Genomic DNA, 55045 nt, shown 5'->3' on the forward strand with positions numbered 1-55045 from the left:
AGCCGAAGGACTTCTTCGACATCGACGATGCCGAGTGGTCGCGCTTCTTCGAAGTGAACGTGAACTCCGGCGTGCGTCTGTCGCGCCACTACGCGAAGGGCATGAAGGATCGCGGCTGGGGTCGCGTGCAGTTCATCTCCAGCGAGTCGGCCGTGCAGATCCCGGGCGAGATGGTCCACTACGGTGTCACGAAGACGGCGCAGCTCGGTGTGTCGCGCGGTCTGGCCGAAGTGCTGGCCGGCACCGGCGTGACGGTGAACGCGGTGCTTCCGGGTCCCACGCTGTCCGAAGGCGTCAGCGACTTCTTCGGCAAGATCGCGAAGGACCAGAACAAGTCGCAGGAGGACGTCGAGCGCGATTTCATCCAGACGCATCGTCCGACGTCGCTGATCAAGCGGCTGCTCAGCGTCGAGGAGGTCGCGAACGTTTCGGTGTACCTGGCCTCGGAGCAGGCCTCGGGCACCACGGGCGCCGCGGTCCGCGTCGACGGCGGCGTCACGCGTTCGATCATCTGACCGGACCAGGTATCGCCGGGCTACCCGCCCACCTGGCAGAGGATCCGCGAGAAGGCCCCGTCGTTTCGCTGGAACTCCGGCCGCGGCGCATGGAAGCGCCGTTCGCTCAGCGCGACCGACGTCACGCGATCCATCCGGAAGAACTTCCAACCGGTGGCCGCGCCGGACGCGCTGCCGCCGGTCACCTGCCAGGCACTCAGCAACCGGTCGCCCGCCTTATCGTCGCCGTACACATGCGGTTGCACCAGTCGCGTCGCACCCCCGTATTCGACGACGAGCAAGCGCATGGACGCGATCGCTTCGCACACGACGGTGTCGACACGGTTCACGACAGGTCGCCGTCCACGTAATACCAACGCCCGTCCTCGCGCACGAAGCGGCTGACCTCGTGCATGCGCTCGGCGCGTCCGCCACCGACGCGCATACGCGCGACGAATTCGACGATCGCGGTCTCCGGAGTCGGATTGTCGTGTCGCTTCACCGACAGGCCGAGCCATGTCGGCTTCGGTGACTGGGTGGCAAGGTCCAGCGACACGGGGCGCGTGGTCGCGTGCCACGACGCGAGGAGATAGTCCTCGCGTCCGAGGACATAGGCGCTGTAGCGGGAGCGCATCAGCGCCTCGGCCGTGGGCGCGGCGAAACCATCGTGATACGGGCCGCAGCAGGCGGCGTACGGCTTGCCGGAGTCGCAGGGGCAGGGGGCGTCGGTCATGCCGCCGATTCTAGCGAGCCGGACCGCCCTCGTTCACTTGCCCGGAAACGATCAGCGGCGAAAGGTCGTAGCCCATAGCCGTCGCGCGCTGCTTCAGCGAGTCGAACGTCGCCTTGTCCATGGCCGGCGTTCTCGAGAGGATCCACAGATACTTCCGTCCCGGTTGCCCGACCATGGCCCAGCGGTAATCGTCGTCGAGCGCGATGACCCAGTAATCGGCCCAGACGAACGGAATCCACGAGAGCCACTTCGGCGCGAACCGCACTTCGAGCTTGCCGCGCGCATAGGGCTCGGGTCGACGTGCCACGCCATCGCTGGCGATGCGCTCGCCGCTGCCGGTATCGCAGGCGTTGTGCACCGCGACCGTACCGTCGGGCAAGGGCTTGTAGGTGGCGGTGACGGCACCCGTGCACTTGCGCTGGAAGTACATCGGCAGCCGGGCGATCTCGTGCCAGGTCCCCGCATAGCGATCGAGGTCGAGGTTCGCGACGGCGGTGACGGGGGTGCTCGCGAGGGAGGCGGAGGCGACCATGGATGCCGCGATGAATGTGAAGACGTGGCGCATGACGGTCTGGATTCCGGCGGGACGACCTCCTACGATGCCCATCGGGAGTGAACGTCGTTTGAATCGAACCGTTCGGGGGGCGGGCCGATCGCATGGGGAATCCTGTCGTTCCAGTACGCCGGCCGTTGTTGCGGCGATGGCGCGAGCGCCTCGTCGAGGGCGTGGGTGTGCGCTTCGATGCCGACACGCGGTGCATCGTGCATCGTCCGGCGCGCCTGCATGTGCGCGAGCTCTCCGTGGAACGCGTGACGCGCGTGGAGGCGGGTAATCGCGACATCGCCTACGACCGCGTTTTCCTTTTCTTCCATGCCGATGGAGAGGAAACGCTGGTGGTATCCGAGCTCGACAACGGATTCGACGCCTTCGTGCGCGATCTGCGCGACGTGTTCCCGGGAATCGAGGCGTGGCAACGCGCCGTTCCGTCGGTGGCGTTCCAGCTCACGGCGGTCGATCTGTGGACCCGGGCGGCACCGGGCGAGCCTGCCGGCTGACGCCGGATCGCCGATACGATCGACGTGTGGATCAGGCGATGCGCACGACGAGCGCCACGGCACCTTCATCCAGCGCGATCCGCCCTGGCCGCAGCGCGCTGTCGCCGCGAGTGCATGTCACGCCGTCGATCACGCCGGTCCCGGCCGCGACGTGGACGAGCACGGCACCGGCCGCGTCGATCGCCCTGGCACCGCGCAGCACCTCGACGGCACCCGTCGCCGCGCCACGCCGCACCATCAGGTTGAAGTCGCGCGTCGCACCGCCGGCCAGCGCGACGGCCACGCTCGCCTCTCCCGGGAACGCGAAGGGCTCGCAAGGGACGGTCAGCGCATGCGTGCGCGTGCCGTCGAGCGTCATCGTGAAACCGTCGCCCTCCAGCAGCACGATGGTGCGGTCGATGCCGGGGAATCGCGAGAAGGGCGACGCGGTATCGACGTCCGCGATGCTCACGCGCCAGAGGAACGCGTCCATCGACGCGCCTGTCGGCGCCACCGCGATCTCGCGCGTGATGCCGAGGCCGTTCTTCCACGGCACGGCCTGGAGTTCGTCGAAGCGAACGATCGTCATGCGACGCGCTCGATGTCGCGCGCGAACGGCGGCAGCGCGCGCAACATGCCCGTGCCATAGCGTTTCGTGATCACGCGACGATCGAGCAGCACGATGCGTCCGGTATCGGTCTCCGTGCGGATCAGGCGGCCGCAGTACTGCGTGAGGATGCGCGTCGCATCCGGCACGCTCACCTCGATGAACGGGTTGCGGCCGCGCGATTCGAGCCACTCGGCATACGTGGCACCGACGGGGTCCGTCGGCACCGCAAACGGCAGCTGCGTGACGACGACCGTCTCGCATAACTTGCCGGGCAGATCGAGGCCCTCGCCGAAGGACGCCAGGCCGAACAGCGTGCTGCCCTTGCCGGCCTCGATATCCTCCTTGTGCTCCGCGATCAGCTGCGCCTTCGACAGCGAGCCCTGCGCGCGCACCTTGCGCACGAACTCGATGGGCAGTATCTGCAGGACGCGGTCGAGCTTCGCGCGCGACGTGAACAGCACGAGGTTGCCGCTGTTCCAGTCGAGGTGCTTCGCCAGCCACTCGGATACTTCGCGCGCATGGCCCTCGCGATCGTCCGGCATCGTCTTCAGCGCGGGCACGCTGAGCGTCGCCTGGTTCTCCAGGTCGAAGGGCGAGGGCAGGCTGATCGTGACCGCCTCGTTCGGCAGCCCGACCGAATCGGCGAAGCCGCGGAAGTTGCCGCCGGCGCTCAGGGTGGCCGACGTCATCACCACCGCCGACGCGTTGTCCCACAGCACGCTGCGCAGCAGGCCGCCGGCCGAGACGGCCGAGGCATGGCACACGAGCTGCTGCTCGGGTGTCATGCTGACCCAGCGCGCGAGCGGGGGCGCGTTCTCGCGATCGTCGGTCGACCACGCGTACCAGGTGCGTACCTGACGGTCGAGGCGCTCGAGCGCCACGCCCAGTTCGCGCGACAGCGCTTCCTGCGTCGGGCCGCCGGCTTCCATCTCGACCACGGTACGGCGCACCGTGCGCAGCCAGCGCTGGATGTCCTTGGTGATCAGGTGCAGGTGCTCGGCGTGCATCTTCCAGTTCTCCGGAAGTTGCCCGAGCGAGGCGCGGAAGACCGGCTCCGTCTCGCTGGACGACGGCGTCCACGACAGACGGATCTCGCGTTCGATCTCCTCCAGCGCGTTCGACATCAGCAGCAGTTTCTCGTCGCCCATTTCGAGCGTGAGGTTGCCGATGCTCTCCTTGTCCGTGAGCGAATAGGCGCCGTGGATCTGGTTCTGCAGGCGGCCGATGCGGCGCACGGCCGTGGCGAGGTGCACGTCGGCCGCGCCGCGGTCGATGGCCTTGCCCGGCACGTGGTGCGCCTCGTCGAAGATGTAGAGGGTGTCTTCCGGCTTAGGCAGGATCACGCCGCCGAAGGTGTCCTCGTCGCGTGGCATGGTGAGGTCGGCCAGCACGAGGTCCTGGTTGGCGACCACGATGTCGGCCTCGCCGATCGCGCGACGCGCCACGAAGAACGGGCACACGGCGAACGCGCCGCACTTGCGGCCGGTGCAGCCGCCCGCGCTCGTCGTCAGCATGCCGCGTACCAGGTCGGAGACCGGTTCCGGGCTGGTGTCCATGTCGCCGTTCCACTCGCGCGCCTCGAACGCCTTGCCGAGCTTCTCGACGGCCTTCGTGTCGCGTTCGGCGGGCGGGCGCGACCACAGCGCGAGGTCCGCGTCGAAATCGAAGCCCGTCTGGGCCGCGGGTTCCGAGCCCGCCATGCGCAGGTTGCGCACGCACAGGTAGCGAGCACGGCCCTTGGCCAGCGCGACCTTGGCCTCCACGCCGCACAACGAGAGGTACTGTGGGATGTCACGCTGGACCAGCTGCTCCTGCAGCGCGACGGTCGCGGTGGCGATGACCAGCTTCTTCTTCTGCGCGCGCGCGACCTCCAGGCCACCGATGAGGTACGCCATGGATTTACCGGTACCGGTCGGGGCCTCGATCACCGCCGCGCCGGCCGGCTCGGACAGCGCCTTGGCGACCTCGGCGATCATCTTCAGCTGCGCCGCGCGCCCGCGGAAACCCGCAAGGCCGTCCTTCAGCCGCGCATAGGCGGCGCGGATCGCGGCTTTGGTGTCGTCGGTGAGCATCGGGAAGGGGAAGAGAGGGGCGGATAACCCTGCAAGGTTACCCTATCGCCGTCTCACCCCACGATCGCTCACAGGTGGCGATTGACTCCCGCCGACGGCACGTTGCCCTGGGCCACGAGGCCGGCGACGACGTAGGTGTGCTCTTCCCACGTCCCGTCCGCCTGCTGCACGTGGATTTCGACCGGGCGGCCCAGGCTGTCGGAGAGGCCGGGGGCCATGGCCTCGGCGGCCGTGATGGCCATGCGCTGCGAGGCGTAGCGGCCGAGGGGTAGGGAAGCACGGCGTACGATCCACGGTCCCTGTGTCGATTCGCTGTACGGAATGAACAGTTGGGCGGAGCTGGAAGCCATGGAACCCTCGCTATCAAAGGTGGGCCAGACGGAGGGGCCACTGTCGCGACCCCTGACCGAACGCTACGCCGATCCGGCTAAAAAACCCGTTAACCCTTGTGCGGCAAGGTTTTTCCGGCCGTTTCCGTGCGCCGGAAGCAGGTCGGGGCATGACTGTCGATCAGGCCGGTCGCCTCCATCCAGGCGAAGACGATCGTGGGCCCGACGAACGTGAAGCCTCGCCTCTTGAGGTCTTTCGACAGTCTGGCGGAGAGCGGGCTGTTGGGCGGCACCGGTCCCTCCCAGCGCAGCGGCTGGCCGTCGACATAATTCCAGGCGAAGTCCGCGAAGTCCTCGCCGGCGTCCCGCATCGCCAGGAAGGCCTGAGCGTTGCGGATCGTCGCGGCGATCTTGGACGGCGACCGGATGATCCCGGAGTCGCCCAGCAGGCGTTCGGTGTCCGCCGGGCCGTAGCGGGCCACGACCTCCGGATCGAAGCCGTCGAAGGCTCGCCGGAAGCCGTCGCGACGGGCGAGGATCGTCCGCCACGACAGCCCCGCCTGGAAGCCGTCGAGGATCAGCTTCTCCCAGAGCCTGCGGCTGTCGCGCTCGGGAACGCCCCACTCCCGGTCGTGGTACGCGCGCATGAGGTCGTCCGCGTCGCCCCAGGCGCAGCGCGGCCGACCGTCGCTCACTTGTCGAGGCCGAGGTAGTCCAGCTTGCCGATCGCCACACCCTTGTGGCGCAGGATGTCGTACGCGGTGGTGACGTGGAAGAAGAAGTTCGGGATCGCGAAGGTGAGCAGGTAGGTGGTGCCGGTGAACGTGTACTCGCTGTCGCGGATCTTGCGGGAGAGGTCGCGGTTCGCACCGGCTTCGAGCGCCGCGCGGTCGACGGACCCGATCCAGGCCACCGTGTCGTCGATACGCTTGCGCAGGTCGTCGAAGGTGGCCTCGTTGTCCTCGAACGACGGCGGCTGCACGTCGGCGATGCGGGCGACGGCGAACTTGGCCGTGTCGCTGGCGCGCTGGATCTGCCCGGCGAGGTTGAGCATGTCCGGCGCGAGGCGCGCCTCGATCAGATCGGTGCCGCCGTGCGCCTCGGCCTTGGCGAGGAGGTCGGCCAGCACGCGGAAGCCGCGGGTGAAAACGGGGACGGAGGCGTCGTACGTGGAGATCGTCATGGGATGCCAGTCAGGTGAAGGATGTCGCCGATGGTGCCATACCGCGCTCCCGCGGGCATCGCGAGGTAGGCAGGCCAACGGCATGGGTCTACCATCGGACGCCTTACCCACGGCCATACGGGTTCCCATGTCGCCACTCGACGCATCGATCACCGCACCCGACGCCATCGTCGCGGTGCGTGGGCTGTCCAAGACGTACAAATCCGGCTTCCAGGCGCTCAAGCGCGTGGACCTCGACATCCGGCGCGGCGAGATCTTCGCGCTCCTCGGCCCCAACGGCGCCGGCAAGACCACGCTGATCAGCATCGTCTGCGGCATCGTCAACGGCAGCGAAGGCACGGTTACCGTCGATGGGCAGGACATCGTGCGCGACTACCGCGCCGCGCGCAGCCTGATCGGCCTGGTGCCGCAGGAGCTCTCGACCGACGCGTTCGAAAGCGTCTGGGCGACCGTGAAGTTCAGCCGCGGACTCTTCGGCAAGGCGCCGAACCCGGAATACCTCGAGAAGATCCTGCGCGAACTGTCGCTGTGGGAGAAGCGCGACTCGAAGATCATGACGCTCTCGGGCGGCATGAAGCGTCGCGTGCTGATCGCCAAGGCGCTCGCGCACGAACCGCGCGTGCTGTTCCTCGACGAGCCCACGGCCGGCGTCGACGTCGAACTGCGCCACGACATGTGGCAGATGGTGCGCCGCCTGCGCGAGTCGGGCGTCACGATCATCCTGACCACGCACTACATCGAGGAAGCCGAGGAGATGGCCGATCGCATCGGTGTCATCAACCACGGCGAACTCGTGCTGGTGGAGGAAAAGACCACCCTGATGCGCAAGCTCGGCAAGAAGCAGCTCTCGCTGCAGCTGCAGACGCCCCTGCAGGCGGTCCCGGAAGGGCTCGGGCACTGGCCGCTCGAACTGTCGGCCGACGGCAGCTGCCTCACGTACACGTTTGACGCGCAGGGCGAGGACACCGGCATCGCCGAGTTGCTGCGCAAGCTCAACGCGCTCGGCATCGACTTCAAGGACCTGCATTCGAGCGAGAGCTCGCTGGAGGACATCTTCGTGAGCCTCGTGAGGACGCACGCATGAACATCCACGGCGTTCGCGCGATCTACCGCTTCGAGATGGCCCGCACCTTCCGCACGCTGATGCAGAGCATCGCCTCGCCGGTGCTCTCCACCTCGCTCTATTTCGTGGTGTTCGGCGCGGCGATCGGTTCGCGCATGGGCGACATCGGTGGCGTGAGCTACGGGGCTTTCATCATCCCCGGCCTGATCATGCTGTCGCTGCTCAACGAGAGCATCAGCAACGCGTCGTTCGGCATCTACATGCCGAAGTGGGCGGGCACGATCTACGAACTGCTCTCCGCGCCCGTGTCGTACGTGGAGGTGGTGCTCGGCTACGTGGGCGCCGCGGCCACGAAGTCGGTGATCCTCGGACTGCTCATCCTCGCCACGGCGCGCATCTTCGTCGATTACGAGATCCTGCATCCGTTCTGGATGATCGGCTTCCTCATCCTCACCGCCGTCACCTTCAGCCTGTTCGGTTTCATCATCGGCCTGTGGGCCGACGACTTCCAGAAGCTGCAGGTCGTTCCACTGATGGTGATCACGCCCCTGACGTTCCTGGGTGGCAGCTTCTATTCGATCTCGATGCTGCCGCCGGTGTGGCAGAAGATCACGCTGTTCAATCCCGTCGTGTACCTGGTCAACGGCTTCCGCTGGAGCTTCTACGGCCAGGCCGACGTGAACATCGCGGTGAGCGTCGGCGCGACCGTCGGGTTCCTCGTGCTGTGCCTCGGCGTGGTCTGGTGGATCTTCCGCACCGGGTGGAAGCTGAAGGCCTGAGGGGCCCTCAACCGTCGTACCGGCGAAGGCCGGTACCCACGGCGAGGCGGTCGGTACCGCCTCGCCGCATCGCGCGCGATCAAGCCTTTCCGAGAAAATCCGCCTTGCCCAGCACGACGCCCACGCCGCGCAGGATCGCGTACGCCGTCGACGCGTGGAAATACACGTTGGGCAGCACGAAGCCCAGCAGGTAATCCTGCCCGCGGAAGTGCATGTCGCCGCTGCGCAGCTTCAGCACGATCTCGCGATCCTCGCTGCCGTCGATCTGCGCCGGCGTGAAGCCTTCGATCATGCCGATCACGGTCGCGATGCGCGCCTGCAGTTCCTCGAACGAGGTCTCGTTGTCTTCCATCTTCGGCGGCTCGACGCCGGCGAGGCGGTAGACGGCGCCCTTGGCCATGTCGGTGGCAATCTGCACCTGGCGGATCAGCGGGAACATGTCGGGGGTGATGCGCGTGTTGAGCAGCACCTCCGGCGCGATCTTGCGATCGGCGGCGTGCTGGGCGCCCTTGGCGAGCACGCCGGACAGGTTCTTCAGCGCGCGGACGAGGACGGGCACGGAGGTCTGGTACATCGAGATGGACATGGGCCGGAATCTTCTTGGGGCAGGGGCGGCCGGTGCGGCCGCGGCGGCGTATTGTGCGGTGTCGTTGGCAGCGCGTCGACGGCGTCGGTAGGATGGGCGCATGAGTCCACCGGACGCGCCTCTCTCCCGTGCCGAAGCCGCCCTGCGTGTCGTCCGGTTGCGGCGCGCGCAGCGGGTCTTCGAGCGTCTCTTCCGCGACCTGCCGTTCGGCAAGCGGCTGCGGACCGGCTCGTTCCTCGCGTTCAAGGGCGCGCTCGGTGCCAGCGTGGCGTTCGCGATCGGCCACGCGCTGCACACCGAACAGGCCTACTGGGCGGCCATCAGCGCCCTGGCGGTGACCCAGCCGCGCTATCTGGAATCGCGCGGCGCGAGCCGCGACCGCTGCCTGGGTACCGCATTGGGCGGTGCGGCGGGCTTCGCCGGCCTGTGGCTCGGGCATAGCGGCGACGTCCTCTCGTTCGCGCTGGCGCTCGCCGCGGTCACCCTGGTGTGCTGGGCGGCGAACGTCGCGCAGGCCGCGCGGATCGCGGGCATCACCACGGCCATCGTGCTGCTCGTGCCGGCCGAGGGGCCGCTCTGGGAGATTCCGCTGTTCCGGTTCGGCGAGGTGATCCTGGGCACGATCTGCGCGCTGCTCGTCGGCTGGATGGTGACGCGTCTGGAGGAGCGTGTCGAACACGACGAACAGGAGCCTGGCGCATGATCCCGCGCTTCCGCCATCGCGAGCAGCATCGACTGGAACGCATCGGCTGGCTACGCGCCGCGGTGCTCGGCGCGAACGACGGCATCCTGTCGACCGCCAGCCTGATGGTAGGCGTCGCGTCCGCCGCGCAGGCGAGCCGCTCCGACATCATGATCGCCGGTGTCGCCGGCCTGGTCGCCGGCGCGATGTCGATGGCGGCGGGCGAATACGTGTCCGTCAGTTCGCAGGCGGACAGCGAAGCGGCCGAGCTGGATCTCGAACAGCGCGAACTGCGCGACGACCCGACCGGCGAGCACAAGGAACTGGCGGAGATCTACGTGCAGCGCGGCCTCGACCGGGCGCTGGCGCGTACCGTCGCCGAACAGCTCATGGCGCACGACGCGCTGGAAGCACATGCGCGCGACGAGCTCGGCCTCTCGGTGACCACCGCCGCCCGTCCCTGGCAGGCGGCCGGTGCGTCGGCCCTGAGTTTCTCGTGCGGCGCGATCCTGCCGATCGCGGCGGCCGCCCTGGCGTCGCGCGAACAGGTGGCGCCGGTCACCTTCGCGGTGTCGTTGCTCGCGCTGGCCCTGCTGGGTACCGCCTCGGCGTTCATGGGCGGCGGCAACATCCTGCGCGGCATCGCTCGCGTCGTGTTCTGGGGTGCGCTGGCGATGGCCGTGACGTCGGCGGTCGGTCACGTCTTCAACGTCGCGGCCTGAATTCGCCGCGGGCGTCGGCCGTCATCGTCCTCAGCCGACCACGCAGCGATTGCGGCCGCCGTTCTTCGCCGTGTACAGCGCGAGGTCGGCGCGGTCGAACACGGACTGCGGGGTGTCGCCGGGCTGGAACTGCGCGAGGCCGATGGAGGCGGTGACGCGCACCGACTGGCGGCTGGCGTGGAAGGCCAGGTGCTGGATCTTGCCGCGCAGGCGCTCGCACACCTGGAGGGACTCGTTCTCGTCGGCGCCGTCGAACACCACGATGAATTCCTCGCCGCCGTAGCGAGCGACGAAGTCGCAGGGCCGCACGTGCTTGAGCAACGCCTGGCCGATGATGCGCAGCACGGCGTCGCCGGCGGTGTGGCCGTAGGTGTCGTTGATGCTCTTGAAGTGATCGATGTCGATCGCCGCGATGCTCAGGGGGCGCGACGTCGTCTGCCAGCTTTCGAACGCCGCCTCGATGCGTTTCTCGTAGGCGAGGCGATTGGGCATGCCGATCATCGTGTCGGTCTGAGCGAGCTCGTGCTCGCGCTCGAGCGATCGCTGCAGCGTGTTGCGCTCGGTCTCGAGCTGCTCGATGCGCTGGCGCATCTTCTCCGCGCGGGCGCGGTACGCGGTGAGGCGCGCGCCCTCGCGGTCGCGGAAATCGCGGAAACAGTGCGTGATCGTTTCGAGGCTGGCGTTCACGCGCTCGCGCAGCTCGTGCACGTCGTCGATCTCGAGGGCGGCTTCGCCGAGCAGGCGCATCTCGTGCGCCACCGAGGCGTCGAGGGCCTGACCGTTCGCTTCGCCGTTCGACTGGTCGACCAACTCGCGCGACATGTACTGGCTCATCTCGTCGAGACGGCCGGTCACGTGCCGCAGCACGCCCTGCAGCGCGTCGATCTCGCGTTGCAGGCCGAGGCGCTGTTCGTTGACGAGGTCGGCGAGCCGGTCGCCGCAGGCCGCCAGCGCCACCAGGTCGCCGGCGTCCGCCACGTCGTGGCGCAGGTCGTTGGCGCGGTCGGTGAGGCGCGGCATCACCACGATGCGGTCGACCAGACGACTCAGGGCCGACTGCACCGACGAGCCGTGCTCCGTGCGCTGCGGGCGCGTGATGGCGACCGAGCGTTCTTCGCGCGCGCCACGCGGCCGGTCGCCCAGGCTGTGGATGGCCTGCGCGAGTTCGTTGACCAGGGGCTCGAGCGCGATGGGCTCCATGGGGCCGCCGAGCGCCGCCGAGAGACGTTCGATGTGCGGATCGACCTGATCGTGCGCGCCGTGCGCCACGCGACCCAGGCATCCGACGAGCTGGCGCAGCAGGGACTCCGCGGTGCGCCATTGCGCCTCTTCACGGGTCAACCGCTCCACGGCTTCGTGATACTTGCTTTCCCAGAGCTGGTTGTCCAAACGCACGTCCCGACCGTCGCGTAAGAGTCGATTCCGTCACATCATACGATGAAGCTTGCGAATTAGCTCAGGTTTCCCGGCCCGCCGGCCGGGCGGTCACACGAGCCGTTTCAGGCCCGGCTTCACGAACGGCATGGTGAGCATGGTGCTCGCCACCGCCATCAGCAGCAGGGCGGTGAACGTCTCGCTGCTGATCACGTGGCGGTCGAGCAGGATGTTGACGAAGATGATCATGATCAGCGCCTTGGTCTGCAGCAGCCAGCCGATCGTCCACGCGTCGCCGCGTGCCCAGCCGAGGATCCGGCCCGCGAGACCGACACCCGCCAGCTTCCCCGCGATCGAAGCGACCAGGAGCAGCGCCGCCGCGCCGAAGACGGCGGCACCGCCGACGGACCAGTTCGTGCGCAGCCCGGTCGACAGGAAGAAGACCGGCATGATCACGAGCAGCACGTGGTGGCGCAGCTTGTCGAGGTTCTCCAGCGTGAACCAGTCGCGGTCCATGACGGTACCGGCGAGGAAGGCGCCCACCATGTAATGCAGCCCGGACCAGTCGGCGCCGTAGCCGCAGGCGGCCAGCCAGACGAGGCCGACGTACCAGCGATCGACTTCCCTGAGGCGCGCCATCAGGCGTCGGAACAGCCACGCCGCCACGGCGAAGCCGATCAGGAAGGCCGCCTGGTGACCGACGCGCTTCCAGTCGAGCAGGATGATCGCCAGCACGGCCCAGATGGCGATGTCGTCGAGGCTCGCGTAGCGCAGCACGCGCTGACCGAGCGGCTCGCGCAGGATGTCGAGCTTCTCCATCAACAGGATGAGGATGGGCAACGCGGTGACCGCGCAGGCCATCCCGATGCCCAGGACGAACTGCCACGTGGTGGCCGTCTCGCCGATCCAGCCTTCCCGCCAGGCGAGCATGCCCATGGCGGCGAGGCATCCCGTCGCGAGCGGCGCGCCGAGCGCGAGCGCCGCCGTCGTGCCGCACTCGCGGCGCTGGCGCCACACTTCGCGCAAGTCGAGTTCGATGCCGGCGATCCACACGAACACCATCACCGCCCACCACGCGATGCCGTTGAGCGCACCGATGACCGGTGGCGCGAACACCGTCGTGTAGTAATCGGGAAACACCTTGCCCAGCACGCCGGGCCCGAGCACGATGCCCGTGACGATCTGCACGACCACCAGCGGTGCCCAATGGTCGGTGCGGAAGACGCGCCAGATCAGATACGGCACGCCCAGAATGATCGTCATCGCGATCAGGAACAGCTCGGTCGTATTCATCCATCCCTCCCCAGGGTCGGCAGAGGGTAACCGAATCCCGTGACGGCTACATCGGCGGCTGCGCGAGTTCCTTCGCGTCGAGATAGCCGTCGTGGTTGCGGTCCAGCTTGTGGAACTGGTGGATCAGGTTGCGCTGGAATGCGTCGAGGTGGACAGGGCGGGCGCCGGGGCGGGTGGGGCCGTCGTTCGCGTCGAGCACTCCGTCGCCGTTGACGTCCATGCGCAGGAAGCCCTGGCTCATGTAACGCACGTATTCCGTTTCGTCGATGCGGCCGTCGCCGTCGGCATCCATCCAGCGCAGGTACTCGGACGGCGTGCGCGGAAAATCCTGCGCGGACGCGGTGGCGGTCGCGAACAGGCCGAGGACGAGCAGGGGGAGGCGGGTCATGGGCGGGCAGTCTGCCTCATGCCCCGGGGGTTTGTCGCCCCGCGCTCGCTGGGAGTAGATTGAAGGGCTCCTACCTTTCCGCGACGGGATCGACGCCATGATCTACGACAGCATCCTCGACACGATCGGCCGCACGCCCATCGTGCGCCTGCACCGGATCGCCCCGGCCCATGTCACGCTCTACGCGAAGGTCGAATCCTTCAACCCGGGCGGATCGGTCAAGGACCGCCTCGCGATCGCCGTGATCCTCGACGCCGAGCGCAAGGGGCTGCTCAAGCCCGGCGACACCGTCGTCGAGGCGACCTCCGGTAACACCGGCGTCGCGCTGGCGATGGTCTGCGCCGCGAAGGGTTACAAGTTCGTGGCGACGATGGCGGACAGCTTCTCGGTGGAGCGCCGCAAGCTGATGCGCGCGTATGGCGCGAAGGTGATCCTCACCCCGGCCGCCGAGCGCGGTAGCGGCATGGTGCGCAAGGCCGAGGAGCTCGCGGCGAAGCACGGGTGGTTCCTGCCCCGGCAGTTCCAGAATCCCGCCAATCCGGCCTACCACCGCAACACCACTGCGGCGGAGATCATGCAGGACTTCGCGGGCCGCCGCCTCGACGCCTTCGTCACCGGGTGGGGCACCGGCGGCACGCTCACCGGCGTGGGCGAGGTGCTGAAGGTGGCCCGCCCGGACGTGAAGATCGTGGTGTCCGAACCGACGGCCGCGCCGTTGCTTTCGGGCAAGCCGTGGTCGCCGCACAAGATCCAGGGCTGGACGCCGGACTTCGTCCCCGACGTGCTCAATCGCGAGGTGTTCGACCGGAACGTCCCGATCGACGAGGTGGTCGCGCGCGACACGGCCCGCCGGCTGGCGCAGGAGGAGGGGATCTTCGTGGGCGTGTCCGCCGGAGCCACCGTCGCCGCCGCGCTGGAAGTGGCGAAGGACGCGGAGAAGGACAGCGTCATCCTCGCCATGCTCCCGGATACGGGCGAGCGGTACCTGTCGACGTTCCTGTTCGAGGGCGTGGAAGAAGGGACGGACGAGGCGTGGCTCAATACGCTGCCATGACGCCCGCCGCACCGCTTTTGTAGGAGCGGACCTGGCCGCGAACGCTCCTGGCGAAGAGCATCAGGGCCCGTCGCTTCCGGCGAAAGCTTTCGCGGCCAGGTCCGCTCCTACAAAAACCGCCGTCATGCGCATCCGACATCCGCACTGCATTCCCGTCACGCGACAAGCGGCAGTTTGGCCTTCTCGAACACGAGGAGACCAACTGCCATGACATTTTTCCGCAGCAAGAGCGTGGGCGAAGAAATCCTGGGCCGCGCGCACCGGATCGCCGGTGCGGCGACGGGTCATCATCCGCGTGAGGCGCTGGGTACCGCTCGCGAATACGCCGGCCGCGCCGGGGCGCTCGCCTCGGACGCGTTCGTGGGCGCTGGCCGCGGCGTACGTCGCCATCCGGGTGTGAGCCTCGCCGTGGGCATCGGCATCGGCGCGGCGATCACGGCCCTGCTCGTCGCGCGCCATCGTGCGCAGGTGCACCTGCGCGACGACCACGACGAACACGATCCCACCCGCCAGCGCCCGACGAACAGCGCGGGCGACGCGCTGGACGGCTCCGGCGAAGACAACCCGATCCCCGGCGACAGCGGGTATTACTGAGGTCCCGCCGATCCACTGTGGGAGCGGACCCGGCCGCGACAGCTTCTCGCGGAAGCGCTCAGGCCCTGGTGTTCACGGCCTCAGAAGATGTCGCGGCCAGGGCCGCTCCCACATGTCATCGGACCGCCGACGAGGTGGGAGCGGAGTCGGCCGCGACAGCTTTTCGCGGAAGCGCTCAGGCCCTGGTGTTCACGGCCTCAGAAGATGTCGCGGCCAGGGCCGTTCCCACATGTCATCGGATCGCCGACGCGGTGGGAGCGGACCCGGCCGCGACAGCTTTTCGCGAAAGTGCTCAGGCCCCGTTGCTGCCGTCAGGCAGCCGTGGCGCGGCGGCGTAGCACCGCCAACGGCTGCGCCCACACCGCGCCCGGCCGCCGCTTGCTCGTCACCAGCGTGAGCTCCGATGGCTGGAACACGTTCACGTTGTGCGTGGCGGGCGTGGTCAGGATGTACTGCGCGCGCGTGCTCTTGAGGAACGCGCCCACCTTGTCGATGTTGAAGATGTCGAGGTGGGCGAACGGCTCGTCGATGAAGACGAAACCGCCGGGGCGGTCCTCGTCGCGCATCAGCGCCACGAGCAGCAGCAGCGACTTCATCACCTGCTGTCCGCCGGATGCCTCGCCGTCGTCCATGCCGATCCAGCCCTTCTTGTCGAACTCGAAGCGGACGTGCAGCGCGGCCGACGCGAGTGCCAGGTCGTCGTTGCTGAGTTCGGGAAGATCGACGTCGACGCCGATGCCCGCCAGTTCGGCAAGGACCTTGAGGTTCTTCGCGTAGCGGCGCACGGTGTTGCGCAGCACCTGGATGTAAGCACCACGCGCCTCGTGCGTGATGCGCGACGCGCGCTCCAGGTGGATGCGGCGCTTCTCCAGATCCAGCTTCAGGCCTTCGTGATCGGACGAGAACTTCTCGCGCAACGCGAGCACGCTCGGATCCTGTTCCCAGTGACCTTCGTCGAGACGCCGCTCCACGCGATCGATCTCGCGACGCACGGCGGCGGGCGATTCGTAGCGTTCGCGCAGCGCGGCCATGGCCACGCGGCCGCGATGGGCGAGCGGCACGTGGGCGCGCTTCGCGCGATAGGCGCGCAGACGGTCCACCTGTTCCGCGCGCAGCGTGTGGTGCTGGCGCACGGCATCGGCGAGCTGACGCTGCACGTCGCGCTGTTCGCGCGCCGCGTTGTCGCGCAGGTTCGACGTGCGCAGGCGCTTCTCGCGCACGGCTTCGTAATGCGCTTCCGCCGCGACGTGGCTGTCGGCCGTGCGCTGCACGTCTTCGCGCAGGCGAGGCTGCTGTTCGCGCGCTTCGGCGAATTCGTCCGCGCGGTCGGCCAGCTGGCTGCTGGCGCTGGCGCCGCGAAGCACGGCTTCGGCGTCGCTGGCGCGCGTCAGGGCGTCCTTGCGCTCGCTGGCGATGTCGCGCAGGCGGGCCTCGATGTCGCGCAGCTTCGCTTCGCCATCGCGGAGCTGTCGCTCGCGCGCGCCCGCGCCGAAGTACATGTCGTCGACACCGAGGTGGCGGCCACCGCGACGCTCGCGGAAGTAACCCTGCGGGGTGATCCAGTCCTGGTCGCGGCCGACCTTCGCACCGTCCGCCACGTCCTCGACGCGACGGATGCGGTCGAGGTTGCGCAGGAGCCAGTCGGGCGGCGCCGCCGAGAACGACACCACCTCCAGCAGCGAACCCGATGTTGCCTTGCCGGCCGGTGCCCGATCCGCCACGACGAAATGCTTGTAGCGATGCTGCTCGCCGAGGCTCCAGGCCTTCTCGCGATCGCGCGGATCGTCGAGCAGCACCACGTGCCTATATCCCGCGAGGATCGCTTCGACCGCCGGCTGCCAGCGCGGCTCGTCGATCTCGACGATCTCGCTGAGCATGCTGTGACGGATGCCGGCGTCGTCCAGCGCGCGGCGGAACGACGCCTCGAAATCCGGGGTGTAGCGACGGCCGCTTCGCCAGGCCGACAACTGGCTGGTCAGCGTCGCGAGGTCCTGGCGCAGCCGGCCTTCTTCGGCCTGCAGCTGGTTGACGCGGGCGCGCGCATCGCGCGCGACGTCGGCGAGGCGCTCGTGATCGGCGCCGCCCTGCGCGGCCACCATCTCGCGCAGGCGTGTCTCCTGCTTGATCAGGAGGTCGTTCTGCGCGAGCTCGGCGCGCGCGGCGTCGAGGCTCTTCTGCGTCTGCTGGCGCGCGAGGTCGGCTTCGTGCTGTTCGGCACGCAGGCTCTCGCCACCCGCGTCGAGCTCGCCCAGCTGGCGCGTGAGCTCCGCATCGCGACGTTCGAGTTCCGCCACGCGGCGTTTCACGCCCGTGAGCTGCGGACGCGCGCCGCGGATGCCCGCGCCGAGATCGGCGAGTTCCGTGCGCGGCAGGACGTCGGCGACGAGGTCGACGCGCTCGGTCTTCAGCGCGTTCCACTCCTGGTACGAGCGGGCGCGTGCTTCGGCTTCCTGCAGACTCACGCCGATCAGCGAAAGCTGGTGTTCGAGGCCGTGCTGCTCGCGATCGGCTTCCATCTGCTCGTTGCGGGCACGCTGGTAATCGTCGAGCACGGCCTTGTCGCCGAACACGTCGAAGACGAGGTCGAGCAGCGCCTTGGGCGGCAGCTGGCAGAGCTTGTCCGTGGCGCCCTGTTCGAGCGTGAGAACGCGACGGATCGCCTGCGACAGGCCGGCGCCTTCAAGCCGCACGCGGTATTCGCGCAGGCCGAGGAATTCGCCGCGCGCTTCGATCTCCTCCACGCCGACGTCGCCGCCGAGCACGGCGTACTGACGCGTCCACTCGCCGCCCTTCTTCTGGATGCGGCAGGCGAGGGTCACCTCGCGATCCATCAGCGGGAAGAACGGCCGCTCGCCGCTGGGGCCCGGGACGTTGCCCACGCGGGCGCGCAGCCAGGCGAACGGCTTGCCGTTGTGGCGCAGGTAGCTCTTGTAGTCGCGGTTGCCGGCGCAGTCGATGGTCAGCAGCGTGCGCAGGGCATCGAGCAATGTGGTCTTGCCCGAGCCGTTGGGTCCGACGACGGTGACGATGTTCGTGTCGAGTGGGAGGCTGAATCGCTGCCAGTAATCCCAGTGCACGACTTCGAGGCTGCGGAAATCAAACATCGGTGCTTTCCTCGGTCTCGTCGAGCGGCAGGTCGTCTTCGTCGTCGGTCGCGGCTGGCGCCGGCCGCGACGCGGCCTCGGCGAGCAGGTCGCCCAGCGCGCCATCGAGGATGCGCCGCGCCGTGCGCTCGTAGTCGAACGCGAGGTCGAGCAGCGGGCCTTCGGCCACTTCGCCCTTGCGACGGATGATGAAACCGAGGCGATTGAGCGTGCCGAGGTTGAAGCCGACGCGCGTCTTGCCGCCGAGCTTGTCGCCGAAGTCGGCGAGCAGCGTGCGCTCGGCGATGACGGGCGAGATCGTCGGATCGCGCGGGATGGGTTTCTCCTCGGCGAACATCTGGCCCTGCGACGCCGCGGCTTCCGCATCCTGGCGCTCGACCTGGCGCTGCCGCTTCGGCAGCACGATCAGGGCCCAGATGACCACCAGCAGCGCGACGCCGTCGCGATCCAGCTGCAACGTGTTCGAGATCCAGCTGTCGCTGCCGCCGAAGACGGCGCGCTCGCTCTTCCGCGCCACGGCGAGGCCGATGTACGCGGCGTAGGGGTGTTCGCGCAGTTCGAGGCCGACGGCGTCGAGGCGGCGGTCGAGTTCCTCGCGGAACGCTTCGTCGAGCAGCGCCTTGCGTGCCTGCGCGTCGTCGCGCGGGAGCCAGCGTTGCGCGAGCAGGCGGGTGACCAGGCTGGCGGTTTCGTCATGCATCGGCAGTGTTGTCCTTCGCGGGGTCGCGCGGACGCAGGCGTCCGGCGCTCACCAGGGCGATCTGGGGCAGGTCGGTCTCGATCAGGCGCGGCTCGATCTCCAGCGCGAGCGGCAGGCGCGCGAGGTCGGCGGTGCCGCCTTCCAGCGCGGCCGACTCGGGATCGCCGAGCAGGCCGAGCAGCGAGAGCCGATAGGCGGAGAGCGCATAGTCGTCGCCGACGAGCGTGGCTTCGAGTTCGCGCGGCGCGTCGATCGCCGCCAGTTCCGCGTGCCACTCCTCGAGGAAGCGCAGGTCTTCCTCGTCCATCGGCAGGTCGGCGGTCTCCGGCGGTTCTTCCGCGCCGGGCAGCGCGGTGCTCTCCGCGGCGAGGCGCTCGCGTTCGAGCAGCTCGAACTCGGCGACATCGAGCGCGATCTGGTCGTGGATGAAGGGCGCGGGCAGGGGCAGCAGCAACTGGCCGTCCTCGAACGACGCCAGCGTGTCGATGTCCTGCGCGCGGAGCCAGCCGACCAGGTCGGACGACGACAGGCCGGTGCGACCGAGGTGCACGCGGTGCTGGTCGATCTTGTTGAGTTCGCGCTGGAACGTGCCCGCCTGGCGCAGCAGCGCGCTCTGGGCGCGGCCGACCGCCTGGGCGAGCCGATGGGCCGCCGGTTCCAGGTCGTCCTTCTCCGTGATCGCCGCGACGACCTCGGTGCCTTTCTCGACCCAGGTCCAGACGGCGTCGAGGCGCTCGGCGGCGCGGCGGATGCGGTACTCGGACCCCGAGAGCACCGCGCGATCGAAGTCTTCCTTCAGCTCGGTGAGGCGGGACAGCAGGTGGCCGAGCTCGTCGACCGACACGCGCCCCACGGCCTGCCCGGCGGCGAGCTGGGCGGTGAGGTAGCCGAGGCCGTCGTCGTCGTCGTTTTCGAACTCGAGCATCGCCGCGATCGCGGCCAGCGCCTTGCGGCCCAGCGGACCGACGCGGTAGCGCATGGTCTCGCCGTCGTAGACCAGCATGTCGTGGTCCTTCAGGCGCTGGACCACGGTCTCGAGCTTCACCGCGTCGACGAAGGCGAGGTGGTCGCGGATCTCCTGCGGTGTCCATTCGGTGGCATGCGGTCGCCCGCCAAGGGTGCGCAGCACGAGCAGGCGCAGCAGCACCTGCGCCTCGCCGCCGTGGAACAGCGCGGAGAACGCGCGCAGCAGCCCGCGCCCGCGCAAAAGCGGGAAGACGGCGGGAATGTCCTCGGCGACGATGCCGTCGCGGAAAAGATCCTGCAGGCGCTCGTCGTGGACGGTGGTGTCGGTCGGTCCGCTCAAGGTCAGCGACGATCGACGCCGACGAAGCGGAGGAACTCGCTCCGTGTGCGCGGGTCTTCGCGGAAGCTGCCGAGCATCTGGCTCGTGACCATGGAGACGCCGCGCTTGTGCACGCCGCGCGTCGTCATGCATTCGTGGCTGGCGTCGATCACCACGCCGACGCCGCGCGGACGCAGCGTGTCCTCGATGCAGTGCGCGATCTGCGCGGTGAGTTTTTCCTGCACCTGGAAGCGGCGGGCGAAACCGTCGACGACGCGCGCCAGCTTGCTGATGCCCACCACGCGGTCCTTCGGCACGTAGCCGACGTGCGCGCGACCGATGATCGGTGCCATGTGGTGTTCGCAGTGGCTTTCGAACTCGATGTCGCGCAGGACGATCATCTCGTCGTAGCCGGCGACCTCTTCGAACGTCCGGCGCAGGTATTCGGCCGGATCCTCGTCGTAGCCCTTGAACCAATCCGAATACGCCTTGACCACGCGCTTGGGCGTGTCGAGCAAGCCTTCGCGGGTGGGATCCTCACCCGACCAGAGCAGCAGCGTGCGCACGGCCTCCTCGGCCTGTTCGCGGGTGACCGGGCGGGACTTGGCGTCGTCGCTCATCGGGGTGCGTTCCTAAGCAGGTGCAAACGGTCATTGTACCGTTCTTCCCGCCGGTCAGTCCTCGGGCGGCTCGGCCGGGGTGTCGGTGTCGTCCAGCCCCGGCACCAGGTCGAGCAGGACCTGGCTCTCGTCGGAACCCAGCGACTCGACGCCACGGAGCTTGCGCTCGATGGCGCGGGTACGGACGCCGGCGGTGTCGATGCTGTTGCGGACGGTGTCGAGCTGTTTGCGCGTCTTTTCCAGCACCGTGGCGAACTTGCCGAATTCATTCTTGACCGCCGCCAGCACATGCCAGACCTCGGACGAGCGCTTCTCGATCGCCAGGGTGCGGAAGCCCATCTGCAGGCTGTTCAGCAGGGCCGTCAGGGTGGTGGGACCGGCGACCGTCACCCGGTACTCGCGCTGGAGCTGGTCGGACAGCCCCGGTCGGCGGATGACCTCGGCGTAGAGGCCCTCGGTCGGCAGGAAGAGGATCGCGAAATCGGTGGTGTGCGGCGGGGCCACGTACTTGCTGCGGATCCGCTTGGCCTCCTCGCGCACTCGCAATTCGAGCGCCTTGCCGGCCGCATGCGCCGCATCGGCATCGGCGGCGTCCTGGGCGTCGAGCAGGCGCTGGTAATCCTCCACCGGGTACTTGGCGTCGATCGGCAGCCAGACGGGGGTTCCGTCGTCGGCGCCCGGGAGACGGATGGCGAACTCGACGCGCTCGGTGGAGGACGGGATGGTGGCCACGTTGGCGGCGTACTGCTCGGCGATGAGGATCTGCTCGAGCAGCGCGCCGAGCTGGACCTCGCCGAAGGTGCCGCGCGTCTTCACGTTGGTCAGCACGCGCTTGAGGTCGCCGACGCCGGCCGCGAGCGCCTGCATCTCGCCCAGGCCGCGCTGCACCGCTTCGAGCCGCTCGGAGACGAGCTGGAACGATTGCCCGAGGCGGGTTTCCAGCGTCGCCTGCAGTTTCTCGTCGACCGTGGCCCGCATCTGTTCGAGCTTGGCGGCGTTGTCCTGCTGGATCGCACCGAGGCGGGTTTCGAGCGTGGCGCGTACTTCGCCGAGCCGCTTCTCGTTCTCGGCCGTGAGCGCGGCGAAGCGCTGGTCGATGCCCTCGCCGAAGCGCTTCAGGGTGAGCGCGGATTCCTCGCGCGTCTTGCGTGAATCGTCGGCCAGCCCCTGCCGCAGCGACTGCAGGCCGGTGTCCGTGCGTTCGGTGAGCTGGTCGAGCCGCCGGCCGAAACCTTCGATGCGCTCGTGCTGGCGCTCGGCGGCGGCGGCGAGCTGATCCTGCACATGCCCGCGGAACTGACCGAAGCTCTCGCCGAGCTCGCCGCGGCCCGCCCGCTGCTCTTCGCGGATCAGGCTTTCGAGACGGCGGTTGTCGTCACGCAGGGCGTCGAGGCGCGCGGCGCTTCCGTCGTCCTGTCGACCGCGAGACAGCAGGGCGAACAGCAGGCCGAGGCATGCGAGCGCGACGACAAGCAGGGCGATGAGGAGCAGGGTTTCGAGCGTCATGGGGCGAGAGGATACAGCCCCGAGGGACCCTATTCTCAGATCTCGCGATTGCCGACGATGACGACGTCCGCCGCGCGCCTCGCGAAGAGGCCGACGGTGACGATGCCGACGATCTGGTTGAGCTGGGCTTCCAGCTCGACCGGATTGGTGATGCGCCAGCCGTGCACGTCAATGATCCAGTTGCCGTTGTCGGTGACGACGCCGTCGCGCCAGACCGGCTGTCCGCCGAGCGCGACGATCTCGCGCGCCACCAGGCTGCGGGCCATCGGGATGACCTCGATCGGCAGCGGGAACGTGCCGAGCACGTCCACCTGCTTGCTCGCGTCGATGATGCAGACGAATTTGTCGGACGCCGCCGCGACGATCTTCTCGCGGGTGAGTGCGGCGCCGCCGCCCTTGATCAGGCGCTTGTGCGGATCGCACTCGTCCGCGCCGTCCACGTAAAGGTCGAGACGGCCGGCGGCGTTGAGATCGATGACGTCGATGCCGAGTTTGCGCAGGCGCTCGCTGGAGGCCTCGGAGCTGGACACGGCGGCCTTGATCCGGTCGCGGTACTGGGAGAGTTCGTCGATGAAGAAATTCACCGTCGACCCGGTACCCACGCCGATGATGCCGCCCTTGAAGACGCCGTTGCCGACGTAACGGAAGGCGGCGGTTTCGGCGGCGAGGCGCTTCTCGTTGTCCTGGCTCATGCTTTTTCCAGCTTGAGGATGAAATCCCAGTCGCTCTTGGCCACCGGCATCACGGACAGGCGGCTGCCTTTCTGCACCAGCGGCATGTCGGCGAGCTCGTCGTGGCCCTTCAGTTCTTCCAGCGAGATGGTGCGCGCGAGCTTGCGCTCGAACTTGACGTCGACCAGCATCCAGCGCGGTTCCTCGCGCTTCGCCTTGGCGTCGTAATACTTGGATTTCGGGTTGAACTGGCTCTCGTCCGGATACGCCGCGGAGGCGACCGAAGCGATGCCGACGATGCCCGGGACATCGGTGTTCGAGTGGTAGAAGAAGATCTTGTCGCCGACCTTCATGCCGTCGCGCATGAAGTTGCGCGCCTGGTAGTTGCGCACGCCGTCCCAGGCTTCGACGCCCTTGCGCTTGAGATCGTCGATGGAGAACGCGTCCGGCTCGGACTTCATGAGCCAGTACTTCATGCCTCGCCGCCCGTGCAGTCGATGAGTTCCTTGTCCGTCGCGATGTAGTCGAGCGAGATGTCCCACTCGGCCGTCTCGATCGCGTCCAGTTCCTGGAACGCGTAGCCGACGCCGACGAGCAGCGGCTGCGCCGGACGCGGCTTGCCGCGCAGGAACTCGAAGCTGCGGTCGTAATAGCCGCCGCCGAAGCCCAGCCGGTTGCCGCGGCGATCGAAGCCGAGGAGGGGCACCAGCACGAGATCGAGCTTGTCCGCCTCGACCACGTGTTCCGACGCCTTCGGTTCGGGGATGCCGAGCTCGTTGGAGTCGACGTCCTCGCCGGTGGTCCAGGGCGCGAACGTCAGGCGGCGCTTGCCGCCGGATTTGGTGACGATCGGCAGGTAGAAGGTCTGGCCGCGCTCGGCGAGCGGCGCGATGGCCAGGTTGAGCGGCAGCTCGCCGCCCGTGGCCCAGTAGCCGGCCACGTGCTTGTCGGTCAGGAATTCGGGCAACTGCTCCAGCGAATGGCGCAGGCCCTGGGCGGCGGCGACGCGCTCGGCCGGCTTGAGCTGCCGGCGTCGCTGCACGAGGTCGGCTCGGAGTTCACGTCTCTCGGGAAGCTTTGACATGGGTCGTTCAACGGAACGGCACAGGCAAGGTCGCCGTCGAGCCGCCACATCCGGTGCCGCGGATGGGACGCTGACCGGCCCCCCTGGGACCGATCGGCTGGAATGGAGAGGCGTTCTCCGCGATGCCGCTGCGCACCAAACGACCTTGATCCAAAGGATCAGGTGGGAGGGCTACGCGACTTCGAGGCTTTCCGTACGAGGCGGACATGCACAACAGTCACGAAAAGCCGACCCGGGGTCGTATGTAGGAACAAGGCAAATGTAAAGTGCGCTGGCGAACACCGCAGGGAACGCCTGAGCGCTATTTTACAGAGGCGTCGAGCAGACCATCAAGCTTTCTGCGCAGGGAGGCCAGCCCGTCGGTCAGCACCTGTTCCTGCGAGTCGTGCTCCTTCCGCAGCGTGAGCAGCTCGTGGGCGATGCTCACGGCCGCCAGCACGGCGATCCGGTCGAATCCGGGCACCTTGGCGTTGGACTTCAGCTCGCGCATCTTGCCGTCCAGGAACTGGGCGGCGGCGACGAGGCCGGGGCGCTCTTCCGGCGCGCACGCGATGTGAAATTCGCGGTCGAGCAGGCGCAGGGATACCGGTTCGCTGGCGGTGGCGTTCATGTCGTTGCGATCAGCCCGTGTTCTCGAGCGCCTTGAGGCGCTGGATCATCGCTTCCACACGGCTGCGCGCCTGTTCGTTGCGTGCCATGAGTCCCGCGCGTTCGTTCGCCAGCTGTTCCTGGCTGTGCCGCAGACTGCGGTTTTCCTCGGTGAGGCGGCGAACGGTGTCGACGAGCCGGTCGAGCGTCGCGCTCAGGGCTTCCAGTTCGGTCTTGAAGGCGTCCGGGTTCGTCATGGAGCGGACTATAACAGGAGGTCCGGCCCTGTCGGCATCCCGTGAAGGCGAACGCGTCGGCAGCGTGAAGGCCGGTGCATTAGACTTGGGTCTGAAATCCCTGGAGCACGTGCCATGTCGGCCAACCTGACCGTCGACCCCGAAGACATCGCCGAGCTGATCGGACGCTGCAAACTGTCCGTCTCGGTCAGCGAGTTCCATGGCTCGCTCGTCGGGTACATCGCCGGGGGCGGCCGCTTTCCCGGCGATTCGGTACTCGCCGCGCTCAGCCTCGAACCCGATCCGGCGCCGACCGCCGACGAAGAGGCGATGCTCAACCGGCTGCGGCACCAGACCGACGAATGGCTGGCCGACCCGGAACTGACGTTCTCCCCGTGGCTTCCCGACGACGATGCGCCCATTCCGGAGCGCGCCGAGGGCCTGGTCGACTGGATCCACGGCTTCCTGGGCGGTCTCGGGCTCGGCGGGTCGGTGGAGCGCAACCAGGGCATGAGCGACGACGCGCGCGAAGTCCTCAAGGACATGGCGTCGATCGCCGCGACCGAGTTCGAATTCGACGCGGACGACGACGTGAACGACGAGAGCCTGACCGAGCTCGAGGAATTCGTGCGCGCCGGCGCGATGCTGCTCCATGCCGAGCTCAGCCGCGGCACGCCACCGGCGAACGACACCCTGCATTGATCGCGCCCGCCGAGTACGCCCGGCGGCGCCGGGAACTGATGCGCATGGCGGGCGAGGACGCGGCCCTGATCCTCGCCGCCGCCCCCGAGCGCATGCGCAACGCCGACGCGCCCTGGCCGTACCGCCAGGATTCCGATTTTCACTATCTGACCGGCTTCGACGAACCCGAAGCCGTGCTGGCGCTGCTGCCCGGTCGCGCCCACGGCGAGACGGTGCTGTTCTGCCGCGAGCGCGACGCCGAGCGTGAACGCTGGGACGGCGAGCGCATGGGCACGGACCGGGCGGCGCGCGAGCTTCGCCTCGACGACGCGTTCCCCATCGACGACATCGACGACATCCTCCCGGGGATGATCGAGGGAAGGGCGCGCGTCTATTGCCACTTCGGGCAGGAACCGGATTTCGATGCCCGACTGCTGGCCTGGATGCGCCGCCTGCGCACGGCGCGCGGTGGCGGTGTCGTGCCGAAGGACCTCGTGGCGCTGGGGCACCTGCTGCACGACCTGCGCCTGTTCAAGTCGAAGGACGAGCTGGCGCTCATGCGCCGGTCGGCCGAGGTCGCCGGCGCCGCGCACCTCGCCGCCATGGCCATCGCACGCCCTGGCGTCGCCGAATATGAGGTCGAAGGCGAGATCCTGCGCACCATCCGCAGCCGCGGCGCGGTGCCCGCGTTTCCGCCCACCGTCGCCGGCGGCGCCAACGCCTGCGTCATGCACTACCAGGCCAACCGCGCCACGCTGAAGGACGGCGACCTGCTGCTCGTCGACGCCGGCGCGGAAGTGGACTGCTACGCCTCGGACATCACGCGCACGTTTCCCGTGGGCGGGCGTTTCACGAGGGAGCAGCGCGCGCTGTACGAGATCGTGCACGAGGCGCAGCTGGCGGCCATCGACGCGGTACGTCCCGGCCGCTCGTTCGGCGATGCGCACGACGCGGCGGTCCGGATCATCGCGGAGGGCCTCTGCGCCGTCGGCATCCTGCGCGGCGGCGCCGATCGCGTGATCGCCGAGGGCAGCTACAAGACGTACTTCCCGAGCAAGACCGGCCACTGGCTCGGCCTCGACGTCCACGACGTCGGCGACTACCGCATCGACGGCGAGCCGCGCGTCCTGGAAGAGGGCATGGTCGTCACCGTCGAACCCGGCATCTACGTTCCGCCGAACGACAAGCGCGTCGACGAACGCTGGCGAGGCATCGGCATCCGCATCGAAGACGACGTCGCGGTGACGAAGGGCGCCCCCGATGTGATGACCTCCGCGGTGCCGAAAGCCCCCGACGCCCTCGAACGCTGACACGTTGCCGCTGGCGGGTGGGAGCCGATCGCATCGGCGATCCCGCGGCAGCGGCAACGATCCGGGAACGCCGTATCCCTCAGGTCCCCTCGTGCTTCGGCATCGGATCGTGCTTCCGGCTGGCTTCGTCGTCGGAGTGCACCTCGTACCACACCGCGTTGAGGATGCCGAAAGCGCAGGCGAGGCCGAGGCCGAGTATCCAGGCGAAATACCACATGGCTTGCTCCTTCAGTACGTGCCGTGCGACCTGCGCACGTGTTCGAGGGTGACGCGGCCGCGCATCACGCGGTAGACCCAGCTGGTGTAGAGGAGGATCAGCGGGATGAACACGATGGTGACCGCGAGCATCAGCAGCAGCGTGCCGCGACTGGACGAGGCGTCCCAAACCGTGAGGCTCGATGTCGGATCGAGCGCGGACGGCAACAGGAACGGGAAGAGCGCGAAGCCTGCGGAGAGGATCGTGCCGGCGACCGCCAGGCTGCTGCAGAAGAAGCCCGCGAAGCCGCGACGGCCCACGAAGAGCTGAAGTCCCAGCGCGCCCGCGAAGGCGAGGACCGGCGCGGCCCAGAACCAGGGATGCTTCATGTAGCTGGCGAACCACGACGCGCCGATGGCCACCTGCTTGCCCAGCGGATTCGAGATCGCGTCGGTGGTCGCGGGTCCGGAGATCGCGAAGCCCGGGATGCCGTAGGCGAGCCAGATGCCGGCGGCCACGAACAGCACGATGTACACGAGCGAAGCGATGCGTGCGACCTTCGCCGCGCGATTCGCGATGAGCACATCGGCCTTCATCGCGGCCCAGCTCGCCCCGTGCGCCAGCAGCATGCTCAGGCTGACGAGTCCGGCGAGCAACGCGAACGGGCGGAACAGCTGGAAGAACGAACCATCCCACGTCATGCGCAGGTCGCCGTCGTAGCGGAACGGAAGGCCGAGGAACAGGTTGCCGAAGGCGACGCCGCAGACCAGCATGACGATGGTCCCCGAGGCGATCAGGCAATAATCCCAGACGGTCTTCCAGCGCGGATCCTGCACCTTCTCGCGGAAGTTGAAGCCCACCGGCCGGATGATGAAGGCGACCAGCAGCACGAACATCGCGACATACAGGCCGGAGAAGGATGCCGCGTAGAGCAGTGGCCACGCCGCGAACACCGCGCCGCCGCCAAGGATGAACCAGACCTGGTTGCCCTCCCAGGTCGGCTCGATGGTCTCCAGCAACACGAGCCGCTCGTGGTCGTCCTTGCCCAGCACGCGCAGCAGCGCCGCGACGCCGAAGTCGAAGCCGTCCATGATGGCGAAGCCGATCAGCAGCACGCCGATCAGCGCCCACCAGATCACCCGCAGGGTTTCGTAATCGAACATGATGTCGTCCTCAGACCGTCTGCGCGTGGGCGGGAATGGCATCCGGCCGCTTCGGCCACAGGCCGAGTCCGTCCGGACCCTTGCGGGCGAACTTCACCATCAGATAGCCGTCGATCACGGCGAGCGCCGTGTAGAACAGCACGAAGCCACCGAGTGAGATCCACACCTGTCCGGGCGTGAGCGACGATGCGCCCAGCGCCGTCGGCAGCACGCCTTCGATCGCCCACGGCTGGCGTCCGTATTCGGCGACGATCCAGCCCAGCTCCGCGGCGACCCAGGGCAGCGGCAGGCTCCACAGCGCGACCTTGAGAAACCGGCGTCCCTGCAGGCGCCGCTTGCTGGCGAGCCAGAACGCGTACGCGAACAGGCCGATGAAGTACAAGCCGCACGCGACCATGACGCGGAACGACCAGAACAGCACGGGCACGTTCGGGATCGTGCTGTCGGCGGCCTTCTGGATATCCTCGGGCGTCGCTTTGCGCGGATCGTCCATGAAGCGCTTCAGCAGCAGCGCGTAGCCCATGTCCTTGTCGTGCGCGGCGAGGATCGCGGCGGCCTGCGCGTCGTTGCGGTTCTCGCGCAGCACGAGCATCGCGTCGTACGCCTTGATGCCGTCCGCGATGCGGCCCTTGGCGTCGTCGACGAGCTGGGCGATGCCGAGAATCGGTTCGTCGACCGAGCGCGTGCCGATCAGGCCCATGATCCACGGCACGCGGATCGCACCGTGCGTCGTGCGCTCCTTCACGTCGGGCAGGCCCACCAGGGTGAACGACGCGGGCGCGGGCTCGGTCTCCCACATGGCCTCGATGGCCGCCATCTTCATCTTCTGGTTTTCCGAAACCGTGTATCCGGACTCGTCGCCGAGCACGACGACGGAAAGGGAGGCGGCAAGACCGAAGCTCGCGGCGACCGTCATCGAGCGCCTGGCGAAGTCGACGTTGCGGCCGCGCAGCAGGTACCACGCGCTGATCGAGAGCACGAACATCGCACCCATCGTGTAACCGGCGCTCACCGTGTGCACGAACTTCGACTGCGCGACGGGATTGAAGAACACCTCCTTGAACGAAGTGACCTCCATGCGCATCGTCTGCGCGTTGAACGCCGCTCCGACGGGGTTCTGCATCCATGCGTTCGCGATGAGGATCCACAGCGCGGACAGGCTGGTGGCGAGCGCCATGAACCAGGTCGCCAGCATGTGCTTCAGCGGCGTGATGCGCTCCCAGCCGAAGAAGAAGATGCCGACCAACGTGGATTCGAGGAAGAACGCCATCATGCCTTCGATGGCCAGCGGCGCGCCGAAGATGTCGCCGACGTAGTGCGAGTAATAGGCCCAGTTCGTGCCGAACTGGAATTCCATGGTGACGCCGGTGGCGACGCCCATGGCGAAGTTGATGCCGAAGAGCACGCCCCAGAACTGGGTCATGCGTTTCCACACCTCGCGGCGGGTCATGACGTACACGCTCTCCATGATGGCGAGCATGAACGCGAGGCCGAGGGTGAGGGGCACGAAGAGGAAGTGGTAGAGCGCGGTCAGCGCGAACTGAAGGCGCGACAGGCCGACGACATCGGGGTCGACGATCATGGCGGGTTTCCCTGGCTGGAGGCGGAGGCCGGTGCGAGGACACGGTCCATGCCCGCGGGCGAGACATCCGCGCGGGGCAGGGGCCGGATGGCCACGTACCAGATGAGCATGAGTACGGCGATCTTGGCGACGACGATGAAGGAGAGCTCCAGCGCGAGCCTCCCCAGCGGCTTGTCGCGCCAGCGACGGCGCGCGGGTGGACTGTCGACGACCATCGGTGCGACTCCATCGTTCGATACGAACGTGACCCCGGCATCGTACGGCCGGGCATCCCCATGCGATCCATGACCGATTGTCGCAACCGGCTGACCGCGTATCCTTCGAACCTGCCCCTTTCGCCCGAAAATAGTCCCCGGATGACCCACCGTAAAGTGCGCCTTGCCTCCGTCGATGTCCTGCGCGGAGCGACCGTCGCGGCGATGCTGCTGGTCAACGATCCCGGCGACTGGGGCCACGTCTGGTGGCCCCTCGAACATGCGGCGTGGAACGGGTGCACCCCGACCGACCTCGTCTTTCCCCTGTTCCTCTTCATCGTTGGCGTATCCGTTTCGCTGTCGATCGGAGCGCGCGTCGCGACCGGTGCGCCGAAAGGGCCCTTGCGCCGTGCGGCGATCGGTCGCGCGGCGCGGATCGTCGGCCTTGGCCTGTTGTTGAACGTCGTCGCGTGGCTCGCGATACCGGAAGCGCATCTGCGGCTTCCCGGTGTCCTGCAGCGGATCGGCGTGTGTTTCGCGCTGGCCGCGTTGCTCGCCGTGGACACGGGCCCGCGCCTGCGCGACGCCGTGCTCGTCGTCCTGCTGGCGGGTTACGGGGCGCTGCTTCTGGCCGGCGGCATGGAGCCGTGGACCAATTCCGTCAGCCGCGCCGACTCGGCGATCTTCGGCGCCTTCGTCTACGCGATCGATCCGGCCACCGGGCGCGGGCATGATCCGGAGGGCCTGCTGGCCACGCTACCCGCCCTGGCGACGACGCTGCTGGGCATGCGCGCGGGCACCTGGCTCGCCGCTGGCGACACGCGACGGCTCGTCGTCGCCGCGATCGTCTGCCTCGTGCTGGGCTGGATGGCGCAGTGGCTGTGGCCGTTCAACAAGAACCTGTGGACGCCGAGCTACGTGCTCTGGACCGGCGGCTGGTCGTTCGCGCTGCTCGCAATCGTGCACGTGCTCGTCGACGAACGCGGCTGGCGCCTGCCGGGCAGGGCGTTCGGTGTGAACGCGATCGCCGCGTATGCCGGGTCGGGGCTGATGGTCTACCTGCTCATCGCGCTCGGCATCGCCCCGTGGCTTTACCGCGTCGCGTTCGCCTCGTGGATGACGCCGCTCTTCGGACCGTACGTGTCGTCGGCGGCGTGGGGCGTGGCGTTCGTCGCCGTGTGGTGGCTGATCGTGCGGTGGATGGACCGGCGGGCGATCTACCTGAAGATCTGATGCCCGTGGGAGCGGCCCTGGCCGCGACGGCTTTTCGCGGAAGAGCGCAGGTCGTGCCGCTCCTCGCGAAAGGCTGTCGCGGCCAGGGCCGCTCCCACAGGGTGGGGCTTACAACGACGCGAACGCGTCGCGCGTCAGGTTCTCGGGTTCGCCCGCGGTGCACACCACGTCGTCCTCGATGCGGATGCCGCCGTAGTTGCGGAAGGCGTCGACCTTCGCCCAGTCGATGTCGTTCGAGAACGGCTTGCCCTTGAGCTCGGCCAGCAGCATGTCGATGAAGTAGATGCCCGGCTCGATGGTCACCACCATGCCGGCCTCGAGCTGGCGCGTGAGGCGCAGGTAGGGATGGCCGTCGGGCTTGGCGATCGTGCCGCCCGTTTCCGAGGCCTGGAAACCGCCCACGTCGTGCACCTGCAGTCCGATGCCGTGGCCGAGGCCATGCGGGAAGAACGCGGACGAGACACCGGATTCGACGGCGCTTTCCGGGCTCATGCGGATGAAACCATGGTCGCGGAGCACGCCGGCGAGCACGTGGTGGGCGTGGACGTGGAGCTCAGGATAGCTCTGTCCGGCGCGCACCTTCGCCGCGAACGAGCGCTCGGCGTCGTCGACCGCGTCGATCAGCGCCTGGAACTCGCCGGCATCGCTGCTGGCGTAGGTGCGCGTGATGTCGCTGGCGTAGCCCGAGGCGCTCGCGCCCGCGTCGATCAGGAACGAGCGGCTCTTCGCCGGGGCGCTGCGGTCGAAGTTCGTGTAGTGCAGCACCGCACCGTGCTCGTTGAGGCCGACGATGCTCGCGTACGGCAGCTCGGCGTCGATCTGGCCCACGGCGGTGAGGTAGGCGAGGTGGATGCCGAATTCGCTCTCGCCGTTGCGGAACGCGTGCTCGGCCGCGCGGTGGCCGCGCACGCCGCGGCGGCTCGCCTCGCGCATCAGTTCCAGTTCGTAAGGCGTCTTGTACGCGCGGTGGTAATGCAGGTGGTCGATGACGGCGGGCGGGTTGTTCGCGCAGACGTCCTGCAGGTCGCAGTACTGGTCGCCGATGATCGCGCAGCGCGAGAGCATGGCCGGCAGCTCGGCGACCGCGTCCGCGGGCTTGCGCACGATGACGATGTCGAAGTGGTCGACCCAGTAGCCGGTCGGGGCTTCCGGCACCACGTGCCAGTAATCGCGCGGCTGCAGGAACACCAGCTTCGGCTTCTCGCCCGGCGTGTAGACGAGCCAGCTGCCCGGGGCATCGGTCAGCGGCAGCCAGTGCCTGAAATGCGGGTTCGTGACGAACGGGTAATCCTGGTCGTCGAGGAACTTCGTGATCGGGCGGCCCGCCGGCACCACGAGGTGATCGAACCCGCCGCGCGCCAGCGCGGTGTCGGTGCGCTCGCGCAGCGTGGCGAGGTGCTGGGGATAAAGCGCGGCCAGCGCGTCGTTCATGGGGGACTCCGGGGACGTGGGGCAAACCGCAATGGTGCGCCTGTCGGGACGCGGCGCCAAGTCCGGGCGGGCCTCAGGATCGTGCGAAGACCACCGTGTAATCGCCGGCCAGGTCGCCGAGGCGGTGGCGCAGCGCGGTGGCGGCATGCGCGTTGCCCTTGCCGAGCAGGCCCTGCAGGTGGGCCCCGTAGAGCGTGATCGCGTAGTGGCCCACCGCGAAGTCGTGCTCCGGCGAGCGCCACAGGTGGAGCGGTGTCCACGTGGCGCAGGACGGGCAGGCGACGTATGCGGAATCGGGCGCGTCGCACCACACCGCGAGGGCTTCCTCAAGCGCCTCGCTGCCGTCGTCGCCGGGCGCCAGGCGCTCACCGCATTCGGGACAGCGGATGGAGAAGCTGCCGTCGTAGCGGCAGAAGATGCCGTTCTCGCGGCCGCCGTCGATGAGCTCCGCGCCGCCGCGGCCGTCGCCGCGCCAGCGGTGTCCGCTCGCGTGCAGTCCGATCGCCTGGATGCCGGTGTCGGCGACGAGGCGTTCGTCGAGCACGCGGAACCGCGCTTCCTCGTCCTCGCTCGGTTGCGCGGCGATCGTGCCGTCGCCGACCAGGTGCAGGTACAGGTCCATCGCGGCCGCGGCCGCGTCGTCGCGCTCGAGGTCCGTGTCGACCAGAATGGTGGTGGCATCGCTCATGGTGAGCGATGGTGACGCCCCGCGTGGTTCGTCGTAAAGCATGGTCCGCGCCTTTCGTTCAGTCCGCCGGTGGGCCGATCCACTCGTCGATGGCGCGCACGTCGTCGTCGCTGGCCGCGACGATGCGGTAGCCCGCCCAGAACTGGCCGTTGGACGCCGCCGGCTCGTGCCATTGTTCCTGGATGCCGATCTCGACCCGATGTTGCCGGTGGTGGGCGTCATGCAACGTGAAGACGATCTGGTAGACGGCGCCGTCCCGCGGCTTCGCCTTCACGAGCAGCATCACGCCGGTCGCGGAGAGGTTGCCGAGCTGGCCGATGTCCTGCTCGGTGAACCAGTTCTTCACCGCGATGGGCGCGGTGGCGCGCTTGCGCGGCGCGCGGCGCTGTTCGGCTTCGCGGATCATGCGTGGCCCGCCATGCGTTCGCGCACGCCTTCGCGGCGCAGGTTGCGCGCGACGGCCCGCCAGGCGCGGTCGACGATCGACAGCCGCTGTTCCTTCCATTCCCGCGCCTCGCCGTTCGCCATGAGGCGCGCGAGGCGGGTGAGGTCGACGTCCTCGGTGCGCGCGCCGCGCTGGTTCACGAACAGGCAGCGGCCCGTCGTCGGCGAGAACCAGGCGAGCTTGCGCAGCGCGATGCCGCCGTCCGGCTGGACGAACTGGAACCACGTGCCGAAGCGCAGGCTGGCGAAGCCGTCGTGGATGGCCCTCGCCGCGGGGTCCAGTGGCGTGGGCACGACGGGCGCGGCGGGCTCGCCATGCGCGGTCCCTTCGCCCAGGCGCGGACGCTGCTTGAGGCGCACGGCGACGTCGGTCGGCGTCAGGCCATCGTCGTTCTGCCGTTCGGCGGGCTCGAAGACACCGGCCGCGACCTGCGCCGCTTCCGACGGATGCATGCCTAGGTGTTCGAGGCCGCGCTCGACGTCCGAGCGGAGCTTGTTCGCATCGGCGATCGGACGGCGACCGAGCAGCTGGTCGGTGACGCCGAGGCAATGCAGGAACGCCTCGCCGTTCTCGCCGCCGCGAAGGATGTGCAGCGCGAGCACATCGGCCCACGTGCGCTCCAGCAGGATGCGCAGCACGCCGCGTGGTGCCGCGCCGCGCACCATGCGTTCAGCCATGATCTCGGCGGCGCGCTGGCGAGCGCGCTCGAGCCGGTCGCGACCTTCCATCGCCTCGATCTGGCGACGCTCGGCCACGTGCGCCTTGCGCGAGAGCATGGCGATCTGCTGTTCGATCTCGGCGCGCCACACGGGATCGATCACCTGCGCGCTGCTCGCTTCCACGACGAGGCGCTCGAGGCGATCCACGAGCGCGGCGTCCGGCTCGCCTTCCGACGGATCGAGCCAGTGATGCGCCGCCTCGCTCACGGTGTCGAGCAGCTGGCGCGCGGGATGTTCGGCCTGGTCGAAGAAACCGCGATCGTTCACGGCGGCGCGCAGCATCGGCCATTGCAGGCCGCCGAGCACGGCGCGGCCGGGGCTGGTCACGGCGATCTGTTCGCCCAGGCTCTCGAAGAGCCGTGCGGTCAGCTCGACCGTGTCGCCCTGCTCGATCGTGAGTTCGGCGGGCGGCGAGCCCGCCGGCCGGCCACGATTGAGCTGGTTGAGGAGTTCGTCGCGCAGCGCCTGCGCGCTGCGGATCTCGCGCTGCGCGGCATCGGTGACGTCGGTGACGTGGCCCTGCAGGGCGAAAAGCGCCGTCTGCAGTTCGTCGTCCGAGGCGAGCCGGCCCGGCGCGAACCCCGCTCCGCGGCTGGTTTCGACGCGCGAGGCGAGCAGGGCGCGCAGGCCCTCGAGGACGCCGATGTTGCCGTCCACGGCCGCGCCGCCCCCACTTCCGCCGCCCGCGCCGCTGCCCCCGCCCGCGGCGGCGGTTTCGCCGGCTTTATGCCGCTCGGACGCCGGCGTCGTGGCGACGCGCACGTTCGGGTAGACGCGGAACCCGGGAAGGATGCCGCGGGTGCGGTAATGCTCGTTCAGCGCGCCGTAGAAGGCTTCGCCGTGGGCGAGCACATGGGCGTCGACCGCCTGGAAGAGCAGCAGCCGGTGCGCGCTCGACAGCGGCATCGGCTCGACGGCCGCCTGAAGCGCCGCCGTGAGCGCGCGGGGTCCGGCGGGCAACGCCTCGCCCTCCAGCGGCGGCGTGCCGGCGAGCACCGCCAGGCGATAGCCGAGCTCGAACAGGCTGCTGGCACTGCGCGCTTCGCCCCGCGACGCCATGCTGGACAGGGCATCCGCCTGTTCCTGCTCCTCGGGATCCACGAGGCTGAGGGTCAGGTGCTCGCTCGTGGCGGCGGGCTTCGCGTCCACGACGTCGCCCAGGTGACGGAAGCGTTCCGACAGGTGCGAGGCGAAGCGGTTGCGGAAGCCGGGACCGTCACGCTCGACGATGTGACGGCTCTCGAAGCACGCCTGCTGTTCGAGATGGTTGCGGCTGCCCTCCGCGGCGGCGAACAGTCGATGGTCGAAGTCGCGCAGCGCTTCGCGCAGCGGCGAATCGAGCCAGGTCAGGCACAGCGACAGACCCTGCTGCGCTTCGCGTTCCGCACGCGGCGACAGGGCGACGGGATGCGGTCCCGTCCGGCCGTACGGCGGCTGCGTGCCTGCGCTCATGCGAATGCGGTCCTCCCCGACCTTCGCCGTAAGTTTAGGTGGCGACGGCACGGGCGCGCCAGCGGCGTGGCGGCCCGCTTATGGCTTATGGCGATAGGAATAGGGCGACGCCGCCCCGCCGACCGTGGACGACCCGCTTCGCCCGTCTACCGCGACATTCCCCGGGACATCTGCGCCTGCTGCGCCTGGATCTCCGCCAGCACCTGCGCCTGCTGAAGGTCGAACTGCGCCATCCGCTCGACGCTCTGTTCCGGGGCGGGCGACGGGTGGTTGAGGTCCACGCGGGCCGGCAGGGTCATCGGCCCGTGGCCGAAGACATGCAGCGTCATCGTCTCTTCGTTGATGTGCACCATCGAGAGATTCTCCGCCGTGATACGGCTGCGGTGGCACGCCGCCGTCGTCTGCAACAGCCGATTCTCGGAGGCATCCGGAATCTGCGTTTTCAGCAGTTCGTAGAGACCGTTCTGGGGATGGTCCGCGTGGCGTGGGTCGGACGGCGCTCGCCTCGGTGCGAGCGACGCGTCGGCCGCCGGCGCCTCGCGGCCCGTCGGCATGGCCACGGGCTCGCGGGGCTCGCGGGCCAGGGGTGACTCGACCGGCGCGATCGGCGGTGCGGCGGTACGCGTCACCGGCTCCAGGCTCTGATACGTGCTCATGGTCTCGCTCGTCGCCCGCGCGTCCACGCGGGCCTCCACGGGTGTCGACCGGCCGGCCGCCGCGCCCATGACGGGATCGATCGCGCGGTAAGCCGCCATGACCTCGTCGTGTGGCCGGTGCGCCGCGGCGATCGACGCGTCCCGGTCGTGGACCGCTTGCCGCACGCTCGCCAGCGTCTGCCGACCGCTCAGCCCATCCGCGACGAGGTCGTGCTCCCGCTGGAAGGCGCGTACCGCGGCCTGCGTTCCCGGACCGTAGTCGCCATCCGCGCGCAACGGGCGTCCCTGCGCGTCGGAGTAACCCAATCGCATGAGCTGTTCCTGCAACTGCCGCACGTCGTCGCCCCGGACACCCGGTCGCAGCGCCCGCTCCACGGCCGCCGCCGCGACACTGCGCACGGCAGGCTCGACATGCAGCAACGGCTGCCCCTCACTGTCGACCACCCTCGCCAGATCGACCGAACCGTCGCGCGCGCGCGTCAGCCCGAGCTCATCGCGAGAGACGGTCGCCCATTGACCTTCGACGAAGGTCACGCCCTTGCCGTCGGCGTTCCACTGCACGATCTGGGTCCCGTCGGTGTAGAAGCCCGTACCGGTGATTTTGCCCTCGTGGTAGGGGCGCCCCTGTTCCAGCGCGTCGAGAAAAGCCATGGCCTGCTTGGGCGCATGGAAGAGGTTCTTGATCAGCGTGTAGTGCGCGGCGAGGTCGGGTCGGTCCGGGTCGGCACCGATCTCCGTGGGCCGGACCAGTGGATCGGCGAGCACTTCTCGCCATGCGCGGCCGATCGGGCTGTTCTCGTCGGCGTTGTGGAGGCGGGTGAGGACTTTCGCGCCGACGAGGGCGTGTTCGCGACCGGAGGCCAGATACCTCTTGTGATGCGATTCGGCATAGGACAGAACATCATCGAGAGTGTCGAGCGATCTGTCACGGGCGTGAGGTGCCTTCATCGCGCTGTAAAGACCTTTGCCCGCGGTTTGGTTCTGATTGAAGGCTTTTGCCACGATCGTTGCGATGATGATTTGCTCATCCACTGTCGCGTTCTTATAGGCCACCGAATCGACAATCTCGACGAGAGCGTGCGTACGAATGTGCTCGACCTGATCGACATCACGCGCGTGCACAAAATTGCGCCCATCTTTCGAGGCGAGAAATGCACTCAGCTGGTTCTGGAGCGACGGATCGATATCTCGGCCGCCCTGATCTCTGATCGCCCTGCCGTTTCGGGATAGATCCGCGACGGACGCGACAACATCGGCATCGCTGAGGTCCGGCCAGTCGGGCGATCGCGCCGCCCACTCTCGATAAGCCGCCACCATTTCCCTTGCGGTTTTTTTCTTATCTTGCCCAAGGTCCTTCTGCAAGGTTCCGATCGACAATCCACTATTGCCCATCGGATCCATTTTCCCATTGACTCTAGTTCCCGCAAACGACAGCGTGGCAGCGACGTCCTTTTCGCGAAGCGTACCCTCCGATGCCACGCCCACCGCGAAGTACGCGATGGCTCGCAGTTCTTGCGCGTTGAGCGCTTTACGACCAGCCATGTCTCCAATCCTTTTTGTTTTTTAAGCGCATCAATCCAGACGCAAAGCCTTCAGTACGTGCCCGAGGACGTCCTGTACCTGAAGCGCTTTGGCGTCATCGATTGCGCGCTGAACCTCGGATTCCTCGAATATATGCAACGCAGGGGCTTCGCCGACCGGACTGAGGTCGTCCGTACGCACGCGGAATACGTATTTCCCTGCCGAAATCAGCATGGTGCCGTCGCGAAGTTCGATGGCGGTACTGAGTAATGACGCCCAATCGTCATCCGGGCACGAGGCGCATCGGTACATAGGCACCTTGCTCCAGATCACCCTGGAATGGTCTTCGGTTCTGCGCTGATAGGTATTTAGCCAAACCGACTGCTTGGGACCACGGGATACCTCGATCGTCGGTGAGCTGAAATCGATATTCTTCCCGGCCGCGCCGCCTGGCCTTCCATCCTTAAAGTAGAAATATTTATCGGACGTGTCCTTATGCTCGACCCCTTTCGCATCGACGAAGGAGTCGATGTACTGCTCGCCGAGTTCACCCGTCACTTCAAGGACTTCGCCGGTGAAGAAGTCGAGCGCCTTACCTTTGGTTTCCCCGTATGCCGGACGGGCAACCGCCCACGCCGTCCACTTGCCGTCGACATGTTCGACGATGAAGTTTTCCGCCCACTCCTCACCGTTGCCGACCTCGCGCTGGGCGATGCCGTTGTTCGGCCACACCGGCTCGGCGACAGTTTTCTTCGACGCAACCGCTTCATTAGCTGGCTGCTTCGTTTCCACATGCATACTTGGCGCCGGCATTGCCGCCCCGGCCGCCAAGGCCGCGGCCATCGCCATCTTCCGTCGTTTCATCGCATCATCCTCGATAGGCTCTTCATGGGGTGGGGTTCTCAGGTCGGGCCGCGTGCGCGACATCGGCTTGCGTCGCAACCCGGTCCCGAAGTCGTAACCAGGCTCCGGCCACTCGTGCACGTCCTCATCCTTCTTCTCGCGCAGCTGCTCGGCCGTGGCGCGCAGGTACTGTTCCTGCCCCGGATCGACGTAGGTGCATTTATGGATCGGCCGCAGTTGCGACGGCCTCAAGCCGTCTTCCGGATCGATCTCGTCGTTTTCGGGGTGGCAGACATAGCAGCGCACAAAGGCAGGGCGCTCCTTTGCCCAGGGGGACCTCATGGCCTCCCAGGCCCGCATGCTGGCCACCCATCGGTCGTCGGGTCCGGTCGGTCGGTCGGCGTCTTGCTTCTCTTGGTTCATCGGCTGCTTTCCATGCAGATGTGGAGGGCATTCGCCCGGGTGCTGTGCGGCGGATCTTCAGTTCGCTTCGTCGAGATGCAGTGCTTTCAGCACGTCCGCGAAGACATCGACGACGTGCCCTGTGTCGCATCTATGCCGCGAGTGCGTCTTTCAGCTTGCCTGTCGCGCTGGGCGCAGCTGGCGGCGGTGGTGCCGCGATCGCCGATGGCTTCGCCGACACCGTCGTCGGCGGCAAGGCCGCTAGCGCCTTGAAGCCCTTGTCCTTGAAGAACCAGTTCTTGCGGGCGCGGATGGGTTTGCATCCTTCGTAGAAGATCAGCTCCTCGTCGGCGGGCAGTTCCTTGATCTCCTGGGGCAGCATCAGGGCGCGGCGTTCGTCGTGCTGGCTGGTCGATACCTGGTGGCCGCTGCCGCCGCGGCTGACGCTCCGTTGCGTCTGGCGCTGCGTTCGGTAGCCGAGCATCTCGCTGTATTCGTTCGCGTCGCTCTGCTCGCGGGGCGCGAAGACGACCTGCGCGCCGTGGTTGGTGATGAAGTTCTGCGCGTCGTGGTCGCCATAGGTCGAGCGCAGCTGCGCCCGGCTCTGCACGATGCAGAGGTCGCGCACGCCGTAGCTGGCCGAGATGGAGATGCGCTTCGACCACACGTCGACGCGACCCATGGCGGTGAACTCGTCCATGAGCATCAGCATCTGGTACTTCAGGTCGGGCTCCTCGCCCAGCTGCTTGCCGAGGTTGCGGCCGATGAGCGCGCTGAAGAAGATGTTGAGCAGCTTGGCGCTCTCGTCGAGCTTATGCGTCGGGATGACGACGTACAGCGTCGTGGGCTCGCGCCGGAAGCGGTCCACGTCGAAGTCGGTCGCGTTGGTGGCTGCGGCGAGAATGGGGCTGAGGAACTGCTGCAACGGCGCCTGCATGGTCGCGATCACCGACGAGAACGTGTCCTCGGCGAGGCCTGCGAGGTTGGTGAATACCGTTCTGGTTTGCCTGCTGACCCACGAGAGCGACGCGTCGCCGACGATGGATTTCAGCAGCGCCTGCGTGCCCATCGCCTGCGTCCCGCTGGAGAACCCGAGGATGCGCTCGAAGCTCGGGAAGTCGGTCGAGGTGTTGGGTTGCGGCCTTGCCTCGGCGGGTAGGCCGGCCTGCGTCATCTCCCGGAGGCCGTGGTCCCACGCCTCGAACAGGTAAGAGCCGAAGGCCACGAATGCCGCGCGGCTCTGTGCGCTCCAGAACGGATCGCGACCGCCGTCGTCGGGATAGAGGATGGCGGCGATGGTCTGCAGTTCGCCGATGCGTTTCGCCGGGTCCATGGAGGCGAGCGGGGTCATGGGATTGAAGCGATCCGTGCGGCCGGCCTCGTCGTAGGGGGCCCACACGAACACCTTCTGGCCGAGCGCCTTGCGGCATCCGCTCGTGGTCCGGTGGAGTTCGCCCTTCACGTCGAGGACGACCATCGAATGCTCGTAGGTCATCAGCACGGGGATCGCGATGCTGGTGGTCTTGCCCGAGCGCGTCGGGCTGATGACGATGACGTGCTGCGCGCCGCTCAGCCAGAGGCGGTGCCTGCCGGAGGCGCCGATGAGGATGCTTTCGGGCCGTCGCGTGAGCAGGCCCGCGCGGCGGAGTTCGGCAAGCGTGGCGAATCGCGCGTCGCCGTGGGCGGCTTCGGGCGGGCGTTGGAACATGCGGAGCACCACGGCGCCCCAGCCGAGGATGGGTACGGCGAACCCGGTGAAGACAGATCCCTTGATCCGCAACGTGTACGGCGCGAAGGACGGATCGTCGAGCGCCTTGAGGCAGCGCCACCACAGGTCGATCGTCAGCGGTGTCGCAAGATCCACCAGCTTGATCGCGATCGTGCCCGACAGGTACGCGCCGCCGACGAGCGTCGGTACCGCGAGCATCAGTGCCGATGCCAACTTCGTCTTGCTTTCCATGCCTCTGCGCTCCGTGCAGAAAAGGCGCGGAGTGTCGCGACACGGCGATGAACGGCCGATGTATTCAGCACGTCATACGTGACGTGGCGCGATCTTCCGGACGCCGCCGCACGGCGGCTCGCTTTGGCGCGCTCCGCAGTCCCTGAGAATTTCCGCAGCCGACCGCGCCGCTCAGGCCATGAAGGCTTCGATGACGTCGTTGAGGAAGCGCTGGCCGAGCGGGGTGGTCTTCAGCAGGGTCTCGTCGTCCACCAGCCAGCCGCGCTCGATGCAGGCCGCGCGCGCCGCGGCGATCGATCCCGCAGGCACGCCGGTGCGCTCCGCGAAATCGGTCGCGGGCACGCCGTCGATGAGGCGCAGGGCGTTGAGCATGTATTCGAACGGCAGGTCGGCGGCCATGACAAGGCCATCGCCACCGATGCGCGCCGGCTGTCCGGCGCTGGCGAGATAGGCGGCGGGGAGGCGGGTCTTCCAGCGCCGGCGCACGCCGGTGGCGTCGCTGATCTTGCCGTGCGCGCCCGCGCCGATGCCGAGGTAGTCGCCGAACCGCCAATAGTTGAGGTTGTGTTCGCAGCGGCGCCCCGGCCGGGCATAGGCGGAGACTTCGTACTGCCCGTAACCCGCCTCGGCGAGACGGGCCTCGCAGGCTTCCTGGATCGCCCACGCCGCGTCGTCGTCCGGCAGTGGCGGCGGGTTCGCGGCGAACGCGGTGTTCGGCTCGAGCGTCAGCTGATAATGCGATACATGGGTGGGTGACAGCGCGATGGCGCGATCGACATCGTCGAGGGCACCTTCGAGCGTCTGCTCCGGCAGGGCGTACATCAGGTCGATGTTGATGTTGTCGATGCCCGCGTCCTGCGCCTGCCGGACGGCGTCCGCCGCCTCGTTCGACGAGTGGATGCGACCGAGCCGGCGCAGCTTGTCGTCGTCGAAGCTCTGCACTCCGAAGGAAATGCGGTTCACGCCGGCCGCGAGGTAGCCGTCGAAACGACCGTGCTCGACGGTGCCCGGGTTCGTTTCGAGCGTGACTTCGGCATCCGTCGCGAAGGCCAGCCGCTCCCGCGCGCCGTCGAGGAATCGTCCCACCAGTTCCGGCGAGAAGAGGCTCGGCGTGCCGCCGCCGAAGAACACCGTCTCGATCCGCCGGCCGTGCACCGCGGCGCCGACGTCGCGGAGATCGGCGTCGAGATCGGCCAGCAAGACGTCCACGTAGGATGCATAGTCGGGCGTACCGCCCCGCACGCCGTGCGAATTGAAGTCGCAGTACGGACACTTGCGCACGCACCACGGCATGTGGACGTACAGGGACAGTGGCGGCGGGACGAGAGTCATACGGATCCGGCGAGGCCCGCCTTGAGCCGTTCGAGCGCCTGGCCCCGGTGGCTGAGGCGGTTCTTCAACGCGAAGTCGAGTTCCGCCGCCGAGACGTCGTGCCCGTCGGGCAGGAACAGCGGGTCGTAGCCGAAGCCGCCTTCGCCCCGCGGCGCTTCGAGGATGTGGCCGTACCAGCGGCCTTCCGCGATCAGCGGCGCCGGATCGTCGGCATGACGCAGCAGGACGAGCACCGCGATGAAGTACGCGCCGCGCTTTTCGGGCGGCACGCCGTCGAGTTCGCGCAGGAGCTTCGCGTTGTTGGCGGCGCTGTCGCCGTGCGTGCCGGCGTAGCGGGCGGCATAGAGTCCGGGCGCGCCGTCTAGCGCGTCCACGCAGATGCCCGAGTCGTCCGCCAGCGCGGGCAGACCCGTGGCGCGTGCCGCGTGGCGCGCCTTGATCAGGGCGTTCTCCACGAACGTCAGACCCGTCTCGTCGGCGTCCACGACACCGAGCGACGTCTGCGCGACGAGTTGCACGCCGGTGCCTTCGAGCAGTTGCTCGAGTTCGATCACTTTGCCGGCGTTGCCGGAGGCGAGGACGATGCGCATGGCGTTCTAGGGATTCCCGGTCGCGAATTCGGGCGCGTAACGCACGCAGCCCTTGTAACCGGCAAGTCCGTCGACGGTGAGGGGCAGCACCTGGAAGGCGTTGCCGCCGTCGTAGGTATCGAACAGGCCGTGCGCCGAGGCCTTGGTGAAGCCGAACTGCGTGTAGTACGCCGGCGAACCCAGCACGAAGATCGCCTTCGCGTCGCGCACGAAGCACGCGCCGATGCCTTCTTCGATCAACGCGTGGCCGATGCCCAGGCGCTGGTGCTCGGGCAGGACGGCGACGGGCGCGAGGCCGAGCGCGTTGCCGTCGTCGCCTTCTTCGATGCTGACGGGCGAGAACAGGACGTGACCGATCACCGCGTCGCCGTCGTCCACGGCCACGAGCGAGATCGCGTCACGACCCGCGGCGACGAGCCGCCGCACCAGGTCGGCCTCGGCATCGCGACCGAACGCGGCCTTGTGGACGGCGACGATGGCCTCGAGGTCGTCGGCGCTGGCGGCACGGATCTCGCTCACGGCGTGGCCTCCAGCGCGGCGCGCTGCGCATGCACCAGGTCGGCGATGCCCTTCGCGGCGAGATCGAGCATCGCGTTCATCTCCTCGCGGCGGAAGGCGTGGCCCTCTGCCGTTCCCTGCACCTCGATGAAGCCGCCGCCGTCGTTCATGACGACGTTCATGTCGGTATCGCAGTTGGAGTCTTCGGCGTAGTCGAGGTCGAGCACCGGCACGCCGTTGTAGACGCCGACGGACACCGCGGCGATCGCGCCGAGGATCGGGTTGCGCTTGACGGCGTTGCGTTTCGTCAGCGTCGCGACGGCGTCGACCAGCGCGACATAGGCGCCGGTGATGGCCGCGGTGCGCGTGCCGCCGTCGGCCTGGATCACGTCGCAGTCGAGGGTGATCACGCGCTCGCCGAGGGCGGCGCGGTCGACGCAGGCGCGCAGCGAGCGGCCGATCAGTCGCTGGATCTCCATGGTGCGACCGCCCTGGCCGCCGCGCGCGGCTTCGCGCTGCGTGCGATCGGTGGTCGCGCGGGGCAGCATGCCGTACTCGGCCGTGACCCAGCCCTCGCCTTTGCCGCGCAGCCACGGCGGGACGCGCTCCTCGATCGAGGCGGTGCACAGCACCTTCGTGTCGCCGAAGGACACGAGCACGGAGCCCTCCGCATGGCGGGTGTAGTGGCGTTCGATGCTGACGGGGCGCAGCTGGTCGGCGGCGCGGCCGCTCGGACGGGAAAAGGTCATGTGGGGGCCTGAGTTGGGCACGGGCGGTGGGTCAGTTTACCATTGCGACCTTTCCTCAACGCGCCACCGGGGCCAACGATGATCCGCAGCATGACCGCCTACGCTTCCGCCGACAGCGCGGGCCCGTCCGGCACGCTGACCTGCGAGGTGCGCACGGTCAACCACCGCTACCTCGAGATCAGCCCCCGGCTGCCCGAGGAAATGCGCGGCTTCGAGAGCGCGCTGCGCGAGCGGATCGCCCAGCGTCTTTCGCGCGGCAAGGTCGACGTCACCGTCCGCCTCCGCGCCGACGCGGGCGCCGGCGAAGGTCTGCGCATAAACGGCAGCGTGCTCTCCCGCCTCTCCGAACTGGCGCTGGATCTCGAGCAGCGCTTCCCGCGCATGCGCATCGAGTTCACGGAACTGCTGCGCTTCCCGGGCGTCATGCAGCAGCCCGAGACCGACGCGGACGCCCTCCAGGGCGCGCTGCTCGACGTCCTCGATCGCGCGCTGGCCGTCCTCGGCGACACCCGCGGCCGCGAAGGCGAGAAGCTCGGCGAAATCCTGCGCGACCGCCTCGACGGCATCGAGAAGATCGTGGGCGACGTGCGCGGCTGGCTCCCCGAGATCCGGACGGCCCTGCGCGCCCGCCTCGAAGCCCGCCTGGCCGACGTTCGTCAGCCGGTGGAACCGGGTCGCCTCGAACAGGAACTGGTGCTGCAGATCACGCGCATCGACGTCGACGAGGAACTCGATCGCCTGAGCACCCACATCGCCGAGGCCCGCCGCGTCCTCGCCCTGAAGGAACCGATCGGTCGCCGCCTCGACTTCCTCATGCAGGAATTCAATCGCGAGGCGAACACGCTCGGTTCCAAGTCGGTCGACTCGCGCACCACCAACGCCGCGGTCGAACTGAAGGTGCTGATCGAACAGATGCGCGAGCAGGTGCAGAACATCGAGTGACGGGAGACGGCATCCGGCCGCCCCCGTCGGAAATCGGCATCTATCGGGATGATGCGGAATCGGCGCCGGCGATGGTCTTCTGCACTTTGCCATTCCCGTCGAGGAAGTTGATGACCGGCGTCCCATCGGATGGCACCTTCACCTGGATTCTCTCTCTTCCGGCGCCATCCCTCATCGACAAGGTGGCGGTGCCATCGTCGTCACGCCCCACCCAGATACGTTGCTTGTTTCGCGCGTGCTCGACGCTGTCGGTGACCGAGAGCCCGGCGAAGTGGCTGTCCTTATCGTCCACGCCGATGAGCTGGACGACCTGATTCGCGTTGTAGCGATCGAACGAAAGGCTGCCGCCCGCGTCGACCACCTCGCCCTTGTCGTTGCGCTTTCCGCCGAAGATGAGGCCGCCGTTCTCGGAGCCCTCGTCGTTGAGGAAGATCATGCCGGCCTGGGGCCGGTCCACCTTGGGCTGTTCGGTGCCCTTGACGATGACGCCAGGGAGGCGTGCGCTGTTCGCCACCACCATCCGGAGCGTGCCATCGGGCTCGCGAATGTTGATTCGCTGCACATCGATTTCGTCGAAGGAGGTGCTGGCGTGCTTCGTGAAACCGGAGAGCAGCACGACCGCGATGGCCGCGGTCAGAACGCCGGAATAGACGACGAGAATGCGGTTAACGGACATGCGTTTCCTCCCTGGGCTGCCGAAGGGTGGCAGCCTAGCCAAGCCTGCGAGTCGGTGTCCACCATGACTCCCGGCACGGCGTGGCTCGGGTCCGTGTTGGTTCCGCGGTCCCAAATGCTTTGGCGTCGGGCTTCCCAGTACCGAATGGATGGTGCTTAATGCCTCCGTTTTCACGACCGGAGCGACGTGATGGTCCCTGCAGCATGGCGACGTTCAACCCGCATGGCGCTGATCGGCTTCGCGTGCAGTATCGTCGCATCATGGCCGCTCCATGCGGCGGAACCCGCACAAGGCACCTACAGCGGTACGTTGAACGGAGCGTCCTACCGCATCGATGTGCCGCCGAACTGGAACGGCGACCTCGTCATGCTGATGCATGGCTACCAGCCCGTGGGGGCTCCGGTCTCGACGCCGATGGCGGCCGCGGATGCGACGCCGGTGTTCCTGGGGAAGGGTTTCGCGGTGGCCCAGAGCCAGTACGCGTCGCAGGGCTGGGCGGTGAGCGACGCCGTCGCCGACACGGAGCGTCTCCGCCAGTACTTCGCGAAGACATACGTGCGCCCGGCGCATACCTATCTCTATGGGTTCTCGCTGGGCGGACTCGCGGTCGCCGCGAGCATCGAGCGCCATCCGCGCGCTTACACCGGCGCGATGATCACCTGCGGGTTGACGGTGTCGACGCCGGAATTTCTTGCGAAGGGGATCGTGGAGCCGCTGGTCGCGTTCGACGCGTTGATTCCGGGCGTGATCCCCGACCTCGCCGCACCCGGTTCGCCGCCGGCGATCGATCCGGGCGTCATCGCCGGCGCGCTGGAAAAGCATCCGAACGAGGCCGCCGTGCTCGCGAAGCGTCTCGAGCAGCGGCCGGAAACGCTGCCGACGCTGGCCCTGTACTACCTCGGGCTGCGCGAGATCGAACGACGCGCGGGCGGCATGCCCGTCGACAATCGCAAGGATGTGTACGAAGGCTTCGGCGACGACACGGCGGTCAATCGCAAGGCGCGCCGCTATGCCGCCTCGCCGAAGGCGGCCGCCTATGCGAAGGACAACGTCACCCTCACGGGCCGCATCGATACCCCGCTCGTGATGCAGTGGAACGCGTTCGATCCGACCATCCCGGCACGATTCCACGGCGTGTATCCGGCGCAGATCAGGGCCGCGGGGAGCGGACGGTGGCTGACCGTGCTCGATCCGGTGGGCGACGGGCACTGCGATTTCACTGACGAGCAGACGGCCGCGGCGTTCGACACGCTCGTGCGCAAGTCAGTCATCCGCTAATCGCGGCAATTCGCTCCAATGGCGTATCCTTGTTTCCGGTGCAGACTACCGCCTGACCCTTGGCCCGGCCACGCGCCGGGTTTCTTACGAACGGGAACACGTTGCCTCATGCCATCTTCCTTCATCGGCGCGCATCGCGACGCCGCCGCGGCCGCCATGGCCGATCGTCACCTCGTCCTGGGGATTCTCTGATGCGCCGCGCACTCATCGCGACGGCCTTGCTCGCCGGTGTCGTGGCGGGCGCGCATGCCGACGACTTCTTCCGCGACGCGAAGGTCAACGGCGAGGTCAGGCTGTACCGCTTCGATCGCGACTACGACAACCCGTCGACCAAGGACCAGTTCGCCAACTCGCTGACGGGCCTGCTCACCGTGCGTAGCGGAAGCGTCGGCGGATTCAGCGCGGTCGCTACCGGGTTCTCCGCGCATTCGTTCGGCACCCAGTCGCACGACACCGGGCGTATCGATACGTCGCTGATGGGGCCGGGCAACACCATCGACGGCTTCACGCAGGCCTTCGTCGAATACGCGAATCCATGGGTGACGGTGCGCGCGGGCGACCAGTACCTCAACACGCCGTGGATGGGGCAGTCCGATTCGCGCGTGGTCCCCGCGTCGTATCAGGGCGCGATGGTGGACTTCCGGCCGGCGAAGGGCTGGGACATCTATGCGATCCGCACGCTGCGCTGGAAGAGCCGCACGTCGGAGGGCTACAACGACGATAACGTCTATTACCCGTCGACGTACCACGGCGACAGCATGTACGGAAACAACGGCGCCCTTCCGCGGTCCGCGCGCTCGCAGGACGGCACCACGGCACTCGGTGGCACCTACACCTCCAAGGCGTTCAAGGCGCAGGCCTGGTACTACGACTTCGAGCATTTCGGTCGGATGGGCTACGTGGATGGCACGTACACGTTCGCCGCCGTGGGCGCGTTCAAGCCGTTCCTCGGTGCGCAGGTCGTACGCGAGACCAGCGGCTCGGGCAACGTCCTCGTCGGCACGCACACGCCGATCACCGGCGTGGCGGGCGAGCGCGTCGACGCGTCCGCCTGGGGCGTGGACGCCGGCGTGGGCGTGGGCAAGGCGAAGTTCGACGTCGCGTACAACAAGCTCGACAGCGACCGCAACGCGACGGGCGCCGGCGCGATCATCTCGCCCTATACGAACAGCTACGCGACGGACCCGCTCTACACGACATCCATGCTGCGCGGTCTCGTGGAACTGGGCCCGGGCACCGCATGGAAGGCGAGGGCGCAGTACGCGATGCTGCACGACGATCTCGTGGTCGCGGCGGCGTACGCGCGCTACGACACCGTGCTGCGCGGCGTCAGCCACAACCTGTACATGGACGTCATCTGGAAGCTCGACAACGTGCTGAAGGGGCTCCAGCTTCGGGACCGCTGGGAGCACACCGTCGGCGGCACCAACAACCTCAACCCGGGCAACCGGTCGTGGACGAACAACCGGCTGATGATCAGTTACGCGTTCTGATCCGCTGGGGCCGCTGGGGCGCGGATGCTAAAGTGCGCGGCGATCCCGAACCCCAGCGAGCCGCCATGACCCCGCACGCCCCGTACCCGATCGGCACACCCGGAAAGCCCTGGAGCCCCGCGGACATCGCGGCGTGGCGGGCGCTGCAGCACAAGCGGCGCAGCCATGCCGACGACGTGGTGGCCGCCATCGAGCCGATGCGGCGCGACTTCGACGTCGTGAAGTACGGCTCGGTGACCTACGACGGCACGCGCTACCCGTTCCTCGCGGTGCGTAGCCGCGGCTGGAACGACGCGCTGCCGACGATGGTGGTAACCGGTGGCGTGCACGGCTACGAGACGAGCGGCGTGCATGGCGCGCTGCAGTTCCTTGCCGATCATGGCCGTGACTACGACGGCCGCGCGAACGTGCTGGTCGTGCCGTGCGTGAGTCCCTGGGCGTACGAGCGCATCCATCGCTGGAACCCCGACGCCATCGACCCCAACCGCAATTTTCGCGAGGGGAGCCCGTCGCAGGAGTCGGCCGCGCTGGTCGCGTTGCTGGCACCGTTGCGCGACGTCGCGCTGATGCACATCGACCTGCACGAGACCACCGATTCCGACGAGTCGGAATTTCGACCGGCGCTCGCCGCGCGCGACGGCAAGGCGTACGAGCCCGGCGAGATTCCGGACGGCTTCTACCTCGTCGACGACACCGCGAACCCGCAGCCCGCGTTCCAGAAGGCGGTGATCGAGGCGGTGGCGCAGGTGACGCACATCGCGCCCGCCGACGCGAACGGCGAGATCATCGGTTCGCCGGTGGTCGCGCCGGGCGTGATCGAGTACGACCTGAAAGCGCTCGGGCTGTGTGCGGGCATCACGAACGCGCGCTACACGACGACGACCGAGGTCTATCCCGACAGCCTGCGTGCGACGCCGCGGCAGTGCAACGACGCGCAGGTGGCGGCGGTGCGCGCGGCGATCGACTACGCGCTGACGCATCCGGGCGGTTGACCGTGCCCCGCCGCGCGCACCGGCAAACGGTGCGGGCGTTGAGTAGGATAGGAGGCTGACGCCAACGGGGGATGTCGATGCGTACGACCGTGCTTGTCACCGCCGCGGCCTTCGGGTTGTTCACCGCGCATGTCGCGAACGCCGAGGACGATACCGCGCGGCTGAAGCGCGAGGCGCAGGCGGTGACCATCGTGCGCGATGACTGGGGCATCGCGCACGTCCATGGCCGAACGGATGCGGACGCGGTCTTCGGCATGGCGTACGCCCAGGCGGAAGACGACTTCAATCGCGTCGAGACCAACTATCTCGTGGCGCTCGGACGGCTGGCGGAGGCGGAAGGCGAATCCGCACTCTGGCAGGACCTGCGCCAGCGGCTCTTCATCGATCCCGACGATCTCAGGCGCGACTACGCGCGCAGCCCGGCATGGCTGAAGCGTCTGATGGACGCGTGGGCCGACGGGCTCAACCACTACCTCGCCACGCATCCCGCAACGCATCCGCGTGTCATTCGTCGTTTCGAACCCTGGATGGCGCTCAGTTTCAGCGAAGGCAGCATCGGCGGCGACATCGAGCGCGTGTCCACCGCGAAGCTGCAGGCGTTCTACGGGAAGGACCCGGCCGGTGCGCTCGCGCAGTTCGCGCCGCCGTCGAGCTGGGCCGAGCCGACCGGTTCGAACGGCATCGCCATCGCGCCGAAGCTGACCGTGGACGGGCATGCGCTGCTGCTCATCAATCCGCACACGTCGTTCTTTTTCCGCTCCGAGCTGCAGATGTCGAGCGACGAGGGGCTCGACGCCTATGGCGCGGTGACGTGGGGGCAGTTCTTCATCTACCAGGGCTTCAATCGCCACATCGGGTGGATGCATACGTCGACGACGCTCGATGCCGTGGACGAGTTCGCCGAAACCGTCGAGCGCCGCGATGGTCGCCTCGTCTATCGCCATGGGGATCGCTGGCGTCCCGTCACGTCGCGGGAGGTCGCCCTGATCGTGCGCGCCGATGACGGCACCCGTGCCGAGCGGCGCTTCACCGTGTACGGCACGCACCATGGCCCGGTGATCCGCGACGAGGGCGGCAAGTGGATCGCCATCGCCCTCATGAACAGGCCGCTGGCGGCACTGCAGCAGAGCTGGCTGCGCACGAAAGCGAACGATTACGCGGCGTACATGAAAGTCGCGGACCTCAAGGCGAACTCGTCGAACAACACCATCTACGCGGACGACAAGGGCAACATCGCGTACCTGCATCCACAGTTCATTCCGAAGCGCGACGACCGCTTCGACTATACGAAGCCGGTCGACGGCAGCGATCCCGCGGCCGACTGGCAAGGACTGCTGCCACTCGACGCGGCGCCGCGACTGTTCAATCCACCGACCGGGTGGATCTTCAACACCAACGACGGCCCATGGTGGGCGGCGGGCCCGGATAGTCCGAAGGCATCGGACTATCCGCGTTACATGGACGCGGTGGGCGAGAATCCGCGCGGCCTGCACGCGACGCGCGTCCTCACGGGGCGCCGCGACTTCACGCTGGCGTCGCTGATCGACGCGGCGTTCGATCCGTTCCTGCCGGCGTTCGCACGCCAGCTGCCGATCCTCATTGCCGACTACGACGCGCTGCCCGCGTCCGACCCGCTGAAGGCCAGGCTCGCCGGCCCCGTCGGCCTGCTGCGCCACTGGGATTACCGCTGGGGCATCGCGTCGATGCCCACGTCGCTCGCCGTCTTCTGGGGCGACATCCTGTGGGACAAGGCGAGCAAGCTCGACAACGAGGAAGGTCTGTCGGTCTACGACGTCATGGCCGGGAAGGCCGGGCCGAAGGCGCGGCTCGACGCGCTTGCCGAAGCGGCCGACCGGCTGGAGAAGGATTTCGGCAGCTGGGGCGTACCGTGGGGTGAGGTCAACCGCTTCCAGCGCGTCGACGGTGCCATCAGGCAGCGCTTCGACGATGCGAAGCCGAGCATCCCCGTGCCGTTCACGTCGTCGCGCTGGGGCTCGCTGGCGTCGTTCGGCGCGCATCGCTGGCCCGGAACGAAGCGCTATTACGGCACCAGCGGCAACAGTTTCGTCGCGGTGGTCGAATTCGGCGACCGGGTGCGCGCCCGCGCGATCACCGCGGGTGGGGAGAGTGGCGACCCGTCATCGAAGCATTTCGACGACGAAGCCGAGCGCTATACGACGGGCCATCTGCGCCCGGTGTACTTCTGGCCGGACGAACTCGAAGGGCACGTCGAGCGGACGTACCATCCGGGGGAGTGATGGCGTGTGCCTGCCGGACGTGTGCATCTTCGATGGCCGGCATGCATGACTTATCGAGGGGAGAGCGATGATGGGTTGGCGGAAACTGTTCGCGGCCTGTGCCATGGCGTTCTGCGCGTCGGCCATGGCCGAGGACGCGGCGACGTATCTGCTCAAGGCCGACCGCGTGTTCGACGCACGCGGCGAAGAAGCGCACGACGGCTGGGTGGTGCTCGTGCGGGGCGGGAAGATCGTCGATGTCGGACCGGCGGCGAAGGTCGCCGTGCCGTCGGGCGCGCAGACGGTGGACCTGCCGGGCACGACGTTGCTGCCGGGCCTGATCGACGCGCACTCGCACCTCTTCCTGCATCCGTACAACGAGACGCTCTGGAACGACCAGGTACTGAAGGAGACGCTCGCGTTCCGCACCGTGCAGGCGGTGAAGCACGCGCGCGACACCCTGATGAGCGGATTCACGACGCTGCGGGATCTCGGCACGGAAGGCGCGGGATACGCGGATGTCGACGTGCAGCATGCGATCGACACGGGGCTGATCCCCGGGCCGCGTCTCTTCGTCGCCACACGCGCGATCGTCGCGGGGCATTGCTACGGACCCGGACCGCTGGGTTTTCGCGACGACATCGACCTGCCTCAGGGCGCGGCGCCGGTCAGCGGCACCGCGCAGATGATCGACGCGGTGCGCGATCAGGCGGCCCACGGGGCGGACTGGATCAAGCTTTACGCCGACTATCACTGCGGCAAGGCGAAGGGATCGTCCCCCACGTTGAGCCAGGAAGAATTGAACGTCGCCGTCGAGACGGCCCACGCGCTGGGCCTGCCCGTGGCCGTGCATTCGAGCACGCCCGAGGGCATGCGGCGCGCCGTCATGGCGGGCGTGGACACGATCGAGCACGGCTACGACGGCACCGCCGAGGTGTTCGCGCTCATGAAGAAACACGGCGTGGCCTTCATGCCCACGCTCGAGGCCAGCGCCGCGTACGCGGAATACTTCGGCGGCTGGAAACCCGGCCAGCCGTCGACCGAGGCGATGCAGAAGGCCGCGCGTGCGTTCCGGCTCGCGATGGAGGCGGGCGTCACCATCGGCAATGGCAGCGACGTCGGCGTGTTCATGCACGGCACCAACTACAAGGAACTGGAGTGGATGGTGCGCGACGGCATGTCGCCGACGCGGGCCCTGCTCGCCGCGACCACGGTCGACGCGAAGGTGCTGCGCCAGCAGGAGCGCATCGGCCAGCTGAAGCCTGGGCTCGACGCGGACATCATCGCCGTGCAGGGCGACCCGACCAAGGACGTGGGGTCGCTGGCGCGGGTCGCGTTCGTGATGAAAGGTGGGGTGGTTTATCGGGGGCCGGGAGTTCGCGCCTCGCCGTAACGGCTGCGGCGCCGTGGCCGCGCTTACGCGGGAACGGCGTCGAGCTCGCCGTCGACGGGCTGTCCCTTCTCCATCGCTTCGAGCGGCGGCGCGGTGGTTGCCGCGTCGGTCGCGCTGCCGACGTGATGCTCCAGGGAGGCGTCGGCGTCCTCGTAATAGCCCGGCGACCAGTTGTGCCGGCGGGCGTTGTCCGCGTCGCGCACGGTTTCGAAGTGCACCTGGTGCGGGAAGAACGTTAGTGCGTTGAGTGAATCGGCGACGTACATGACCATGCCTCGATCGCACGAAAGGCGTGCGCAAAGCCGGTGGGGCGAGCCGGTACTCGCGTCCTCACGGAAAGCGGGGGAAGTACCTCCGTGAGCGTAGATCGATGGGCCGGGTGGACTCCGCGGCGTCCGCGCCACGGAGCGGATACCACGATGCTCCCGATCGTATTAAGCCGTCGTTTTCGCGTGATGATGCTTTCACTTGTATCTATGCGATCTCGCGGTGAGGTGTGAGGAACGTCACGCCGGTGAGCGCCTCGCTCAGCGTCCAGAGCCGCTCCGCGCTGTCGGGATCGATCGCCCAGGGCCGCACCCCGACGTCCTCGCTGAGATTGCCGATCGTGGCGTCGGCGTCGGTCAGGATCGGCGAGATGTCGTTGTCCTCGCAGTACACGCCGCCCATCCCGTCGAGGCGCGGACTCGTGGCCGTCCATACGCTCGTCGACGCGCCCTGCTGCACGCTCTTCAGGCCGCGCGCGAGATCGACGACCGGCCGGCCTTCGTCATCGATGGCGCCGCGTGCGCGCAGGTCGTCCTGGCTCATGTGCCGCGCGAGGTCGGTGACGATGGCGCCCGGATGCAGCGCGAACGCGCGCACGCCGTGATCGCGTCCGCGCGTGTCGAGCGCGACGGCGAACAGCACGTTGGCGGTCTTCGACTGGCCGTACGCGACCCAGGGATCGTACGCGCGACGCTCGAAGTGCGGATCGTCGAAGTCGACGGCCGCGAAGCGGTGGCCGCGCGACGAGACCGAGACGACGCGTGCGCCGCGCGCGCGGGCCAGGGCGGGCCAGAGACGGGCGGTCAGCTGGAAGTGGCCGAGGTGGTTCGTCGCGAACTGCATTTCGTAGCCGCGGCGGTCGCGCGTCAGCGGGGGCGCCATGATGCCGGCGCCGTTGATCAGGATGTGCAGCGGTTCGTCCCGGGCGACGAAGCGTGCCGCGAAGGCGTCGATGGAGGCGGGGTCCGCGAGGTCCATCGGGTGGACCTCGGCGTCGATACCGGCGAGGGTGCGGGCCGCCTTGTCGAGATCGCGGGCGGGCACGATGACGCGCGCGCCGGCCGCGCGAAGTGCGCGCGTCGTTTCGACGCCGATGCCGGAGTAACCGCCCGTGACGATCGCGGTCCTGCCGGAAAGGTCGATGCCCGCGAGCACGTCGCTGGCGGTGGAGGCGGCGGTGAAGCCGGAATGGATGGGGCTTTGCGGGGTGCGCATGTGAATCTCCTCGGGGATGGCGATTCCAGCGTACGTGCGTCGCGTCGAACGATGAATGCTTGAAAGTGCGTCTTACATGCCCGATCGTCCGGAAATGGCCTTCGATCCCATCTCGGACATCC

At 68.1% G+C, this 55045-nt stretch carries 58 protein-coding genes and 1 other RNA gene (2 of these 59 cut by a window edge); 18 read left to right on the forward strand and 41 right to left on the reverse strand.

The window, feature by feature from the left end; translation table 11 throughout:
- Positions 1-515, forward strand: the 3' portion of a protein-coding gene (locus BMW54_RS11815; RefSeq protein WP_090056161.1) for an SDR family NAD(P)-dependent oxidoreductase. The gene continues 280 nt to the left of window position 1, outside the view; only the last 515 of its 795 coding nucleotides appear in the window; its start codon lies off the left edge, out of view; it ends in the stop codon at positions 513-515.
- A 20-nt stretch (positions 516-535) separates the two neighbouring features.
- Here BMW54_RS11815 and BMW54_RS11820 read toward each other — a convergent pair whose 3' ends face one another.
- Genes BMW54_RS11820 through BMW54_RS11830 form a run of 3 tightly spaced genes read right to left on the reverse strand, consistent with a single transcriptional unit; the run spans position 536 to position 1792 of the window.
- A complete protein-coding gene (locus BMW54_RS11820) occupies positions 536-802 on the reverse strand; it encodes a hypothetical protein (RefSeq protein WP_139206096.1) in 267 nt (88 codons plus the stop codon).
- Positions 803-840: 38 nt separating this feature from the next.
- Complete coding sequence (locus BMW54_RS11825) at positions 841-1227, reverse strand: YchJ family protein (protein WP_090056165.1); 387 nt, start codon at positions 1225-1227, stop codon at positions 841-843.
- 10 nt (positions 1228-1237) lie between these two features.
- Positions 1238-1792, reverse strand: coding sequence for a lipocalin family protein (locus BMW54_RS11830; protein WP_090056168.1), 555 nt, complete (start codon positions 1790-1792; stop codon positions 1238-1240).
- Positions 1793-1884: 92 nt separating this feature from the next.
- On the opposite strand from BMW54_RS11830, the gene BMW54_RS11835 reads away from it, so the two are divergent.
- The gene (locus BMW54_RS11835) at positions 1885-2283 is read left to right on the forward strand and encodes a hypothetical protein (RefSeq protein ID WP_139206097.1); all 399 of its coding nucleotides are present in this window, start codon (positions 1885-1887) and stop codon (positions 2281-2283) included.
- Between the two features lie 31 nt (positions 2284-2314).
- Here BMW54_RS11835 and BMW54_RS11840 read toward each other — a convergent pair whose 3' ends face one another.
- The 5 genes from BMW54_RS11840 to BMW54_RS11860 all read right to left on the reverse strand — a co-directional run bounded on the left by BMW54_RS11840 (position 2315) and on the right by BMW54_RS11860 (position 6456).
- Entirely contained in the window at positions 2315-2851 is a 537-nt protein-coding gene (locus BMW54_RS11840) for a HutD/Ves family protein (RefSeq protein WP_090056173.1), read from the reverse strand.
- On the reverse strand, positions 2848-4944 hold the full coding sequence (gene dinG / locus BMW54_RS11845) for an ATP-dependent DNA helicase DinG (RefSeq protein WP_090056175.1): 2097 nt from the start codon (positions 4942-4944) through the stop codon (positions 2848-2850). Before dinG ends, BMW54_RS11840 begins: the two co-directional genes overlap by 4 nt.
- A 68-nt stretch (positions 4945-5012) precedes the next feature.
- Entirely contained in the window at positions 5013-5294 is a 282-nt protein-coding gene (locus BMW54_RS11850) for a DUF2188 domain-containing protein (RefSeq protein WP_090056177.1), read from the reverse strand.
- An 89-nt stretch (positions 5295-5383) separates the two neighbouring features.
- On the reverse strand, positions 5384-5968 hold the full coding sequence (locus tag BMW54_RS11855; protein ID WP_256374590.1) for a DNA-3-methyladenine glycosylase I: 585 nt from the start codon (positions 5966-5968) through the stop codon (positions 5384-5386).
- A complete protein-coding gene (locus tag BMW54_RS11860) occupies positions 5965-6456 on the reverse strand; it encodes a DUF1993 domain-containing protein (protein ID WP_090056180.1) in 492 nt (163 codons plus the stop codon). Before BMW54_RS11860 ends, BMW54_RS11855 begins: the two co-directional genes overlap by 4 nt.
- Before the next feature lie 127 nt (positions 6457-6583).
- On the opposite strand from BMW54_RS11860, the gene BMW54_RS11865 reads away from it, so the two are divergent.
- Positions 6584-7540 carry an ABC transporter ATP-binding protein gene (locus tag BMW54_RS11865; RefSeq protein WP_090056181.1) on the forward strand — a complete coding sequence of 319 codons (957 nt, stop codon included), beginning with the start codon at positions 6584-6586 and terminating at the stop codon, positions 7538-7540.
- Entirely contained in the window at positions 7537-8298 is a 762-nt protein-coding gene (locus BMW54_RS11870) for an ABC transporter permease (RefSeq protein ID WP_090056182.1), read from the forward strand. The genes BMW54_RS11865 and BMW54_RS11870 overlap by 4 nt, the downstream gene beginning before the upstream one ends.
- A 79-nt stretch (positions 8299-8377) precedes the next feature.
- On the opposite strand, the gene BMW54_RS11875 is transcribed toward BMW54_RS11870, so the two are convergent.
- Positions 8378-8884, reverse strand: coding sequence for a DUF1993 domain-containing protein (locus tag BMW54_RS11875; protein ID WP_090056183.1), 507 nt, complete (start codon positions 8882-8884; stop codon positions 8378-8380).
- 100 nt (positions 8885-8984) lie between these two features.
- Here BMW54_RS11875 and BMW54_RS11880 point away from each other — a divergent pair, with 100 nt between their 5' ends.
- Together BMW54_RS11880 and BMW54_RS11885 are read left to right on the forward strand one after the other, a co-directional pair.
- Positions 8985-9587, forward strand: coding sequence for an FUSC family protein (locus BMW54_RS11880; protein ID WP_090056185.1), 603 nt, complete (start codon positions 8985-8987; stop codon positions 9585-9587).
- The gene (locus BMW54_RS11885; RefSeq protein ID WP_090056187.1) at positions 9584-10288 is read left to right on the forward strand and encodes a VIT1/CCC1 transporter family protein; all 705 of its coding nucleotides are present in this window, start codon (positions 9584-9586) and stop codon (positions 10286-10288) included. Before BMW54_RS11880 ends, BMW54_RS11885 begins: the two co-directional genes overlap by 4 nt.
- Before the next feature lie 30 nt (positions 10289-10318).
- Here BMW54_RS11885 and BMW54_RS11890 read toward each other — a convergent pair whose 3' ends face one another.
- From BMW54_RS11890 to BMW54_RS11900, 3 genes are all read right to left on the reverse strand, one after another.
- Positions 10319-11683, reverse strand: a complete 1365-nt coding sequence (locus BMW54_RS11890; RefSeq protein WP_139206098.1) for a GGDEF domain-containing protein — start codon at positions 11681-11683, stop codon at positions 10319-10321.
- A 90-nt stretch (positions 11684-11773) separates the two neighbouring features.
- Positions 11774-12955, reverse strand: a complete 1182-nt coding sequence (locus tag BMW54_RS11895; RefSeq protein WP_090056190.1) for a cation:proton antiporter — start codon at positions 12953-12955, stop codon at positions 11774-11776.
- Between the two features lie 46 nt (positions 12956-13001).
- Positions 13002-13343 carry an EF-hand domain-containing protein gene (locus BMW54_RS11900; protein ID WP_090056191.1) on the reverse strand — a complete coding sequence of 114 codons (342 nt, stop codon included), beginning with the start codon at positions 13341-13343 and terminating at the stop codon, positions 13002-13004.
- Between the two features lie 97 nt (positions 13344-13440).
- Here BMW54_RS11900 and cysK point away from each other — a divergent pair, with 97 nt between their 5' ends.
- Together cysK and BMW54_RS11910 are read left to right on the forward strand one after the other, a co-directional pair.
- Positions 13441-14397, forward strand: coding sequence for a cysteine synthase A (gene cysK, locus BMW54_RS11905; RefSeq protein ID WP_090056193.1), 957 nt, complete (start codon positions 13441-13443; stop codon positions 14395-14397).
- 207 nt (positions 14398-14604) lie between these two features.
- Positions 14605-14991: a hypothetical protein gene (locus tag BMW54_RS11910; protein ID WP_090056194.1), complete on the forward strand. Its 387-nt coding sequence runs from the start codon at positions 14605-14607 to the stop codon at positions 14989-14991.
- A 311-nt stretch (positions 14992-15302) separates the two neighbouring features.
- Here the strand turns inward: BMW54_RS11910 and BMW54_RS11915 are convergent, their stop codons facing one another.
- From BMW54_RS11915 to BMW54_RS11965, 11 genes are all read right to left on the reverse strand, one after another.
- Positions 15303-18095, reverse strand: coding sequence for an AAA family ATPase (locus BMW54_RS11915; RefSeq protein ID WP_175472845.1), 2793 nt, complete (start codon positions 18093-18095; stop codon positions 15303-15305).
- Positions 18088-18795 carry a hypothetical protein gene (locus BMW54_RS11920; protein WP_090056198.1) on the reverse strand — a complete coding sequence of 236 codons (708 nt, stop codon included), beginning with the start codon at positions 18793-18795 and terminating at the stop codon, positions 18088-18090. The genes BMW54_RS11915 and BMW54_RS11920 overlap by 8 nt, the downstream gene beginning before the upstream one ends.
- A complete protein-coding gene (locus BMW54_RS11925; RefSeq protein ID WP_090056201.1) occupies positions 18788-20101 on the reverse strand; it encodes a hypothetical protein in 1314 nt (437 codons plus the stop codon). The genes BMW54_RS11920 and BMW54_RS11925 overlap by 8 nt, the downstream gene beginning before the upstream one ends.
- Positions 20102-20103: 2 nt before the next feature.
- Complete coding sequence (gene folE / locus BMW54_RS11930; RefSeq protein WP_090056204.1) at positions 20104-20700, reverse strand: GTP cyclohydrolase I FolE; 597 nt, start codon at positions 20698-20700, stop codon at positions 20104-20106.
- 54 nt (positions 20701-20754) lie between these two features.
- Entirely contained in the window at positions 20755-22206 is a 1452-nt protein-coding gene (rmuC, locus tag BMW54_RS11935) for a DNA recombination protein RmuC (protein WP_090056206.1), read from the reverse strand.
- A gap of 35 nt (positions 22207-22241) precedes the next feature.
- Positions 22242-22898, reverse strand: a complete 657-nt coding sequence (gene rpiA, locus BMW54_RS11940; protein ID WP_090056207.1) for a ribose-5-phosphate isomerase RpiA — start codon at positions 22896-22898, stop codon at positions 22242-22244.
- On the reverse strand, positions 22895-23353 hold the full coding sequence (locus tag BMW54_RS11945) for an EVE domain-containing protein (RefSeq protein WP_090056210.1): 459 nt from the start codon (positions 23351-23353) through the stop codon (positions 22895-22897). The genes rpiA and BMW54_RS11945 overlap by 4 nt, the downstream gene beginning before the upstream one ends.
- A complete protein-coding gene (locus BMW54_RS11950) occupies positions 23350-23961 on the reverse strand; it encodes a 5-formyltetrahydrofolate cyclo-ligase (protein WP_090056212.1) in 612 nt (203 codons plus the stop codon). Before BMW54_RS11950 ends, BMW54_RS11945 begins: the two co-directional genes overlap by 4 nt.
- A 110-nt stretch (positions 23962-24071) precedes the next feature.
- Positions 24072-24254, reverse strand: a non-coding RNA gene (gene ssrS / locus BMW54_RS11955) — 6S RNA.
- 8 nt (positions 24255-24262) lie between these two features.
- On the reverse strand, positions 24263-24571 hold the full coding sequence (locus BMW54_RS11960; protein ID WP_090056214.1) for a cell division protein ZapA: 309 nt from the start codon (positions 24569-24571) through the stop codon (positions 24263-24265).
- Between the two features lie 10 nt (positions 24572-24581).
- Complete coding sequence (locus tag BMW54_RS11965; RefSeq protein ID WP_036116258.1) at positions 24582-24806, reverse strand: TIGR02449 family protein; 225 nt, start codon at positions 24804-24806, stop codon at positions 24582-24584.
- Positions 24807-24920: 114 nt separating this feature from the next.
- Here BMW54_RS11965 and BMW54_RS11970 point away from each other — a divergent pair, with 114 nt between their 5' ends.
- Positions 24921-25487 (forward strand): UPF0149 family protein, encoded by a 567-nt coding sequence (locus BMW54_RS11970; RefSeq protein ID WP_090056216.1) that lies wholly within the window; start codon positions 24921-24923, stop codon positions 25485-25487.
- Positions 25484-26776 (forward strand): aminopeptidase P N-terminal domain-containing protein, encoded by a 1293-nt coding sequence (locus tag BMW54_RS11975; protein ID WP_090056218.1) that lies wholly within the window; start codon positions 25484-25486, stop codon positions 26774-26776. Before BMW54_RS11970 ends, BMW54_RS11975 begins: the two co-directional genes overlap by 4 nt.
- A gap of 79 nt (positions 26777-26855) precedes the next feature.
- On the opposite strand, the gene cydX is transcribed toward BMW54_RS11975, so the two are convergent.
- The 4 genes from cydX to cydP are packed head-to-tail and all read right to left on the reverse strand — an operon-like array spanning position 26856 to position 29932.
- A complete protein-coding gene (cydX, locus tag BMW54_RS11980) occupies positions 26856-26993 on the reverse strand; it encodes a cytochrome bd-I oxidase subunit CydX (protein ID WP_090056220.1) in 138 nt (45 codons plus the stop codon).
- Between the two features lie 11 nt (positions 26994-27004).
- Positions 27005-28135 carry a cytochrome d ubiquinol oxidase subunit II gene (gene cydB / locus BMW54_RS11985; RefSeq protein ID WP_090056223.1) on the reverse strand — a complete coding sequence of 377 codons (1131 nt, stop codon included), beginning with the start codon at positions 28133-28135 and terminating at the stop codon, positions 27005-27007.
- 10 nt (positions 28136-28145) lie between these two features.
- Entirely contained in the window at positions 28146-29717 is a 1572-nt protein-coding gene (locus tag BMW54_RS11990) for a cytochrome ubiquinol oxidase subunit I (protein ID WP_090056225.1), read from the reverse strand.
- The gene (gene cydP / locus BMW54_RS11995) at positions 29714-29932 is read right to left on the reverse strand and encodes a cytochrome oxidase putative small subunit CydP (protein WP_090056227.1); all 219 of its coding nucleotides are present in this window, start codon (positions 29930-29932) and stop codon (positions 29714-29716) included. The genes BMW54_RS11990 and cydP overlap by 4 nt, the downstream gene beginning before the upstream one ends.
- 141 nt (positions 29933-30073) lie before the next feature.
- Between cydP and BMW54_RS12000 the strand changes: the two genes are divergently transcribed.
- Positions 30074-31144, forward strand: coding sequence for an acyltransferase family protein (locus tag BMW54_RS12000; protein WP_090056230.1), 1071 nt, complete (start codon positions 30074-30076; stop codon positions 31142-31144).
- 108 nt (positions 31145-31252) lie between these two features.
- On the opposite strand, the gene pepQ is transcribed toward BMW54_RS12000, so the two are convergent.
- The 11 genes from pepQ to rph form a co-directional block, all read right to left on the reverse strand.
- Positions 31253-32575: a Xaa-Pro dipeptidase gene (pepQ, locus tag BMW54_RS12005; RefSeq protein WP_090056232.1), complete on the reverse strand. Its 1323-nt coding sequence runs from the start codon at positions 32573-32575 to the stop codon at positions 31253-31255.
- Positions 32576-32648: 73 nt separating this feature from the next.
- Positions 32649-33305, reverse strand: a complete 657-nt coding sequence (locus BMW54_RS12010) for a hypothetical protein (protein ID WP_090056234.1) — start codon at positions 33303-33305, stop codon at positions 32649-32651.
- Positions 33306-33321: 16 nt separating this feature from the next.
- A complete protein-coding gene (locus tag BMW54_RS12015; protein ID WP_090056236.1) occupies positions 33322-33669 on the reverse strand; it encodes a PilZ domain-containing protein in 348 nt (115 codons plus the stop codon).
- The gene (locus BMW54_RS12020; RefSeq protein ID WP_090056238.1) at positions 33666-35879 is read right to left on the reverse strand and encodes a DUF1631 family protein; all 2214 of its coding nucleotides are present in this window, start codon (positions 35877-35879) and stop codon (positions 33666-33668) included. Before BMW54_RS12020 ends, BMW54_RS12015 begins: the two co-directional genes overlap by 4 nt.
- Positions 35880-36025: 146 nt before the next feature.
- Positions 36026-38077, reverse strand: a complete 2052-nt coding sequence (locus BMW54_RS12025) for a peptidoglycan-binding domain-containing protein (protein WP_090056241.1) — start codon at positions 38075-38077, stop codon at positions 36026-36028.
- A 30-nt stretch (positions 38078-38107) separates the two neighbouring features.
- Entirely contained in the window at positions 38108-39322 is a 1215-nt protein-coding gene (locus BMW54_RS12030; protein ID WP_090056243.1) for a hypothetical protein, read from the reverse strand.
- A 130-nt stretch (positions 39323-39452) separates the two neighbouring features.
- A complete protein-coding gene (locus tag BMW54_RS12035; protein WP_175472846.1) occupies positions 39453-41261 on the reverse strand; it encodes a type IV secretory system conjugative DNA transfer family protein in 1809 nt (602 codons plus the stop codon).
- A gap of 171 nt (positions 41262-41432) precedes the next feature.
- Entirely contained in the window at positions 41433-42593 is a 1161-nt protein-coding gene (gene hemW / locus BMW54_RS12040) for a radical SAM family heme chaperone HemW (protein WP_090056245.1), read from the reverse strand.
- Positions 42590-43183: an RdgB/HAM1 family non-canonical purine NTP pyrophosphatase gene (gene rdgB / locus BMW54_RS12045; RefSeq protein ID WP_090056247.1), complete on the reverse strand. Its 594-nt coding sequence runs from the start codon at positions 43181-43183 to the stop codon at positions 42590-42592. Before rdgB ends, hemW begins: the two co-directional genes overlap by 4 nt.
- Positions 43184-43189: 6 nt before the next feature.
- Entirely contained in the window at positions 43190-43702 is a 513-nt protein-coding gene (locus BMW54_RS12050) for a GNAT family N-acetyltransferase (protein ID WP_090056250.1), read from the reverse strand.
- The gene (gene rph, locus BMW54_RS12055; protein WP_090056251.1) at positions 43699-44430 is read right to left on the reverse strand and encodes a ribonuclease PH; all 732 of its coding nucleotides are present in this window, start codon (positions 44428-44430) and stop codon (positions 43699-43701) included. The genes BMW54_RS12050 and rph overlap by 4 nt, the downstream gene beginning before the upstream one ends.
- Before the next feature lie 78 nt (positions 44431-44508).
- On the opposite strand from rph, the gene BMW54_RS12060 reads away from it, so the two are divergent.
- The gene (locus BMW54_RS12060; protein WP_090056254.1) at positions 44509-45372 is read left to right on the forward strand and encodes a YicC/YloC family endoribonuclease; all 864 of its coding nucleotides are present in this window, start codon (positions 44509-44511) and stop codon (positions 45370-45372) included.
- Positions 45373-45412: 40 nt separating this feature from the next.
- Here the strand turns inward: BMW54_RS12060 and BMW54_RS12065 are convergent, their stop codons facing one another.
- A complete protein-coding gene (locus tag BMW54_RS12065) occupies positions 45413-46048 on the reverse strand; it encodes a hypothetical protein (RefSeq protein WP_090056255.1) in 636 nt (211 codons plus the stop codon).
- 309 nt (positions 46049-46357) lie between these two features.
- Between BMW54_RS12065 and BMW54_RS12070 the strand changes: the two genes are divergently transcribed.
- The 5 genes from BMW54_RS12070 to BMW54_RS12090 all read left to right on the forward strand — a co-directional run bounded on the left by BMW54_RS12070 (position 46358) and on the right by BMW54_RS12090 (position 53441).
- Complete coding sequence (locus BMW54_RS12070) at positions 46358-47326, forward strand: hypothetical protein (protein ID WP_254779309.1); 969 nt, start codon at positions 46358-46360, stop codon at positions 47324-47326.
- 191 nt (positions 47327-47517) lie between these two features.
- Positions 47518-48819 (forward strand): OprD family outer membrane porin, encoded by a 1302-nt coding sequence (locus BMW54_RS12075; protein ID WP_090056260.1) that lies wholly within the window; start codon positions 47518-47520, stop codon positions 48817-48819.
- Between the two features lie 65 nt (positions 48820-48884).
- Positions 48885-49811 carry a M14 family metallopeptidase gene (locus tag BMW54_RS12080; protein WP_090056263.1) on the forward strand — a complete coding sequence of 309 codons (927 nt, stop codon included), beginning with the start codon at positions 48885-48887 and terminating at the stop codon, positions 49809-49811.
- 77 nt (positions 49812-49888) lie between these two features.
- Positions 49889-52069, forward strand: a complete 2181-nt coding sequence (locus tag BMW54_RS12085) for a penicillin acylase family protein (protein WP_175472847.1) — start codon at positions 49889-49891, stop codon at positions 52067-52069.
- Between the two features lie 67 nt (positions 52070-52136).
- The gene (locus BMW54_RS12090) at positions 52137-53441 is read left to right on the forward strand and encodes an amidohydrolase family protein (protein ID WP_090056267.1); all 1305 of its coding nucleotides are present in this window, start codon (positions 52137-52139) and stop codon (positions 53439-53441) included.
- Between the two features lie 23 nt (positions 53442-53464).
- Here the strand turns inward: BMW54_RS12090 and BMW54_RS12095 are convergent, their stop codons facing one another.
- Positions 53465-53713, reverse strand: a complete 249-nt coding sequence (locus BMW54_RS12095) for a hypothetical protein (protein WP_090056269.1) — start codon at positions 53711-53713, stop codon at positions 53465-53467.
- A gap of 202 nt (positions 53714-53915) precedes the next feature.
- Positions 53916-54923, reverse strand: coding sequence for an oxidoreductase (locus BMW54_RS12100; protein WP_090056270.1), 1008 nt, complete (start codon positions 54921-54923; stop codon positions 53916-53918).
- A gap of 76 nt (positions 54924-54999) precedes the next feature.
- Here BMW54_RS12100 and BMW54_RS12105 point away from each other — a divergent pair, with 76 nt between their 5' ends.
- On the forward strand, positions 55000-55045 hold the start of the coding sequence (locus BMW54_RS12105; protein ID WP_217642656.1) for an AraC family transcriptional regulator. Its footprint extends 923 nt past the window's final position; only the first 46 of its 969 coding nucleotides appear in the window; the start codon lies at positions 55000-55002; the stop codon falls past the right edge of the window.

This window comes from Luteibacter sp. 329MFSha (assembly GCF_900111665.1).
Lineage (GTDB): Bacteria > Pseudomonadota > Gammaproteobacteria > Xanthomonadales > Rhodanobacteraceae > Luteibacter.

Bases quoted from the DNA above. Each gene is read 5' to 3' on its own strand.
- BMW54_RS11820 (WP_139206096.1), bottom strand. From the start codon at position 802: ATGCGCTTGCTCGTCGTCGAATACGGGGGTGCGACGCGACTGGTGCAA.
- BMW54_RS11825 (WP_090056165.1), bottom strand. From the start codon at position 1,227: ATGACCGACGCCCCCTGCCCCTGCGACTCCGGCAAGCCGTACGCCGCC.
- BMW54_RS11830 (WP_090056168.1), bottom strand. From the start codon at position 1,792: ATGCGCCACGTCTTCACATTCATCGCGGCATCCATGGTCGCCTCCGCC.
- BMW54_RS11835 (WP_139206097.1), top strand. From the start codon at position 1,885: ATGGGGAATCCTGTCGTTCCAGTACGCCGGCCGTTGTTGCGGCGATGG.
- BMW54_RS11840 (WP_090056173.1), bottom strand. From the start codon at position 2,851: ATGACGATCGTTCGCTTCGACGAACTCCAGGCCGTGCCGTGGAAGAAC.
- dinG (WP_090056175.1), bottom strand. From the start codon at position 4,944: ATGCTCACCGACGACACCAAAGCCGCGATCCGCGCCGCCTATGCGCGG.
- BMW54_RS11850 (WP_090056177.1), bottom strand. From the start codon at position 5,294: ATGGCTTCCAGCTCCGCCCAACTGTTCATTCCGTACAGCGAATCGACA.
- BMW54_RS11860 (WP_090056180.1), bottom strand. From the start codon at position 6,456: ATGACGATCTCCACGTACGACGCCTCCGTCCCCGTTTTCACCCGCGGC.
- BMW54_RS11865 (WP_090056181.1), top strand. From the start codon at position 6,584: ATGTCGCCACTCGACGCATCGATCACCGCACCCGACGCCATCGTCGCG.
- BMW54_RS11870 (WP_090056182.1), top strand. From the start codon at position 7,537: ATGAACATCCACGGCGTTCGCGCGATCTACCGCTTCGAGATGGCCCGC.
- BMW54_RS11875 (WP_090056183.1), bottom strand. From the start codon at position 8,884: ATGTCCATCTCGATGTACCAGACCTCCGTGCCCGTCCTCGTCCGCGCG.
- BMW54_RS11880 (WP_090056185.1), top strand. From the start codon at position 8,985: ATGAGTCCACCGGACGCGCCTCTCTCCCGTGCCGAAGCCGCCCTGCGT.
- BMW54_RS11885 (WP_090056187.1), top strand. From the start codon at position 9,584: ATGATCCCGCGCTTCCGCCATCGCGAGCAGCATCGACTGGAACGCATC.
- BMW54_RS11895 (WP_090056190.1), bottom strand. From the start codon at position 12,955: ATGAATACGACCGAGCTGTTCCTGATCGCGATGACGATCATTCTGGGC.
- BMW54_RS11900 (WP_090056191.1), bottom strand. From the start codon at position 13,343: ATGACCCGCCTCCCCCTGCTCGTCCTCGGCCTGTTCGCGACCGCCACC.
- cysK (WP_090056193.1), top strand. From the start codon at position 13,441: ATGATCTACGACAGCATCCTCGACACGATCGGCCGCACGCCCATCGTG.
- BMW54_RS11910 (WP_090056194.1), top strand. From the start codon at position 14,605: ATGACATTTTTCCGCAGCAAGAGCGTGGGCGAAGAAATCCTGGGCCGC.
- BMW54_RS11915 (WP_175472845.1), bottom strand. From the start codon at position 18,095: ATGTTTGATTTCCGCAGCCTCGAAGTCGTGCACTGGGATTACTGGCAG.
- BMW54_RS11920 (WP_090056198.1), bottom strand. From the start codon at position 18,795: ATGCATGACGAAACCGCCAGCCTGGTCACCCGCCTGCTCGCGCAACGC.
- folE (WP_090056204.1), bottom strand. From the start codon at position 20,700: ATGAGCGACGACGCCAAGTCCCGCCCGGTCACCCGCGAACAGGCCGAG.
- rmuC (WP_090056206.1), bottom strand. From the start codon at position 22,206: ATGACGCTCGAAACCCTGCTCCTCATCGCCCTGCTTGTCGTCGCGCTC.
- rpiA (WP_090056207.1), bottom strand. From the start codon at position 22,898: ATGAGCCAGGACAACGAGAAGCGCCTCGCCGCCGAAACCGCCGCCTTC.
- BMW54_RS11945 (WP_090056210.1), bottom strand. From the start codon at position 23,353: ATGAAGTACTGGCTCATGAAGTCCGAGCCGGACGCGTTCTCCATCGAC.
- BMW54_RS11950 (WP_090056212.1), bottom strand. From the start codon at position 23,961: ATGTCAAAGCTTCCCGAGAGACGTGAACTCCGAGCCGACCTCGTGCAG.
- BMW54_RS11960 (WP_090056214.1), bottom strand. From the start codon at position 24,571: ATGAACGCCACCGCCAGCGAACCGGTATCCCTGCGCCTGCTCGACCGC.
- BMW54_RS11965 (WP_036116258.1), bottom strand. From the start codon at position 24,806: ATGACGAACCCGGACGCCTTCAAGACCGAACTGGAAGCCCTGAGCGCG.
- BMW54_RS11970 (WP_090056216.1), top strand. From the start codon at position 24,921: ATGTCGGCCAACCTGACCGTCGACCCCGAAGACATCGCCGAGCTGATC.
- cydX (WP_090056220.1), bottom strand. From the start codon at position 26,993: ATGTGGTATTTCGCCTGGATACTCGGCCTCGGCCTCGCCTGCGCTTTC.
- cydB (WP_090056223.1), bottom strand. From the start codon at position 28,135: ATGTTCGATTACGAAACCCTGCGGGTGATCTGGTGGGCGCTGATCGGC.
- BMW54_RS11990 (WP_090056225.1), bottom strand. From the start codon at position 29,717: ATGATCGTCGACCCCGATGTCGTCGGCCTGTCGCGCCTTCAGTTCGCG.
- cydP (WP_090056227.1), bottom strand. From the start codon at position 29,932: ATGGTCGTCGACAGTCCACCCGCGCGCCGTCGCTGGCGCGACAAGCCG.
- BMW54_RS12000 (WP_090056230.1), top strand. From the start codon at position 30,074: ATGACCCACCGTAAAGTGCGCCTTGCCTCCGTCGATGTCCTGCGCGGA.
- pepQ (WP_090056232.1), bottom strand. From the start codon at position 32,575: ATGAACGACGCGCTGGCCGCGCTTTATCCCCAGCACCTCGCCACGCTG.
- BMW54_RS12010 (WP_090056234.1), bottom strand. From the start codon at position 33,305: ATGCTTTACGACGAACCACGCGGGGCGTCACCATCGCTCACCATGAGC.
- BMW54_RS12015 (WP_090056236.1), bottom strand. From the start codon at position 33,669: ATGATCCGCGAAGCCGAACAGCGCCGCGCGCCGCGCAAGCGCGCCACC.
- BMW54_RS12020 (WP_090056238.1), bottom strand. From the start codon at position 35,879: ATGAGCGCAGGCACGCAGCCGCCGTACGGCCGGACGGGACCGCATCCC.
- BMW54_RS12025 (WP_090056241.1), bottom strand. From the start codon at position 38,077: ATGGCTGGTCGTAAAGCGCTCAACGCGCAAGAACTGCGAGCCATCGCG.
- BMW54_RS12030 (WP_090056243.1), bottom strand. From the start codon at position 39,322: ATGAACCAAGAGAAGCAAGACGCCGACCGACCGACCGGACCCGACGAC.
- BMW54_RS12035 (WP_175472846.1), bottom strand. From the start codon at position 41,261: ATGGAAAGCAAGACGAAGTTGGCATCGGCACTGATGCTCGCGGTACCG.
- hemW (WP_090056245.1), bottom strand. From the start codon at position 42,593: ATGACTCTCGTCCCGCCGCCACTGTCCCTGTACGTCCACATGCCGTGG.
- rdgB (WP_090056247.1), bottom strand. From the start codon at position 43,183: ATGCGCATCGTCCTCGCCTCCGGCAACGCCGGCAAAGTGATCGAACTC.
- rph (WP_090056251.1), bottom strand. From the start codon at position 44,430: ATGACCTTTTCCCGTCCGAGCGGCCGCGCCGCCGACCAGCTGCGCCCC.
- BMW54_RS12060 (WP_090056254.1), top strand. From the start codon at position 44,509: ATGATCCGCAGCATGACCGCCTACGCTTCCGCCGACAGCGCGGGCCCG.
- BMW54_RS12065 (WP_090056255.1), bottom strand. From the start codon at position 46,048: ATGTCCGTTAACCGCATTCTCGTCGTCTATTCCGGCGTTCTGACCGCG.
- BMW54_RS12075 (WP_090056260.1), top strand. From the start codon at position 47,518: ATGCGCCGCGCACTCATCGCGACGGCCTTGCTCGCCGGTGTCGTGGCG.
- BMW54_RS12080 (WP_090056263.1), top strand. From the start codon at position 48,885: ATGACCCCGCACGCCCCGTACCCGATCGGCACACCCGGAAAGCCCTGG.
- BMW54_RS12085 (WP_175472847.1), top strand. From the start codon at position 49,889: ATGCGTACGACCGTGCTTGTCACCGCCGCGGCCTTCGGGTTGTTCACC.
- BMW54_RS12090 (WP_090056267.1), top strand. From the start codon at position 52,137: ATGATGGGTTGGCGGAAACTGTTCGCGGCCTGTGCCATGGCGTTCTGC.
- BMW54_RS12095 (WP_090056269.1), bottom strand. From the start codon at position 53,713: ATGGTCATGTACGTCGCCGATTCACTCAACGCACTAACGTTCTTCCCG.
- BMW54_RS12100 (WP_090056270.1), bottom strand. From the start codon at position 54,923: ATGCGCACCCCGCAAAGCCCCATCCATTCCGGCTTCACCGCCGCCTCC.